Below are 44320 nucleotides of genomic sequence, written 5' to 3' on the forward strand. Positions count from 1 at the left end.
GGTCGAATAGAAGCGCTCTAATCACCCGAATGATTCGCCATATCTGAAATCTGGTCGAATAGCAGCACTCTAATCACCCGAATGATTCGTCATATCCGAAATCTGGTCGAATAGAAGCGCTCTGATCACCTATGCATTAACTATGCAAGTGTTTCACAGTCGGAAGGAACAGAAGGGTTAAATAGATGAGTGATGTAATTACTACTTCTGAAAAATGAACTAAATCAGTACAAATGTGTTTAGCGAAATAGTTGAATAATCATCAAAATGAGTAGTTTTTTACATGAATTTATCAAATTCTATGTAAAATCTGCTCATTTTTTGTTGTGTTCAGTGCTAATCAATAACAAACCTAAATTTTACATAAAAGAGAGAATTCCATAGTATAAAGATAATCTTGTAAAGGAGTGATTGTACTTGGAGTTTAACCAAAAGCCCTTACTGAATTTAACGACATTGGCGATTGTTCCCCAACCGAAAGAAGGGAAGAAGTTTGGATCATTCGTATTGGAAAAAAATCAAGAATACTTCACGGATGTTTCACCAAAACAATTTGTCGACCGCGGTTGCTTATTCTACGGCTCTAGCTTGAGAGGAAGACTTGAAGGCACCCGAGCAATTTTTGGTGTCAATCGCAAAGCCCCGATTGTGATTGATCCGATGCTCGGTATGTTTTTCTTACCGACTACTTCTCCTAGCTCCTCTGAATGCACTTGGATTTCCCACCAACATATTGAACGCCTCGAAAAAGTCGATTCCAAACGAACAATCATCCACTTTCAAGGAGGCAAGCAACTGACGGTTAATGTCTCTTATCGCTCATTGACCAACCAAGTATTGCGTACGGCACAATATAGGCACTTGTTGATGGAGCGAATTACGAAACCTCAGGAGAGCGATTAAGGTAGGCTTGACGCATCAACTCATACAAGATTTGTTCAACCTTCTTCCGAACCGCTGGATTGAAATAACGCCTTTCCTCTTCATACCCTCTTGCCATAAATAAGTATGTGGAAAACGAATCATCCTTCTGTAAGAAAACGACCTCAACATTCATATCCCTCATTTTTTTCCGTAACTCACGGCGTTCAATCCGTGCGCGATGTTCCATTTTCCGCAGGAGCTCTAAATAGGGCTCCTTGATCTTAAACGGTCCGGATTCGACGAATTGAATGTCTTTCTCGACGACAATAATCGCCATAGACAAAAATAAATATCTGGATGCAGTTTTATGCTCTTCTTCATTTAAATATCTCATGATGATCCCTCCATCCTTGACTATCGAACGTTTGTTCCATTATACTATGAGGTATCGAACAATTCAATGACGAATACGAAATGGTTATTAAAAATAGTAGGCAAAAGACGGCTTTTTCTATACAATGAAAGTAGACAGAAAAGATTGGAGAAAGTCGTATGTCGCTTGAGTATTCAACGTTAGACGAATTATCATCATTAATTTCTGATACCGTGGTTGGCCATATGATTATACGTATTCTCGAACTTTACGGAAGCTTCGGCCCCGTTCCGGGAATCGTTCTGCCGTTCATCGAAGCTTTTTTGCCATTACTGCCAATTATTGTATTTATATTAGCGAATAGCATCGTGTATGGGTTGTTTTTTGGATTTATATTTTCGTGGATCGGTGCAGTTCTTGGAGCGACTTTATTATTTATTTTTCTACGGAAGATGGAACAATTTGAATGGATTCAGAAAATCAAAGAACAAAAACAGGTTCGGAAAATTATAGCGTTCTTTGACCGACGTGGATTTGGACCGCTGTTTTTATTGCTCTGTTTTCCATTTTCTCCATCTGCTTTAATTAATGTTGTCGCTGCATTTTCAAGAATTTCTATTCAGCAGTTTATCTTATCGCTTATACTGGGGAAGGCTGTTATGATTTTTTCTGTATCCTATGTGGGAAGCAGCATAACATCTTTCGCCACGAATCCGACAAAAGCCATTGTCATTGGTGTTTGTATTGTCTTCGTTTGGGCGATCGGTAAATTCATCGAAGCTCGGATGAACTCGAATGCGAATCAATTTGATTCTGAAAACAAGGATAACGAATAAATGAAAGACTGGTAAACGGACAACCTTCCGTTTTCAGTCTTTTTTCTAAAAGGGGGAAAATCGTTGGCACTTCAATGGATTACTGGAAGATCAGGTGCAAATGTCACTGAATACATATTGGATGAGTTGGAAGAGAAATTGTTGATGGACCCGACAGGAGATCCGATTTACTATATCGTTCCTGACCAAATGGCTTTTCAAGTCGAATATGAATTGATTCGAAATCGCCGCATTAAAGGTTCAACCCGGGCACAAGTGTTGAGCTTTTCTAGGTTAGCTTGGTATGTATTCCAACAAGTGGGCGGTGGAACGAAACCGTTTATCACCAGCACTGGAACACAAATGATGCTTCGTAAAATTGTCGAAGAATATAAGGAAAGCTTTGATAGTTTCCAAAAAGCAATGGAAAAGCAAGGCTTTATTGACCGGCTGGAAAAGATGATTACAGAAATGAAGCGGTATCGAATCAATCCAGAAATCTTGCAAAATATTGTAATGGAACTCGAACATAAAGACCGCTTGTCCGCAAATGAGTTAGCTCTTCATGCTAAATTGAAAGATTTGCAACTGATTTACGCTCAAATGCAAGAGCGAATGAGCGATTTATATATCGATGCGGAAGATCAACTGGAACTGTTCGTTGAAAAAATCGAAGAAACGAAATTTTTTCAGAATGCCAGTTTTTATATTGATGGCTTTTATCGATTTACACCACAGGAGCTTTTTGTCCTGGAAGCGATAATGCGACAGGCGAAAGAATTGAAAGTAGCTATGACGCTTGATGGTATCGAAGGGTCTACAGATGAATTAGATCTATTCCATCAACCGCGTACGACTTTCGAACAACTAAATCAAATTGCTGAACATGCGCATGTACCTGTGCTTCATTCCGTTCAATTGGATCCGGAAACGCGGCGATTCCGCAATAATAAAGCGATGCAACATTTGGAGAAAAACCTTGAGGCAAATCCAATGCCAGCCTACAACGGCGACACTCCGATTACGTTCATGGAAGCTGTTCATCCTCGGGCAGAAGTAGAACGGGTTGCACAAGAAATCATTCGTTTCGTTCGCGATGAGCAATATCGTTATCGTGATTTTGGCTTATTGATTCGTGATCAAGATACGTATAATGATTTGATTGAAACGATTTTCGAAGACTATGGTATCCCTTTCTTCGTCGATCAAAAGAAATCGATGCTCCATCATCCATTGATCGAGCTTGTTCGAACAGGCATTGAATTGATCGAACGAAACTGGTCATATGATGCGATGTTTCGACTACTGAAAACAGGGTTTATCCCGGCAACCGATAAAGAGGACCCACTGGATGAAAAAGCAATCGATTTCTTGGAAAATTACGTATTGGAATACGGCATCCGGAGAAAAGACCAATGGACGAGTGATTATACGTGGAAGTATGAGCGGTTAAGCGGCATTTCTTTCCGAAAACAGACAACAGAAGAGCAACAAATTCAGAAACAGATTAATCAGTATCGAAAACAAGTGTTGGATGCTCTCGAATCCTTTGATCATGCATATCGACGAGCCAAGACCGTAAAAGAAAAGTGTATCGCGATTTATGAATGGCTGGAGCATATTCAAGTTGGAAAACAGCTGGAGCGCTTGCGTGATTCATATGAAGAAGCGGGTAAGGTTGAAACGGCTCACGAGCAGGAGCAGGCTTGGAACGCCCTGATCGGTTTACTGGATGAGTTCGTCGAGATGCTTGGCGATGATGAACTGTCAGATCAGCTATTCAGACAACTTGTTGAAGCTGGAATTGGAACGTTGGAGTTTTCCCAAGTCCCACCATCGATTGACCACGTCATTGTAGGGGATGTCGAACGGTCGAGAATCCGTAATGTCCGTGTTGGTTTTATTCTCGGTGTCAATGAAGGGCAGTATCCACAAAAGCCAGCATCTGATGGCCTAGTGACGGATGAAGAACGTGAAATGTTAGAAGAAGTCGGTATGACTTTAGCCGACAGAGCGGACCGCGTGCTACTGGACGACCGTTTTTATATGTATCTCGCATTGACATTACCATCTGACCAATTATGGATCAGTTATCCGCTGAGCGATGAAGAAGGAAAAACGAAAACACCTGCCCAATTGATCAAACGGCTAAAAAACATGTTTCCTGAAGCGGAAAGTAAATGGGTGTTGGATGATGAAGACGAGGAAGAACCTTTACGCTTTATTGCGAATCCGACGAAGTCGCGTGCGGTGTTGACGAAAGAGTTATCCAAGTATTTACGTGGCTATCCAATCGCGGATAGTTATTGGGATACCCTTCATTGGTATATGGATCAAAAAGATTCAAAAACACGCATGATTTTAACGAGTCTATTTCATTCAAATTTACCTGTATCCATCGACGAAGATACGACCAAAGAGTTATTTACGGAAACAATCCAATCCAGTGTTTCCCGATTAGAAACCTATTTTCAATGTTCCTATCATTATTTTTCTCAATACACGCTCGGTTTAAAAGAGAGAAAGCAATTTAAATTGGAAGCTCCGGATATTGGGCAGTTATTCCATGAGTCGTTACGATTAATTACGGAATGGGTACAGCGAGATGGAAAAGCGTTATTCGAACTGACCAATGAAGACGTGGAAAATTACGCAAATGAAGCCATCACGTATTTAGCACCGATTTTAAATAATCAAATCTTATTTAGTTCCAATCGTTATCGATACATTTTATATAAATTAAGACATGTTATTTTGCGTGCGACGAATATGCTTGTCTATCAATCGAAACAGTCTGAATTTAAACCGGTCGGCATTGAAATCGGTTTTGGTCGTAATCAGGAGCTACCTCCGCTTGCCCTTGATTTGGCGGGCGGTTATAAATTGGAGCTCAATGGCCGAGTGGACCGAGTCGATCAAACAGAGATTGATAACGACTTGTATCTTCGCATTATTGACTATAAGTCTAGCGAGAAAGATTTAAGTCTTGTAGATGTCTACTACGGTTTGTCCTTGCAGATGCTTACTTATTTGGATGTCGTTTTAACCCATTCAGAAAAATGGCTTGGCAAGAAAGCTGACCCAGCAGGTGTTCTGTACTTCCATGTGCATAACCCAATCATTAATAATCCTCTGTCAGAAGAGCAGCTGGAGAAGGAACTATTGAAGGAATACCGAATGAAAGGGTTGCTGCTTGAAGACAGGCAAATCGCATCTGCCATGGATACATCGATGGAATCAGGGACAAGTCAAATTGCGCCGTTTGGTTTCAAAAAGGATGGAGCGTTCACGAAGTCTTCAAGTATCATGGACAGAGAGTTATTCGGTCGTATGAGTCAATACACTCGGTCCTTGATGAAACAAGCAGGAGATGAAATCGTCCAGGGAGAAGTCAAATTAAATCCATATGAAAGCAATAACCAGGTTGCTTGTACGTTTTGCCCGTTCAACTCTGTGTGTCAATTCGATCCAAAACTTGAAGAGAATGATTTCCGTCGATTGAAACCCGAAAAAGATGAAATCATCTTATCCAAAATGATGCCGAAAGGGGGAGAATGAGCATGAACTGGACAAAAGAACAAGAACAAGCCATCTATGAGGATGGAAAAGACATTTTAGTTGCCGCTGCAGCTGGTTCAGGGAAAACTGCTGTATTGGTCGAACGAATCATCCAAAAAATCACGCGTGAAAATGATCCGTATGAAATCGATGAAATGCTCGTAGCAACGTTTACGAATGCGGCAGCTCAAGAGATGCGAACGCGTGTCGGACAAGCGTTGGAAAAAGCACTTGCTGAATTTCCAGATTCTCAACATTTACGAAAACAATTATCCTTACTACAAAAAGCTCATATCTCCACCTTGCACGCTTTTTGTATGGAAGTCGTTCGTAAATACGGTTTCGAGCTCGAAATTGATCCGGGTTTTCGTATATTAGACGACGTTGAGTCCGATTTATTAAGAAATGATTTATTGCAAGAAACGTTTGAAGAATGGTATGGGAAAGAAGGGGAAGAGCAAGAAGCTTTCTTCCGTTTTGTCGACAGTTTTTCCAATGACCGGAATGACCAAGCTGTCATGGATCTCGTATTAAAAGTCTATGAATTCTCACGCCAGCACCCTGACCCGGATGATTGGCTCGACCGGCTTTCAGGAAGTTATGAAGTACGTGATGACATGTCGATGGATGAGCTAGAGTGGATGCCAATTGTTCGGAAAGACATTGAAGAAAAGGTTGACGCGATGGAATTTGAAGCCCTTCAAGCATTAGAAATGGCTCAATTCCCAGAAGGCCCTGCCCACTATGTCGATACATTGGAAAAAGACCTTCAACAGATTCAGCTCGTGAAAAATTCACTTCAGCAACCATGGGAGCAGCTATACGAAATATTTCATGAGCAAAAAACCTTCAGCCGTTTATCCGGGAAAAAAGCAGAATGTGACGAAGACCTAAAAAAGTCAGTCAAAGACCTGCGCGATAAATTTAAAAAACGGATGGAGAAGCTGGTAGAACGATGGTTTTCTAGACACCCAGATTCTCTGTTGAATGATTTACAAAAAATCAAACCACAAATCGAACAGCTTGTCACCGTCGTGAAAGAATTTCATGAGAAATTTCAACAGGAGAAGAAAGAGCAAGCGGTTGTTGATTTTTCAGACCTTGAGCATTATTGTGTTCAAATTTTATCGGATGGAAAAGATGAAGCGGGAAATTATTTGCCATCCTATATCGCCAATCAGTATCGAAAACAATTTCGAGAAGTGCTTATTGATGAGTACCAAGATACGAACTTAGTTCAAGAGGCAATTTTGCAGCTACTAACTGCAGGAGAGGATGCCGGCCAATTATTCATGGTCGGTGACGTGAAGCAAAGTATTTACCGTTTTCGTCATGCGGAACCGACGTTATTCATGAAAAAGTACAAAGACTTTCAACAAGAAGAATTAGCGGCTATGCGAATTGATTTGGCACGCAACTTCAGAAGCCGAAAAGAAGTATTAGATGGCGCGAACTATATTTTTCGTCAGCTATTGGATGAACGCGTCGGCGAGATGGATTATGAGAAAGAAGCCGAACTGATTTACAGCAACAAAGTCTATGAAAAGCTGACGACGACAAATGTTGATTGTGAATTACACGTCGTCCGAAAAGATGAAGAAGATTCCGTTGAAAACGATGAATGGAAATACCTGAAAGATGCCCAAATTGAGGCACGTACGTATGCCAAAAAAATCAAAGACTGGATTGAAAACAGTCAAATCATCGATAAAGAAACGGAACAACCACGTTCGATTCAATATCGAGATATCGTCGTTTTGATGCGTTCGTTAACGTGGGCGCCAGTCATTGAAGATGAATTGAAACAAATGGGCATTCCTGTTTATGCCGATCTGTCGACAGGCTATTTAGAAGCGATGGAAATCCAAGTGATGATGAACGTCTTGCGAATCATTGATAACCCAATGCAAGACATCCCATTGGCCAGTGTCCTGAAATCCCCAATCGTCGGAATTACAGAGGATGGACTTGCTAAAATTCGCTTAAAAGGAAAAAGAGAATCTTTTTATCAAGCGATGCTGAACTATATTCGATTAGGCGAAGACTCATCTTTAGTTGAGCAACTAAAACAGCTAAAGGAACTGCTTGAAAGTTGGCGAGAAGAAGCCCGTTATGGTTCGTTATCCAAATTGATTTGGAAAATCTACCGGGACACTGCTTATTTTGAATATGTCGGTGGGACGCCAGGCGGTAAGCAACGCCAAGCAAACTTACGTGCCTTATATGACCGGGCACGCTCTTATGAACGCTCGTCTTATCAAGGGTTGTTTCGATTTTTGCGTTTTATCGAACGGATGGAAGAGCGGAACAAAAACCTAGCATCGGCAAGAGCGCTTGGGGAGCAAGAAGACGTTGTTCGCATCATGACGATTCATAGCAGTAAAGGTCTTGAGTTTCCTTATGTCATCTTAGGTGCAGCCGGACGTGAATTTAACCAACAGGATACAAAAGGACGCTATATATTGCATAAAGATTATGGGCTGGCTTCGAAATATATGGATGTCGATCAGCGAATTTTGTATAATACATTTCCGTTTGAAGCCTTAAAAGTCGCAACGGCACGAGAGTCACTTGCTGAGGAAATGAGAGTACTTTATGTCGCACTGACACGGGCAAAAGAAAAGCTCGTCGTGGTTGGTCAAAGTAAAGATTGGCAAAAACAATTGGAAAAATGGAATGAAGTAGCCAACCATTCGGAATGGGTATTACCGCCTCATACACGGACGGACCAAGCGACCTATTTAAATTGGATTGGATCTGCTTTGATTCGTCATCATCAAAATGATGAGTTACGAATTTCTGGCTTAGCCGGTGGAATACCCGAAGAAATTCGCCAAGATGAATCAAAATGGACGATTCATGTAGATCATGCCAGTGAATATCTGGATCCGGAATGGATTACTGCAGAGCGAGACGAGAAACTATACAAAGCGATCCAACAGTGGAGTGCAGACTACTTACCTGAGCGTTCCGAACAATATGAGGAAGTAGATCGTCGCTTACGTTTCAGCTATTCATATCAAACGAGTGCGGACAAACGGGCGAAGCAAACGGTAACGGAGATTAAGCGTTTAAGGCAGCCGGTGGATGAATATGGCGCGACCGACATCGTTAGTCAGCGACCACGTATTTCACTAGACCGTCCGCGTTTCATGCAAGTTGATCAAAAGCCATTGACGAAAGCTGAAGCGGGTAGTGCCATGCACACCGTGATGCAGCATATACCAGTGAATAAGGAATGGAACGCTGAGCAATTAGAAGAATTTATTCAAGAGCTCGTATTCAAAGAAGCGTTAACACCAGATGAAGGAGAGGTCATCAACCGGGAAGCGATTTTGACGTTGATGCATTCCGATGTTGGAGCAATGCTTGCGAATGCTGTTTCGGTCGAGCGGGAAATTCCGTTCACGATGGAAGTTGCAGCAAGTAAGATTTATCCGGATTGGGAAGACCCGACTGATGAATCCGTACTCGTTCAAGGGGTTATTGATTGCTTGGTTGAAACAGACAATGGATATGAATTGATTGATTACAAAACGGATACGATTACCGGAGAAATGACAGATGAGAAGATCAATGACTTGAAACAACGCTACGAAACACAAGTTGAACTTTATAAGCAAGCGATTGAAATGATTTGGAACATCGAACTGAATCATGTGTATTTATACTTTTTCGATCGAAACTTGCTCATTGATACAAACGAGGGATAATGATGTTAACAGACGAGGCTTCTACAGTTACATGTAGAAGTCTCGTTATTTATGTTTGTTTTAAGAAATTCAAAATATATAATAAGAAAACCAACAAATATTTTTGATAAATTCTTTAAGTTTAAAATGTATGCGCATTTATGTTACTAAGGTAATAATGTATAATAAGGGTATAGCATAATGGAGGTGTGTGACATATGTCCATTCCCGAGAAAATTATAAAAGAAATTGATATGTTGAGTGAACAAGAAAGACAAAAGGTACTTGACAAGATTAAGGAGAAATATATGACTCCCGATGTAATTTTGTTGGGGGAAAACTACTCCTGGTGGGATAACGAGGAGGATGACATATACAATGAGCAATAAAATGAGACAGGGTGAGGTTTGGTTGGCAGATGTTCGTTTTAAAGGAACGCATCAAATCAAACAACGCCCTGTTGTTATTGTTGGAAATGAGTTAGCGCTAGATGTAGATGTTATTATAGCACCGGTCACCAGTCAGAAACCAAGAAACCAATTTGACGTTGTTTTGGAGTATTGGAAAGAAGCAGGACTGTTAAAACCATCTGTTGCACGTACTTCTAAAATCACTTCCATACACGGTTCTGAATTAAAACGTCATTTAGGTGATTTACATAACCATGATCTTGAAAGCGTATTAAAAAAGTGCAAAAGATTATTTTAAAAAGCACTTAACAGCTCTGAAAAAGGGCCATTTAATTGAAGAAGGCTAATTGACTAAAGAGTAGTAATGCTTAGTAAGGTAACAGTAATTTTTTGATAAAATTATTATTAATATAAAGCCCCTTAAAGAGGGGGACGATGATTTGAAAACTACTAATTATTCTAAAATAGCTGATAAATACGATAAAAACCATTTTAGAGTTGATGAAATAAAATTTGAGTACGATTTGAAAGAGTATATTGAGAACAACGTGAAGGCAGAATATAACGTATTAGATTTATCTTGTGGAACAGGTCTATATCTTGAAAAACAAATTAATTATTTTGATGGGATTAATATAAATTGGTATGGACTTGACCTGTCAGACCAAATGTTAAAAAAGGCTAATGAAAAAGTAAAAAACATAGAATTTACTAATGCTGATGTAGAGGAAATGCCGTACCATTCAGAAACATTCGATTTCATTTCTAACAACTATGCGTTTCATCATTACAGTGAAAAGAACAAGCGTTGAATGAGATATATCGTGTATTAAAAAAAGGCGGTATTTATAAATTACATAATATAGCGATTCACGATATGCCTAAATGGTGGGTTTATCACTACTTCCCATCAGCTTATTATGAAGATTTAAAAAGATATTGGAATAAAGAGGTTATTTTTAACGAGCTTACAAGCAGGGGCTTAGAAGTAAACTTAAAAATCGAGTATAGGATGGAAAATGTAAAGGTCGTTGACTACTTGCATTACGCTGAAAATAGAGATATTTCCGTATTAACTTTAGTTGACGATAAAGACTATGAAGAAGGGTTAGAAAGAATGAAATATGATGTGAAAACTAATCCAGATAAAACACTTGTTAATGATTTTGCAGAAATGTTTCTCATTTCAAAGAAATTATAGTGAGCTATTAGAATTAACGGGGTTTAGTAGAAATAAATGTTCTTCCGTTAACGGGCGCGATTGCGGAAGAAAAGATTATACAATTCAGTATTGAAGGAGCTTGATTATCCAAGTTCCTTTTTATTATGCTATCCCGAGTGTTAATTGCGATGTCCTAACCAATAACGGTGATTCAAATTTTTTATATTTAATACTCACAAAACGAATCCGTCAGTTTACCAAGGGAGCTTTTTTAATTTTTCTAAAGACATTCCTTAGTTGAACAGAAAAAATATTAAAAATTGATAATAATTTATTGTAATTCAATAAATACAGCGTTAAAATATGGATAACGATAAAGTGAGGTGCTGTTTATGAAACGAGGAACAACATTCTTTTTAAAAACAACGGTTTTTCTTATTGGAATTATGATACTTCTTTTGTCAGCGTTTTTCTTGCCTTGGTTAGCGAGTTATACCGCGTCCATGTATCCAGAATTTGCTTATTTGCAATATCCAGTTTTAATAGGGATGTATGTAACAGCAATCCCATTTTTCTTTGCTCTATATCAAGCTCTAAAACTCTTAAACTATATTGATCATGGTAAAGCTTTCACCGATCAATCTTTAGAGGCATTAAATTCTATAAAATACTGTGCAATTTTAATCAGTGGATTATATGTGATCGGGACTATTTTTCTTATTTCGCAAAGCTCCCTCCACCCAAGTGTAGCAATTATCGGATTTATAATTATATTTACTTCTGTTGTTATTGCGGTTTTTGCAGCGGTTCTTCAAAAGTTATTCAAAAATGCTTTAGTAATAAAATCGGAAAATGATTTGACAGTCTGAGGTGAAGACAGTGGCAATTATAATCAATATTGACGTAATGTTAGCGAAAAGGAAAATGAGTGTAACAGAACTTTCCGAAAGAGTCGGTATCACGATGGCCAATATTTCCATTTTGAAAAATGGAAAAGCGAAAGCTATACGATTATCAACTTTAGATGCAATTTGTGAGGTTTTAGAGTGTCAACCTGGTGATATTCTCGAATATCGAAGTGACGAGGAATCCGAATAAAATGTATGTGCTAAAAAAATGAAAAAAATATAACGACAGGTGATTTTATGGACATTAAAATCTCATTTACTTTAAACACTGAACCAATAGAAACTAAACCACAGTATTCCGCTTACGACAATGGATTTATTGAAGGTGAGTTCAAAATTTCGCTAAATGGAAAAGTGTTTTTCTTCGACCCATTTATCAACCTTGCAGAGCTTGGAATTCAATTAGGAAAGTGGATCCAACAAGTTCAAAAGGGTTACAGGGTAAATATGAATTATGAGACTATTGACCACGATGAAGTAATTCTTAACTTTATCTATGAGGCTAATGACAATTGGCGTATTTTTTCAATCTGGCAAGAGTTTGAGTCTGAAGAATTCATTCCTACTACGAAATTAATGGAAGTTGTTAAAGGTTATTTAACTAGCTTAAACAATGAATTGCATGAAATAGACTATGTTGTAAAACTTGACAAGTACTTAAAATAAAACGAAATTTCATAAAAAATATTTTAACCAACACTAACTATTAAACAGATAAACCAAAAATATTGAAGTTTATTACAGTGACGACCACCGCTATCCATATGGTTAATTCTGCAAAATGAACAAGGATTTCTTTTCGTTTTGATGTATACTTCAATGTGAAAAATGCATAAATCATGAAATCAAGCAACGCCCACACGATAATAAACCATAAGAAAACATGAAATGAAGGGCTCGGACTTGCAGATGTATTGATCAATAGTACAATCCACAGGAATAATCCTATTCCACCCATATACCAATTTATTTTCTTGTGCAATGAGTTAACGTGTCTGTTCGTAAAAATATCTTTTATGTTCATGTGTAAGGATTTTCGAATGATGATTTGTATTAGAGTAATAGCAAGAAAAATAGCTATTAATATTAGAAAAGCTTTAACAAGTTCCATAACGAACCTCCATTCAATCGAAGTATTAAATTGATTACATGCCCAATTAAACCTCGAAACGTTCTTCACCATATTTTATTATAAAGGAAAAAAATGTATTTTCAATATTCACAAATAAGACAAATATTCAAATCTAGTGTTTGTTCCTATACAATAGGATAAGGATTAATAAAGGATGGATGTTATGAACGCGCCTACAAAGAATCGGATTATCGCAGTTGATGCCATCCGAGGTTTTTCTTTATTTGGTATTTTAGTTGTTAATATACTTTCTTTTCATTCGCCTCACTTCATGTATGGGGGAAAGAAATCATTTTATGAAACGATGGCAGCGAATGGAGAAACGGTTGATAGCAATCTTATACTGACAGTGATTGACCTCTTTTTCCAAGCGAGTTTTTATCCGTTATTCTCGCTTTTATTTGGCATTGGTTTATGGATCATGTATGAAAAAAGGGATTCATTGGAAGCGAATCGAATATTATTAAAAAGAATGTTTATTTTAATGGGAATTGGACTTTTGCATGGAATCTTTATTTGGTATGGGGACATTCTGTTTTCGTATAGTATTATTGGTTTGATCGCCATTCGCTTCTTGCAAGTTTCCATTAAAAAGTTATTGATTTGGGCAATAAGTTTATTAGCTGTTCCTACTATATTGTTCACATTGGCGGCCTATTCAGTCAGAGAGCAAATGGTAGTTATTTATGAGCATGAAATCAACAAAGCTACCGAAGCTTACCAAGGTATATATAGTGAAATTTTTCAACAAAATTTATCGGATTGGCTATTGATGGTTGAACCGATTCAACTACTGCTTACGATCATGACTATTTTACCGATGTTTTTATTCGGAATCATAATCGGGCGTCTTCGGTTGTTTGAAGAAGTGAAGAAAAATAAGCAAATAATCCGGCGAATAGTTGGAATTACATTTGTCATTGCGGTCGTTTTTAAAGCTGGACCATACTTGTTTGAAAATAAGGCTTGGTTGAATTTTATACAAGATTCTATTGGAGGAAGTGCTTCAGCGATTTTCTATTTCTTTGCGCTACTCATGCTTCTTACTTCGATGCAGAAGACATCTATTCTTGTGAAGTTATTTTCATCTGTAGGCAGGCTATCGCTATCGAATTATTTACTCCAGAGTGTGATTGGTTTTTGGCTATTCTATGGAGTCGGTATGAACCTGTACGGCACACAGCCATTAAGCAAGTTAATGTTGTTCGTAGTAATCATTTACTTCATTCAATTGGTAGTAAGCTATTTCTATTTAAAAAAATTTCGCATTGGCCCATTTGAATGGCTTTATCGTTCGTTGACATATGGCAGAGTCGTGGCGTTCAAAAAGAAATAGAAGGGAGGCAACGAAGTGAAAAATCAATGGTTAGAAAATGAATCGAAACGTTGGGTAGAAGAAGAAATTATCGATTCACAGCAGCGGAAAGCTATTTTGAGTCTTTATCCAACGAGGAATAATACATCGATCTTTTTTACGTTTGCTTTGATTCTTTTAAGCTTGGCTTTATTGACCTTTTTGGCATCGAATTGGACCGATATTTATCCACTAATTCGAACAGCCATTTTAATAGGTTCTTTGATGCTTTTTTATTTCTTGGGAACCAGATGGCTTGAACAAGGCAAACGGTTAATTGGTGAAGTCAGTTATTTGATTGCTTTATTACTTTTCGGACTGTCAATTTTCCTAATTGGAGACATGTATCATTACCATTTTAATAGTGTGTTTACTTTCCTTGTATGGAGCATCGTAGCTTTATTACTTTATTTAAGTTATTCAAGCCGATGGATTTGGGCAGCAGGCATACTTATCATTGTTGTTGGGCAAATGGTTGATTTATTTGGTCTGCGTGAGTTCAGTTGGTTGTTGTTCGCTGTATTTATCTTAGGGTTTGGAATAATCGTTTATATACGCAAAATACGTTGGATGGCGGTTGTGTTCAGTTTAGCTTACTTCATTCAAATCATTGGCTTGTCTACGGAGAAACTATCCTTTGTTTGGGTGACAGTCTTCTTGATTTTACTCTATTTTATCGGCAAAATGACACAATCAAATGTTGCCGGAAAGGTGTTTGAGACGTTCGCTCCACTTTTCATGTTTTTATTTGCCGTCTTTCATGTTTTGTTTGTGGATATGGAGTTAAATTTCTATCAAGAGATTAATATTGCGTATTTTGTCATTCATATTTTCTTGATGAGTTTGATCGTCTTATATTTATATAGCAGACAAGAATTATTTTCGATCTTGCAGTTGGTTATATTTATTCCAAGCTTCGTTGTACCTGAGATCAGTGACTATCTAGCTTCTGTTGCTCTTTTTATCTTCTCCGTATCTTTATTGATGGAAGGGTTCAACCGGCGGGATCGCCAACAAATGAATATTGGAACAGCGAGCTTTTTAATCAGTACATTTGTCGTTTATACGAAAGTTGCTTGGGGTTATTTAAGTCAGTCCTTATTCTTTTTAATTGCCGGAGTCATTCTTCTCGGGATTGGTTATCTATTGAATCGACAACAAAAAGTATATACAGAAGGAGGAGGGGAGCGCAATGATTCGTAAAAAATTGTTAATGGGTCTTGTTGGCTTCCAAATCCTTTTTTTGTTCGGTATGGTTTTGTCCGGCTATTTGATTGAACGTGTTGGTGAAACGGTCACATTACAAACAAAAGCGATGCCACATGAAGATATTATTTTTAATGATTCCATATATTTGCGTTTTACAGCGGAGGAAATTCGACCAGAAAATTGGTTTATGACGGAAGCACCTGAGCGAAATCAAGTCATTTATGTGCTGTTGACACCAAACGAGCAAGGACTCTATCAAGTAAAAGCGGCAAGTGATAAAAAAATGGATGCAGATGATCAAGAAGTTATTATGAAAACGAGGTATTCGCATAAGAGCCAGGAGATGACTCATGTTGTCCGGTTTGGAATCGATCAATATCAAACGGATACATCTGATTTTCAGGTGAACCGCTCACAACCAAGGTTCAAAGTAGAAATCGCCCTCTCTCCTTGGGGACAAAGTAAAGTAGTGGATATCGAAGTCATCGATTAAAAAAATCAGTTAGGAACATGTTGTTCGCTAACTGATTTTTTTCGTTATAGTACTTCTTTAATTTTATCAATTGCCCAATCCAAATCTTCTTTTTCAATGATTAATGGAGGAGCGAAACGAATGACATTATCATGTGTTTCTTTACAGAGCAATCCTTTTTCTTTCAAAGCTTCGCAGTAAGGTCTTGCAGATTCCGTCAATTCAACTCCGATAAAGAGTCCACGTCCACGAATTTCTTTAATTTTCGGATTGTCGATTTCACGAAGTTTTTCCAGCATATAATTACCGAGCTCTAAGGAACGTTCAGCTAATTTTTCCTCTTCCAATACTTCTAAGGAAGCAATGGATACTGCAGAAGCCAATGGGTTTCCACCGAAAGTCGATCCGTGTGAACCTGGGTTGAAGACACCTAAGATTTCTTTGTTAGCAACAATGCATGAGATTGGGAAGACACCGCCACCGAGCGCTTTTCCTAAGATCAATACATCAGGTTCGACGTTCTCCCAGTCACAAGCGAACATTTTACCACTTCTTGCAAGTCCCGCTTGGATTTCATCTGCCATGTATAAGACATTGTTTTCTTTACAGACGTCATAAGCTTCTTTTAGAAAACCTTCTTCAGGAATATTAATTCCAGCTTCACCTTGAATCGGCTCAAATAAGAACGCAGCTGTATTGTCTGTAATTGCATTTTTCAGCGCATCGACGTCACCATAAGGGATCACTTTAATTCCTGGTAGTAATGGTCCATAACCACGTTGGTATTCTTCTTCAGACGATAAAGAAATGGCTAACATCGTACGTCCGTGGAAGTTTCCTTCACAAACGATGATTTCCGCTTGGTTATCAGCAACGCCTTTTACGTCATAAGCCCAACGTCTTGCTGCTTTGACAGCTGTTTCAACGGCTTCTGCTCCTGTGTTCATCGGTAAAGCCATATCTTTGTTCGTCAATTTACAGATTTTTTCATACCATGGGCCTAATTGATCGTTGTGAAACGCACGGGAAGTGAGTGTAATCCGATCCGCTTGATCTTTCAATGCTTGAATAATCTTTGGGTGTCGATGACCTTGGTTGACAGCTGAGTAAGCACTTAGCATATCCAAGTATCGGTTCCCTTCAGGATCTTCTACCCAAATGCCTTCTCCTTTTGAGAGAACAATTGGTAGAGGGTTATAGTTACGTGCACCATATTGATCGGTTTGTTCAATAATTTGTTCTGTTTTTGTACCCATTAAAATCGCCTCCGTTACCGGTATTCTGTTCCAAATTCCATTATAACGTAGAATGGTTATCTCTGTGAACTATTCCCCTGAAACCCCTCCCACATACCTCTGTAAAGAAAAACTGAAGCCATTGGTATGGTTTTTCCTATGCAACATGGTGGGCAGTTAGCTGTATTATAATCGGTTTAAAATGTTTAAAAGTTGTCAATGAAATGAACACATGGAATAATGAGAGATGGTAGGATAGTTAAGAGAGGAGGACGATAGAAAATGACCCATTTACACATTACTACATGGGCAGTCGGAATTATTTTATTTATTGTTGTACTTTCATTTATGGGTAAAGAAGGTAAAGAGAAAGCCGCAAAGATCACTCATATGGTACTTCGACTATTCTATGTTCTTATTTTGCTAACAGGATTAGATTTATTTTTCCGATTCTATATCGGAGCACCATGGTCAGAGACTACAGAAGCCTTGGTTAAGTCGGCCGGTGGTATTTGGATTATTGCAGCAATGGAAATGATCTTAATCCGCGGCAAAAAAGGAAAGCCAACTTTCGGTGGCTGGCTTCAGTTTGTCATCGCATTGATTTTGACGATTGCTTTAGGATTTGGACGTTTACCGATGGGAATTTTGCCATAACGTGATTGAAAAGCCTCTTCAAATGAGGCTTTTCTCATGATTCCCTATTCAACATCTGTGAATGGAACTTCTACGAAATTTACATAAAAAGTGGTGAGAGAAATGGTTAAACGATTAATTTATGGGGCGCTTTTATTCTTCATTGTATTTGCAGGATTGCAGGTAGCTCCACTATCTGCAGAAGAGGATTCGTCCCATTTTTATTATTATATATTAGTGGATCGCTTTGAAAATGGAACAACTGAAAATGATACGGAACAAATTGACCGGGATTCAACAGCCGGTTTTTATGGTGGGGACTATCAAGGTATTCAAAATAATATTGATCATTTGAAAACGATTGGTGTCACAGAAGTGATTCTTTCACCGATTGTTGATTCAGAAGATTATTTAGGTCAGCATGTCAATTCGTTTGAGAATCTCCAGGAAACGTATGGCAGTGAAGAGGAATTGAAGCAGCTTGTTGATCAGTTACATGAGGCTGGCATCGATGTATTGGTCCAAACTCCGTTGCAACAGGTAAGTTCTTCATCGGAATTATTGGGACGAGACTGGATTCAAGCAGATGGTCAGATTGATTTCACTAATGAGTCTGCGGTAGACTATATTTCTGATCGGTTGAGCGATTGGGTAGAACAATTTCAATTTGATGGATTTTATATTGAAAATGCTGATCAATTGCCTGCAGAATCACTCGAACTGTTGATGAACGAAGTGGATGGTCTTTGGTTAGGCGGTATGTCTGATGAATCTTCTTTGGAAAAGGGCGTAGAACTATTCGATCAGGTCATACGGTTTGGTGACCATGAGGAAACGTTCTCAAGCTTTACTGGTTATGGAGCAGATTTCACATCATTGTTGAACCAACCTTTCTTTCAATCAAATGATGTCGTTCACTACATTGATTTTTTGCATACGGACCGTTTTACGAGAGCATTGGAACCGACGGGGAATCACCCGGTAACTCGGTGGAAATTAGCATTGACCTATTTATTCACTGCACCGAATGATCCGATACTATTCCAAGGTTCAGAAATACCGATGGATGGATCGATTGATGATTTATCCACACATAAAATGATTAATTTCCTTGCCGGAGATGATCAAGTAACACGACATGTAGAAAAATTATCAAGTATGCGAGACAAATACGAATCCTTAAGCTCAGGAGAAATGAAGGTGCTCCATGATGAGAATGGTTTCCTCGCTTTTGAACGCATATTGGATGATGAGAAAACCTATGTCTTGATCAATACGACAGAAACTTCTCAACATATCAATTTAACGGATATTGATTCAGGTAAAGAGTTGCAAGGTTTATTGATTAACGACCTTGTCAGAGAAGGGGAGAACGGAGAATACCGGATTGCAACAGACAGAGAATCCGCAAATATCTTCATTGTTAAAGAAGATAGTGGTATATATTGGCCTATAACAATTGTATTTGTTGGCGTTATGGGAGCCTTTATTATCTTTGCGATCACGATGTACCGTAAACAACGACATAAAAATATATAAGATGACAAAACGGAAATCCGGCTAAGCTTCACTGGATTTCCGTTTTTGTATTATGATTAAAATTAAGTACAAAACTATAACAAAACGTAAACAAATTATGATAAGAGGTGTTCATGATGATGCATGGTTACGATATGGGAGGTTTTTTTGGATGGGGGTTTATTCAATTGATTCTCATCATCCTACTAATTACTTTTCTTTTTTGGGTCTTTAACAGTAGTGAAAACAAAACAAAGCCATCGGAAGATCAATCGATCAAGATACTGAATGAGCGATTAGCTCGCGGTGAAATAACTGAAGAGGAATATGACCGTTTGAAAAGGAAAATAAACAGCTGAGTAGAGTGATTCAGTTGATTTTCAAGGGGGCATTGTTAACTTTCTTCGTGTTGCAATCAAACCTAGGAGTATCACAACCACCGAATATTATGAGAGCCCCTCTATAAGACTTTCCGGAAAAAATTTTCGTTCATTCGAGGGTATAGGGCCCCTCTATAAGACTTTCCGGCAGCTTACTTCATCCGTTCGGTGGTATAGAGCCTCTCTATAAGACTTTCCGACAGCTTACTTCATCCGTTCGGTGGTATAGAGCCTCTCTATAAGACTTTCCGACAGCTTACTTCATCCGTTCAGGGGTATAGAGCCCCTCTATAGGACTTTCCGGCAACTTACTTCATCCGTTCAGGGGTATAGGGCCCCTCTATAGGACTCTCCGACAACTTACTTCGTCCATTCAGGGGTATAAGACCTGGCAATAGGGCACTCGAGGATTTTTTGGACAATCAGTAGACTCAAATTTCGCTCACCACTTATTAAAAGTATTGTTTCACTAAAATATTTTGTTTCAACATACCTATATAGGGTATACTACAAGTGGAATATACTCTAGGGGGGTAAAAAAGTGAGCAATCATCATAACGGTAGCGATCATCAGTCACATAAGAATCACCATCATTCAAGTCACCATGATTCTCATAAAAACGAAGACCATGGATCACACGGAGGTCACGAAGACCATGGATCACACGGAGGCCATGGAGATCATGGCTCACATGGAGGTCACGGGGATCACGGAGGCCACGAAGGCCATGATCATGGGGATATGATTGTCGAATTTCGCAACAAGTTTTTCATTATACTCGTCGTAACGATTCCAATCATGCTTTTATCTCCGATGATTCAAAGTTTCATGGGAGTCGATTGGCGTTTTCCAGGTGACCTTTACATTGTAGCTGTATTATCAACTTTTGTTTATTTCTACGGTGGTTGGCCTTTTCTTAAAGGAGCTGTCGATGAACTAAAAGCAAAAGAACCTGGTATGATGACATTGATCGGGACAGCAATATCGATTGCATTCTTCTACAGTATAGCAGTTGTATTCGGATTTAATGGCGAACAAATTTTTTGGGAATTGGCGACATTGGTTCTCATTATGCTTCTTGGCCATTGGATTGAAATGCGATCAATCAACAATGCATCAAAGGCATTGGAGTCGTTGGCTTCACTCATGCCAAACACGGCCAATCGAATCAAAGAAGATAGCGATGAAATTGAAGAAGTAAAAATTGACGAGATTCAGTCAGGAGACTTATTACTCGTCAAACCGGGTGAGAAGATGCCTCTGGATGGGACGATTGTAAAAGGCACTTCTCAAGTAGATGAGTCAATGCTGACAGGTGAATCGGTCCCTACGGAAAAAACGGTTGATGATGAAGTGATAGGTGGTTCAATTAATAGAGAAGGTTCTCTTACAATAAAAGTAGAAAAATTAATGGACGAATCTTATTTGAACCAGGTCATCGAAATGGTCAAAGAATCGCAAGAAACAAAATCGAAAACACAGGATATCACAAACAGGGCGGCCAAGTGGTTATTCTATATTGCCTTAGCTGCTGGAATCATCACATTCATCATTTGGATCAGCATCGGTGCGGATATTGATACTGCAATTCAGAGAACGGTAACAGTAATGGTCATCACCTGTCCACATGCTTTAGGGTTGGCAGCACCACTCGTTGTTGCAGTCTCTACAGCTTTATCAGCTAAACATGGATTGTTGATCAGAAACAGACCTCAGTTTGAGCAGGCAAGAAATATTGATGCTGTAATCTTTGACAAGACAGGAACGTTAACAGAAGGGAAGTTCGGGGTAACCGATGTTCAGTCCTATAGTGATATGAAGGAAGATGAAATACTGAGTTATGCGGCAACAATCGAAAATGATTCCGAACATCCGATTGCTACAGGCATTATCAATGAAGCGAACGATCGGAAGCTTTCACTTCACGAAATGACCGATTTCAACTCGATTACAGGTGTCGGTATTGAAGGGATGATCGACAACAAAAATGTGAAAGTTGTAAGTCCAGGTCATGTTATGAAACAAGGCTTTAATTTCGATGATCAGAACTTTAACAAATGGTCTGAACAAGGAAAAACAGTTGTATTTCTAATTGTTAATGATGAACTAAAAGGTGCCATCGCACTAGCAGACCAAGTGAAAGAAAGTTCTAAAGAGACTATCAAAGAATTACACAAAAGAAATATTAAAGCGATTATGCTTACAGGAGATCATCAAAAGGTAGCCAATTATGTTGCAAAAGAAATTGGCATCGATGAAGTTTATGCGGAAGTATTACCAGACCAAAAAGCTGAAAAAGTTGAAGAGATCCAGCAACGTGGTTTGGTTGTCGCTATGACTGGGGATGGCATTAACGATGCACCTGCACTGACGAAAGCAGACGTCGGTATAGCAGTAGGTGCAGGTACTGATATTGCGATGGATAGCGCGGATATTGTACTTGTCGACAGTAATCCAAAAGATATATTGGCGATATTCAGTCTTTCTAAACGAACCTTTAATAAATTGGTCCAAAACTTGATATGGGCAACTGGGTATAACATTTTCGCCATTCCTTTGGCAGCAGGTGTTTTAGCTCCTTGGGGAATCATTTTAAGTCCAGCTGTCGGTGCCATTTTGATGAGTTTGAGTACAATCATCGTCGCAATCAACGCACAATTACTGCATCGGTTTGAGATGGAATGATGAAAAAAGTTTGCCATAAAAGCTTACAATAAGGAACCATACAAAAAAACTGAAATTCAATAAGTTTGATCGAATTTCAGTTTTTTTATTTTGAAAATGTAAATTTACTTTTATGAGAATAGTACAGTAATTACTAATTTCGAGTTTCATTCAAGAAAAATAACGCAATCGTTCCTGGACCTGAATGAGCACCGATTACTGCACCGACGTCGGTGATAATGATATCTTTTGGATTCAGTTCTTGACGTAGTAAGTCGGCTAGTTTTTCTGCCGTTTCTAAATCGTCTCCATGTGTAATTGACAATGTTTGATTTTCAAAATCTTGTCCACGTTCTTTTGCTACTTCAACCATACGGCTTAAAACTCGCTTGGAACCGCGAATTTTTTCAAGCGGAACGAGCTTTCCATCTTCTACGTGGAGAAGAGGCTTAATATTGAGTAGTCCACCAACGAAAGCTTGGGTTTTACTGACTCGGCCGCCACGTTGTAAGTATTCCAACTTATCAACCGTAAAGATATGCTCCATATGTTTAATATAAAAGTTGGCTAGGTCGAGTAAGTCTTGAACAGTTGCTCCATCTTTGGCTGCCATGGCAACATGGTAAGCGATCAAGCCGTATCCCATTGAAGCAGCGAGCGTATCAATCAGATAAATCTCATTATCTGGGAATTCTTCGTCAATCTGTTGCTTTGCGATGACTGCACTTTGATATGTACCAGATAATCCAGAGGAGAAGCCGATATAAACGATAGGTATTTTTTTCTCTGTGTATTTTTTGAATACCTCGTAAAATGCTTCAGGTGTAACTTGAGAAGTTTTAGGTGCTGCTCCTTCACGCATGGCGTCATAAATGGTTTTTGGATCGATGGTTACATTATCGATAAACTCTTCACCATTTAAGTGGACAGCCAAAGGTACTACTTCTAAAGCTAATTCTTCGTAATATTTTTTTGGTAAGTCTGCCGCTGAGTCAATGACAACTTGAACGTTCATAGGTTTCCTCCTAGAAATTTCATTCTATTGCTATTATACTTTAGTTTAATGGTCTAATGAAAAAACGTCAATGTCATTATGAAAGGGAGGTCCCGCATGTTTTTCTTTGAAGCAAAGCGATTTATCATCGTTATTCTAGGTGCATTATTAAATGCAATGGCTCTAAATTTCTTCTTAATCCAGGCAAACGTATACGCCAGTGGCTTTACAGGGATTGCCCAATTATCAGCGAGTTTCGCGCAAGATTTTATGGGTGTCAATATTAGTACAGGGGTTTTACTGGCGTTGTTGAATATACCAGTCATTATTTTAGGTTGGTTTAAAGTTGGTAAAGGATTTACCATCTACAGCATTATCTCTGTAGCTTTTACAACAATTTTCTTGGAAACAATTCCATTTGTTAAGTTTTCTGAAGAAATTTTATTAAATGCAGTCTTTGGTGGTTTGTTATCCGGAATCGGTGTTGGAATTAGTCTCAAGTGGGGTGCATCTACAGGTGGGATGGACATCATTGCGATGATTTTATCCCGTATTAAAGATCGTCCAATAGGTATTTATTTTCTAGTTATGAATGCAATGATTATCTTTTTCGCCGGTTGGTTATATGATCCAGAAAAAGCGTTATTTACTTTGGTGACATTGTATGTAACGACTCGTGTAATTGATGCACTTCATACGCGTCATAATAAGTTGACGGCTATGATTGTAAGTACAAAAGGAGATTCATTGACTAAATCGATTCATTCGCGAATGGTTCGAGGAATTACCCGCATTCCAGCAAAAGGCGCTTTCACAGGAGAAGACCGTGAAATGCTGTTTATGGTGATCACACGTTATGAACTGTATGATCTCGAACAGATTGTAAAAGATACAGACCCAAACGCCTTTGTAAATATCGTCCAAACGACAGGAGTGTTCGGCTTTTTCCGGAAGGACGAAGATTAACTGTAACTTTATAATAGCCATCGCCGACTAATCCTATAAATGAATCCAATGAGGTGTCGTTGTGAAAAAAGTTGTTCTTTTATGGATGTTTTCGTTGGTATTGGTTTCATGTGGTGTGTCTGGCGAGAATGGCAATTCAAATGGTAACGATCAAGGAGAGTCTGAAGTGGAATCACTTTCCTTTGAGGTGGAACATACAGCAAAAGACGATGTCGGTGTATTTACAATGAATCTTAGCAATGATTCCGAAAAGCCTGTTCAACTAACCTTCTCTTCTGGACAGCAATATGAGATTGTTGTTAAAGATTCCGATGGTGATAAGGTATATATGTTTTCAGAAGACAGAATGTTTACCGAAGCGATCATTGAAGAAGAGATTGCTGCTGGTGATGTATTATCCTTTGAACAAGAATGGGACTATACGTCTGGTGGGAAACGCGTTGATTCAAATGAATATGAAGCGACAGTATCCCTTACAGCACAAACAGTGAATGGGGAGAAGGTTGTACCGGATGCTTTTGTGCAAAAGCTCTCTGTCACCATACCTGAGTCACCTGAAGAGAATGCACCAGAAAAGGAAGAAGATGAATCAAAGGATAATCAAGAGAAGGATGCATCTGAATCAGCAGAACAGAATCGAACTGAACATGAAAATATTCGAAACATCGTCGTTCAAGGTGAACAAGGAGAATATACAATAACAGGAGAAACGAACCTTAATTCGGATATCGCTTATTCCGTTGAGGATGGGCACTATATATTGGTAGAAAAGAAAAACGTCGAGCTTCATGGTAGTGAAAAATGGAAGTCATTTGAGATTGCAACAGAAATCGAGAAAGAAAATCTACCAAATGCAGGCGTGCTGACGCTTGTCTTTTCATGGGAGCAGGCAGGGGAGAAGCAGTATCATTCGATTTTATTAGAAAACTTCAATAACTAACGAAAAAGCTGGCAACGGATGCACCCGTTGCCAGCTCACTTATGTTACGAATATTAGATTTAGTATTTAAATTAAGCCTAAGTTTGGTTGATTAGTACATATACAGATCAACGAAAACGACTTAATAACCATAATTTTCAATAACGCGTTCTACTTCCTTTACGAGTTCATCCCACTCAGCATCAATGCGTTTGTTGATCGTAATGAAATTCTGATAACCAAACACATTATCAACACCAGATAGATGCATCAAATCATTCATGATATCATATTCACTCGTCTCACCCGGCATTACTGAGATACTATCGTCACCTTCAAAAATCATTTTGTCGACAGTGAACTTCATTGCGTTTGGATTCGGTGTGGATTCAACGATTACAGCCATTTTAACTACCTCCTAATAATCTCTCTATCCATATTAGCACGAATCTGTCTTTGACAAAAGTTTTATATTTATATAGGGACAAGCTCTATTTCAAGGTTGAAACCTTTCTAAAATGCTATAACGACGTAGTAAAGGAGGAAATAAGATGAAGCAGTGGATTATTTCCATTTTAATAGGAAGCTTTTCTGCTATTTTAATGGGTCTCTATTTTTATTTGATCGAACAGTTTACAGGTAAGCAATTATATACTTTATTGATGAATATTGATTTTTTGATCGAGTTAGGTAAGGTGAATATTTGGATTGCAGCGTTTGAGTTCTTTCTCCATACACTCGTCGCGATTATTCTCGTACGTATGTATTTATGGCTAATTGAACTAAAGGAAATCACTTCTAAAAATAAGCGAATGGAGTGGGCGGCAACTCTATCATTTTTTGCCTTTTTGACATACTTTCCATTAACAACTATTGGAAAAACGGATACACCTGCGATAACCGACTTAGCTGCCATTTTTGATTGGTTCCTTGGACATGTCATTTTCTTTTTTGTCCTTTACTATGGTGTAGAAAAACTATTGATGAAAAATGAGAGTTCTATTCAGGGATAGAGCGTCATTTTTGTTCGCTACCCTTGATTAGAACGCTTCTATTCGGGGATAGAGCATCATTTTTGCTCGCTATCCCTGATTAGAACGCTTCTAATCGGGGATAGAGCACCGTTTATGCTCGCTACCCTTGATTAGAGCGCTTCTATTTGGGGATAGAGCATCATTTTTTTTGTTCGCTACCCTTGATTAGAACGCTTCTATTCGGGGATAGAGCATCATTTTTGCTCGCTACCCCTGATTAGAACGCTTCTAATCGGGGATAGAGCATCATTTTTGCTCGCTACCCCTGATTAGAACACTTCTATTCAGGGATAGGGCTACTTTTACGATTTACCTAGGATACTTCACAACAAATGTGTAGCGCACAAACTTTATCCCTATTTTGAGCTCTTTAATACATATCCGCTTCGGAATTACTTTAGTTTCCGAGGCGAGGGCGGATCTATCTTTATTCTCTTGTCATTTTTGCCTTTTACATCAAACTATTATTTTTCATATTGAACGTTTTTACACACAAAAAAGCACCGACCGAAGTCAGTGCCTGCTCATTTGTTTAATCTCTTAATCTAAACGCTCAACATGTAAATATTGATCGTATTGTTCTAATAATTTCTTCGTAATCGGTCCTGGCTGTCCATCGTTCACTTTTTCGTTATCGATCTCGACAATTGGAGTCACTTCAGAAGTCGTAGAAGTAAGGAAAACTTCATCGGCTTCTAATACTTCTTTCACCGAATAAACACGTTCGACAAATTCGATTTCCAATTTCTCAGCTAAAAACTGAATGTACTTTCGCGTAATGCCATGTAAAATATAATTGTTTTTTGGATGAGTGATTAATTTGCCGTCTTTGACAATGAAAATATTCGTAGAAGAACCTTCCGTCACGTGGTTTTCATCGCGATATAAGATTGCTTCATATGCTCCAGAGTCTTTCGCTTTTTGCTTCGCTAAAATATTACCCATTAAATTCAAACTTTTGATATCGCAACGGAGCCAACGAATATCTTGATCCAGAATGGCTTTCACGCCATTTTTTTGTTGATCGGTTGGTTTTTTCAATGGTAGCGGATAAGCAAAGATTGTTGCTTCTGCGTCTGCAGGGAACAAATGATTTCGGGGTGCGACGCCTCGACTGATTTGAATATACAGTCCACCGTCATCAACTGAATTTTTCTCAGCCAACTCGATTAATTTTTCTTTGATTCCACGCTTTGCAAGGTCGACATCGATCTGAGCTTCATTCAAGCTGTACTGAAGTCGTTTAAGATGGTCTTCCAGTAAAAAGAACTTCCCATTATAAATTCGTATGACTTCGTAAACTCCATCTCCGAATTGGAAACCTCTGTCTTCCATGTCAATGAGGGCGTCTTTTCGTTCAATAAACGTATCGTTTTTTAAAATAATCATGTTGTCACTCCTTCGTATAGTACCATATTCCATCATACACTATAAGTAAATCAGATGAATAGGAAAATTCTTATCCCATCCGTTATTCATTATTTCACAACTGATCTAATTCAGTCTATAAATGGCTGAAAATTATAAACAAAAAAACACTGATTGAACTCAGTGAAGGGTACAATCAGTGTTTTTGTAAGTTATTAAACGATTCGTTTTCGAATGTAGGAGCTTGTGTAGTCAATAATGGTAACGACAACGATAATCACGAGTAGAATCATCCCCATATCACTCCAGTTACGAGAGGACTGAGCAAAGAAAATCATCGTACCGATACCACCTGCACCGACATAACCTAAAATAGTTGATGCCCGTACGTCTACTTCAAAACGATAAATCGCGTAAGATAGAAATTCAGGTATAATCTGAGGGAAAATACCATGGAACATAATTTGAAGGCCGTTTGAACCATTTGCCTTCATTGCTTCCACAATGTTCATATCGATTGATTCCAATACTTCCGAATAAAGTTTACCTAGCATACCTGTTGAACCAATGGCGATGGCTAGAATACCAGCGAATGGTGTCGGACCAACGACGACAACGAATAATATGGCTAGAATAATTTCAGGGAAAGCACGGACAGCACTTAAAATCCATTTTCCAATTGTGGTTAAAATTTTGCTGTTCGTTATATTATGTGCTGCAAGGAATCCTAAAGGAATCGCAAGAATTGCAGCTGCCAATGAACCGACATACGCAATGAAAATCGTTTCAATCATCATTTCGACTACTTCACCAGCCATATCCCAGTTTGGACTGAAGAGTCGAGGGAGGACACGACTGAAGTTTGCAGAGGCACGTTCGATGACTCTAGCAAAGTCGATATCAATGGAAACGAAAGTCCATATATACATGGCCAATACTGCTAATGCAATGGCGATTCTTTTTATCCGCTTAGAAGTTGGTATCTGTTTTTTTGGTGGTTGTTCTAGTGCCATTATATAACCGCCTCCCTAATTTTACCGCTGATATATTCAATCACGACAACAACGGCAAATATAATTAGGATAATCATCATGACAGCATCATAGTTATAGAAGCTGAATTGTTGCATGAGAAGGTTTCCGATACCTCCAGCACCAACTAAACCAATAACGACCGATGCCCGGATGTTAATCTCAAATACATATAGCGAAAACGAAGTGAATTGTGGCAATACTTGTGGGACAACTGCAAAAGCGATTGCTTGAACAGAACTTGCACCTGAAGCACGCATCGCTTCGAAGGAATCCATATCGATAGACTCTACCGTTTCACTAATTAACTTCGCTAAAATTCCTAAAGAGAAAACAAAAAGTGCGACAATACCACCGAATACGCCAATCCCGAAAAGTCCTACGAAAATAACAGCTAAAACAACATCAGGGATCGTACGCAAAATATTTAAAATAAAGCGAGTAATATTGTATACAAATAAATTGGTTGCCAAATTCCGAGCAGCGAGTAAACTAACTGGAATAACAATGATTGTTGCAAATGTTGATGCAATGATTGCCATGTGAATCGTTTCGATCAATCGGTCCATCGCCAAGTTTATAATTCCAGGGTCTGGTGGAAATAATTTCACGATGATTTGATTCATGTTCGATAGTCCACTGATTAAAGCTTGTAGGTCAACACCGGTCTGAAGTGAGCTAAAGAACAATAACCCGATGATCAAGAAAAAGATTAATGTAATCTTTCCTTTCACACGCCAAGGAGAAAGCATCGGTGCATAACGATCTTCCTGAATGGACGGTTTATTCATTTGCTTCACCATCTTCTTCAACGCTACCTCGTAAATCATCCTCACGAATGGAGCGGCCGTAAATCTCTTCAAATGTTTCTTCACTAACTTCGGATACTGGACCATCGAAGACGACTTCACCAGCTCTCATCCCGATAATTCGGTCAGCATATTCCATGGCCATATCGATGAAGTGAAGGTTAACGATTGTTGTAATGCCGTCTTCTTGATTAATTTTTTTCAAATATTTCATGACTTGGTGAGAAGTTGGTGGATCGAGTGAAGCGACTGGCTCGTCTGCGAGTATGTAATCAGGTTTTTGTGTCAATACACGAGCGATACTTACACGTTGTTGCTGTCCACCACTAAGCTGATCGGCACGGTTATAAAGTTTTTCTTCAATATTGACACGCTTGAGGTTTTGATAAGCAAGCGCTTTATCTTCTTTGCTGAAGAGGTTGAAAATGGATCGCAATGTTCCAGTGTGGCCTAATCGTCCAGCGAGAACATTTTTAAAAACGCTAGATCGTTTTACTAGATTATAGTTTTGGAAAATCATGCCGACTTTTGTCCGAAGACTACGTAACTTACTTCCCTTGTAACCGAGTATGTCTTCGTCATCGATTAATAATTCTCCATCGGTCGGTGTAACCAAACGGTTAATACTCCGAATAAACGTTGACTTACCAGCTCCGGAAAGGCCGACGATAACAACGAATTCTCCGTCATTGATCGTCACATTAACATCCTTTAAACCTTGCGTACCATTAGGATAAACCAAGGATAAATCTTTAAATTGAATCATGTATTTTCACCTCAAGATTTTTATGTATCTTCCCAGAATTCATCTATAAATATAGGGAAAGAGGGAGGATTCATCCTCCCTCTAATAAACTACCATAATTAGTACATTTAATGAATCACTTTTTTAAATTTTTTTAATCGAGAGATACGGAATCACCGAAGCGCTCATAAGTTTCAGCAACGACGTCGTATTCAGAATGTTCAGCTGTATCAATAGCATCCCAAGTGTATACGTCGTTCATGATTCCAATCATTTTCTCATCATCATTGAATGACATGAAAGCGTCTTTGATTTCTTGGACAAGCTCGTCATCTAATTCTGGAATGACAGAGATTGTGTCGTTAGGAATTTCATCTGTATACTCTAAAACTCTTAATTTATCTTTAATGTCTGGGTATTCTTCTTCCAAGTTTTCACGAACATCGTCAAATGTTGTCGCAACATCAGCATCGCCTTCATATACAGCGATTGCAGCTGTATCATGTCCACCTACTTGGACAGTTTCACCAAAGAATTCCGTTGTTAACGCATCTGGAGATTCGATGTCGAATTTCTGCATCAATTGGTTAGCTGGGAATAAGAAACCGGAAGTAGATGTAGCATCTGCATAAGCCCATCTTTTTCCTTCAAGATCTTCTAGTGATTCGATATCTGAATCAGCTTGTACAAGGTATTGTGCTTTGTACGTGGAAGAACCATGGCGAATGGATTTCAAAATAACTTCAATATCATATTCTTGGTTAGCAATTACATAACCGAACGCTGGGATGAATCCAATATGTACTTGTTCAGCACCCATTGCTTCAACCAAGCCGTTATAGTTCGTCATCGTACGAGCTTCAACTTCGATACCAAGGATTTCTCCCAATTCGTCAGCAAGTGGTTCAACAGTTGTTGCAATGGTCTCTGCATCCTGGGATGGAACAAAGCCCATGACGAGTTTATCTGGCTTAGAGCTTCCGCTGTCGCCATCTCCAGAACCTTCATCATCTGAGCCGCATGCGACTAGTAGGCCGGCAAGCAAAATTGCAGCCAACAACATAAGAACTTTTTTCAAAACTAATTTCCCCCTTATTGGTAGTTAATATTGGAACAACTTCATTATAAGTAATCTCTTTGATTAGTACAACATAATTTTTTAGAAAATGCCCAAATTTTACATACTCTTTACAAAAAAGAGCGACACAATAGGGGGAATTGTGTCGCTCAATGCGGCGAGAATTTTTTATAGATGCTTATTTAATTGGTTCTCAAGCTCACGAACTTGTTCTTCTTCATCAGGTGTACTTTGTTCATAAGCAGCCTGGATACTGTGTTGAACGAGTTCGAGCTCTTTTTGACGATCCTCTTGACTAGCATGCGTCTGCTGGTTGGTTAAACTTTGTACGGCTTGACGTGCTTGCTCAATCCATTTGTTAGCCAAATTAAAAACCTCCTCGTGTATGTTGGTCTTTTTCAGACAGTTTTCTGTCTTTGTCTGTAAACGTACGATCGGCCGCCGATGGCTTGGATGAACCTTTTTGTTGTGTTGTCTGAACATCGGTGGTTTGCTTTTTATCTCGGTCCACTCAAAGCCCTCCTCATGAGAAATCGACAAGAAAAAACCTGAACACTTTACGAGTGCTCAGGTATAGATTGTGCAATTATATTTAAAATATAAATAACGAATTAGTTTTTGGAGAATTGCTTTTTGTTTAAACGTAAATAGTCCTCAAGAAAATGACTGATGCCATCTTCTTGATTCGTCAATGTTGTTTCTTTCGCTAACGTTTTCAACTCGTCAATGCCATTACCCATGGCTACACCGACTCCAGCGTACTCAATCATTTCCAGATCATTGTCTTCATCACCGAAAGCAATGATTCGTTTTTGTGGAATGTCGTAATACTTGGAAATCATCTGTAGACCGATTGCTTTATGTAGACCAGAACGAATGACTTCGACAACGTTAAAAGGATCCATCCATTTACGGTGATCGATGAGTGACGCGTGATTTTCATTCAATGCTTCCTGAATTTTTGGCACTGCCTCTTTATCTGGATAAATAAGAATGGACGATGGGTCCGTTTTTAAGTTTTCTTTTAAATCGCCAAATATAGCTGATTCTTCAAGCCCTGCTGTGAAAAAATTCGTCATGAGACTCTCGTCGTTTTTTTCAATATATACTTGGTCAATAATCTCAGCCATGATGTTTTTTGAGCCATAGTGATTCGCAATATCGAAAATATCGTATGCCGTATCTTTAGGCATCGGTGAATGTTTGACACCCCAACTTTTATCTCTTGGGTGATGCACATATGCACCGTTCATATTAACCATAGGTGTCGTTAAGTCCATTTGGGCGTAATATTGCTTACTGCCACGATGCGGTCTGCCTGTAGCAATGACGACGATGTGTCCCGCTTCTTTTGCAGCTTGGATTGTTTTTAAATTCTTTTCAGAAATTGTTTTTTGATCGGTGAGTAATGTGCCGTCCAGATCAAGTGCAATAATATGTTTTTCCATCGTTTTTCACCTCAGCTGAATTAATCGTTAACGCGCTCTAATTCATACAGTATACCATATTAAGTATCGGAAAGCATTCCGGCATTGCGTGTATTGGTTGAATGTCAGTTTATTCTTAGATACTATTGTAGAAAAACATTTAGCGAAAGGGTGAGCGAGATTGATTACCATCACTCACAAAAACATTGAACAGATCCCAAGCCTTCTTGTATCAAATGATGAGACACAACAAAAACCTGTCGTCGTCTATTTTCATGGATTTACGAGCTCAAAGGAGCAGAACCTTGCACAAGCCTATTATTTAGCCGAAAAAGGATTTCTCGTCATATTGCCAGACAGCTTCCATCATGGGGAAAGAGCAAAAGAAACTGATTTCATGAAAGTCCAACAGGATTTTTGGAAAATAGTATCGTTGAACGTTTCTGAGCTACATACGATTTATACGTGGGTTCAGCAACAAGGATTAATGAATGAAGATCAGTTCGGACTTGCCGGGACGAGCATGGGCGGTATCTCTACAGCAGCAGCGCTGACTCAGTATGACTGGATTACATACGCTGGCATTATGATGGGTTCAGCCAAAGCGCAAGAGATGGCCAATTATTTAATCAAAGGTATTGCTTCACAAGGCATAGAGCTTCCTTTTTCACAAGAAGAGATTGAGGAGCAAATTGCTTCCTTACAAGGAATTGACCTTTCAAAGCAGTTAGATCGGTTGAACGGGCGCCCACTGTTCGTGTGGCACGGAGAAGAAGACCAAGTCGTACCTTTCAGTCATTCAACATCTTTCGTCGAACAATTACTGGAACAGCAACCTGATTATCCAGTACAGTACGTGACGGAGAGAGGAAGAGATCATAAGGTTAGCCGCGAAGCAATGATTCATTTAAGCAATTGGTTTGCGGAGCAAGCGAAATAGTTTTATTTCTTTAAATAAATATAAAATCTGTTTATAATAGAAGTAAGGAAATAAGAGGAGGTTGTAACATGGATGAAGCCTTAAAAGATAATCTATGGGGTGCACTTGAAACCGTGATCGACCCAGAGTTAGGCATTGATATTGTGAATTTAGGTTTAGTTTATGATATTGATTTAGATGATGAAGGCACTGCAATCGTTACAATGACATTGACCGCAATGGGCTGTCCACTTGCTGGACACATCGAGCAAGATGTCAAGCGCGCGATGTCAGACATGCCTGAAGTAAAAGATACAGAAGTAAATATTGTGTGGAATCCACCATGGACAAAAGATAATATGTCCCGATATGCAAAAATTGCACTTGGAATTCCTGATTGATCAATAGCCCCTTTTCAAAATTCGTCATTTTGAGAGGGGCTTTGTTTTTTGTGGCTCTAAAATATTGGATGGTAAATACCTTCGATGATGGCGGTTGGTGTCAGATGATCCGCTTAATCGCGGTGCTTCAGGGTAAATTTGAAGATCTTCAGGGTTAATCTGCGAGGCTTCAGGGTAAATTTGCGAGGCTTCATTGTTAATTTGCGAGGCTTCAGGGTTAATCTGCGAGGATTCAGTGTTAATTTGTGAACCTTCAGTGTTAATTTGCAAATCTTCAGGGTTAATTCTCAAACCTTCAGTGTTAATTCGCGATTCTTCAATGTATATTCGCAAACTTCAGTATACGCCCATCGTCATGATCATTCGTTTCTTGTACTTCTCTTACATAAAAACCGGCACCAACCATGTTCGTATCTCAACCTCTAACATTTGATTTAAAACCGGTATGTTAAACGCGCGATTCACTTTAAACACACTTTCAATGATCACCGAAATTTTGAAAGGATATAAAAAAATATCGAGAAGAACACGAGGCTCTTCCCGACATGTTGCACATCATTATAAAAGGAAAAAGACTAAAACACCAACGATTAAACAGTAATACGCAAAGTATTTCAGGTTTCCGGATTTCATGACATTGATGAAGAATAACAAAGCAAAGTAAGAAGACACAATGGCTGCCAACAAAGCGATGATATAGAGTATAAACTGGCTGGAGATTTCTGGATTGCCGACCAAATCATCCACTGCAAAGATTGTCGTTCCAACACTAACCGGAATATACATTAAAAATGAAAATCTTAGTGCACTATCTCGCTTTAAGCCAACAAGCATTGCAGCAACAACTGTCGCACCAGAGCGACTGATGCCAGGAGTCAGCGCCAATGACTGTGCCAATCCGATAATAATTGCGTCTTTAAGGGTTATTTCTGTGTCATCTTTGTAGCCTTTCAGATTACGGATAACCCACAGAGCAATACCTGTAAATATAAGCATTAAACCTACATATTTCACTTCTGCAAATGAATCTCCAAAAAGGTCCTCAAAGAATACACCTAATAAACCTGCTGGAATCGTAGCAATGACCAACAATAGTAAATACGTAAAATCACTTTTGTATTCTTCATTCTTTTTAAACACATAGTCAGAAGCATGGTTGACGAGTGAAAAGATGTCTTTTCTATATACAACCAAGACTGCCAGTAATGAACCGAAGTTGATAAATGCCTCGAAAGTAAGGCCTCCAGGTAAATCAAGGTCCATGAATGCTTGGACAATTTTTAAGTGGCCACTCGATGATATTGGAATCGGTTCAGTAAATCCTTGAAACAATCCTAAAAATAAAAACTGTAATAATTCCCACAACTCTGTCATGATGAAACCTCCTCTTGCAGGCACATATCCCCTTCTTGTTGAATATAGTAACGTTGAAAGGAGTGGTTTATGTGTCGCAACAACAATCAAGTCCAATGTATGCACTGTGCCGTAAGCATATGAAACAGTACGTACTTATCGAAACGGTGCATGGCGAAAAGATAGATGGTGTGATCATGGATTTGGACGATGACCACGTGTATTTAATTATACCTAACGTGAATACTTTTGAAACGAGACAATGGGGGTACTATGGTCCCGGATATGGATACCCACCGTATGGACATCGCCCTGGTGGATTAAGACGGCTCATTTTGCCTCTTACTGCGATCGCTGCCTTAAGTTTATTACCTTGGTAGCAATAAAGAAAACTCGTCGTCTGACGAGTCTTGAACAAAATCTCACTTGCTCATAAGTTATTTTTGCTAAAAAAAAGGTTGACTCAATGACTGCTTGCTTCGCCAGAGTCAACCTTTTCACCATTAATTGGTAGCATCGTCATTACTTAATATGCCGTCTCCGACAATGACTGCTGTTAGTGTAAATACAGCTGTCATTACAAATGTACCTGTAAGGTCGAATGAAGCGCCACTCATACTTCCAAGTACATATACAATCATCGCGCTAAGTAGGAAACTCCAAACAATTGTCCCAATATATTTCATTGATCTTCACCTCTATTGTTCAAACATAAAACTTGTTTCCATGATTTAGTGTATCAAATGATTCGGTAAAAATAAATAAATTTCTTCGGAAGTTCATGAATCGTTCAAGTCTTATTTAGATAAGGAGTGAAATTTGATGGAGGTTATTGTTTATCCTATAGAACAGTGGTTTTGTTATTATGTGATTGATGAGTTATTAAAAGAAGGTTATGAAGTGTATGCTTACCGTGAAATAGAGGCGAAAGATGCTTCAGAACAGATCAATAACCAAATTGAACAATTACAGTTATCCTTTGGCCGGAACGCAGGCTTTCATTTAGAAGAAGGGGAAGTGAAAACGACGTCCCCATCAAGTTATGGTATTTTTATTGAAAAAATGCCGGAATCTGATTTAACGCAAGGTATTTTACTTTCAAATCGGGTAGATCAAGTAGCTGGCGACCAGGTAACAATTATTTCAATAGAAGAAGTTCAAATTAGCGATGATGAGTGTTTTCTACCGATGGATCAAACAATACTCAGACCAGAAGATCCTAAAAAAGAACGGGATCCGAACGAGGGAGAGGGCAAAAAGAAAAACACGGAAACAAAAATGAACATCCCAGCCAGAAAATTGGCTCGATGGATGATTATGCATGGGATGAATGACTTAATGCCTCAAAAAGCTTACTTACATGGAAAAGATCAACTGAAATCAATCTATTTTCTATCATAGCCCAACATCAAATTGTTTGAGGAACCATGTACAATGTAGAAAAAGACCTAGATATTCGTACCTGACTGTTGCGAATTTCCCGAAAACATAGCACAATGAAAGAAAATAGTAACCGGAGTGCCTATAACGTGAGAGAGAAAATCTTATTATTATTGATTGGTGTACTAACCAGTTTATTGGGTGGTTGTAATTTATTAACCGAAGATGGGGAATTAGAAAATGTTGGCTTGATTCTTGAAGGAACCATCCATGATGAAACGTGGGGGCATAGTGCCTATTCAGGTCTTTTAGAGATCAAGGATACATTCAATGTGAGCGTGATGTTTGAAGAAAATGTAACGGAAGCGAGACAGCTTGAAAAGATTGTCAGTGATTTCGACCGGCAAGGAGTTAACTTGATTTTTGGACAGGGTGAAGGTCTTGGACAATATTTTGATCAAATAAAAGAATACTACCCTCATATTCAGTTTGTGTATTTCGACGGTACGGCTTACGACAGTAATATCACTGCAGTCCAATTCGATCACTATGATTCGTATTACTATGCTGGGATGCTTGCAGCTGAAATGACAAGAAAAAATCAAATTGGCATCTTATCACCATATGCTGAAACAACAACACTAGAAGGTTTCTTTGAGGGTGCCCGCACTGTGAATCCTCAGGTCCGTATCCATTATAAAACCATAGGGAGCGGGTACGACCAACAACAAGCCATGAAGCACTATCAAGAAATGGTGCAGAAGGGAATTGACGTTGTTTTTCCAGCTGGTGAGGGATTTAATACGCCTATTATTCATCAGGCGAAAAAAGATGGAATCTCAGCGATTGGATACATTAATGATCAATATGAATTAGCGAAAAATAATGTACTTACAAGTACTGTCATTGAAATGGAAGAGATTTATCGGGAGATTGCTCAACTGCTAGATGACAGGAATTTAACTTCAGGAATCATTCGACTCGGTTTTGAAAATCAATATGTCCACTTAGGGACTTATGGTGACCATGTCCCCCCATCTGTGCGCAATTGGTTGGATCAAAAAATGGAAGCATATTCGAAAACGAATGAAAAATAAATTTTTAACATGAAAATATGGAGTATGATGCTCATTGATATTGATTTTCTTTAATTAAGCCTTTTCGAGGGCTTTTTTTTCTGTTAAAATTAATACCAGGTCATAGAATAAGATAGTAAGAGGAATATAAAGTGAGGAGCTGACTCCAATATGAACGCAGGTATTTTAGGAACGGGACATTTTGTTCCCGAGCGAATTTTAACGAATAAAGATTTAGAAAAAATGGTTGATACTTCAGATGAGTGGATTCGTACACGTACAGGCATCGAGGAGCGGAGAATTGCACCTGATGAGATCAATACATCAGATATGGCTTATGAAGCGGCCAAGAATGCAATGGAAGAAGCGAAAGTTAACGCAGATGAAATTGACTTAATTTTAGTGGCGACGGTTACTGGCGACATGGGATTTCCTTCTGTTGCAACGCAAATCCAAGAACGACTCGGTGCTTTTAAATCAGCAGCTATGGACCTGAGTGCAGCTTGTGCCGGCTTTATGTATGGCATGGTGACAGCAAAGCAGTTCATTGAGTCTGAAACATATAAAAATATTTTGATTGTTGGTGTTGAAAAGCTATCGAAAATTACGAACTGGGAAGACCGGAACACGTGTGTCCTGTTTGGTGATGGTGCAGGCGCTGTTGTCATGGGTCCGGTTTCTGATAATCGAGGTGTTTTATCTTTTGAATTAGGAGCCGATGGGCGAGGAATTCCACATTTATATCAAACAGAAGAAGACCTCCTTTATATGAATGGACGTGAAGTGTTTAAGTTTGCTGTGCGCCAAATGGGAGAATCAGCTTTGAATGTTGTTGAAAAAATTGGACTAACTAAAAATGATGTAGATTATTTGATTCCTCACCAAGCAAATATCCGAATCATGGAAGCGGCAAGAGAAAAGTTAGAAATTCCAAAAGAAAAAATGTCTAAAAAGATTCATAAGTACGGAAACACATCTGCAGCATCCATTCCGATCGCTTTGTCTGAAGATGTAAAATCAGGTACGATTAAAGATGGAAACTTAGTCGTATTAGTCGGTTTCGGCGGCGGTTTGACATGGGGTGCAGTCGCGTTTAGATGGGGAAAATAGAATGTTATAGAGTTTTACACAATTCATTTTTATGAAAGAGAAGGGAGTATTATAGCATGACGAAAAATCGCGTGGTAGTTACGGGGTTAGGTGTCGTTTCACCTGTCGGAAATGATGTATCGACGATGTGGGACCATTTGATTTCCGGCCATGTTGGAATCGGTGAATTAACTCGAGTAAATGCCGATGATTTTCCAACAAAAATAGCAGCAGAGGTAAAAGATTTCGATCCGAAGAAATATATGGAGAAAAAAGACGCACGCAAAATGGACTTATTCACCCAGTTCGCTGTCGCTGCGGCAAAAATGGCATTAGATGATGCTGAACTTACGATTGATGACTCCAATGCAGAGCGGACAGGTGTCTGGATCGGCTCTGGCATTGGTGGAATGTCGACATATGAATCACAATATGAAAAATTTCTTGAAAAAGGACATCGTCGGGTGAGTCCATTCTTTATTCCGATGATGATTCCTGATATGGCTGCCGGCCAAGTTTCGATCCAGTTTGGTGCAAAAGGGATTAACTCTTGTACAGTGACTGCATGTGCATCTGGAACGAATTCCATTGGTGATGCATTTAAAGTGATTCAACGTGGTGATGCTGATGCCATGATTACAGGGGGAACCGAAGCCCCAATGACAAATATGTCCTTCGCTGGATTTACGCAAGCAGGTGCTTTATCGAAAAGTGAAGATCCAAAGACAGCCAGCCGCCCATTTGATAAAAATCGAGATGGTTTTGTTATGGGTGAAGGTGCTGGTATATTAATCCTCGAATCTTTAGAGCACGCTCAAGAGCGTGGAGCGAAAATATATGCTGAGATCTGTGGTTATGGATCTACAGGCGATGCTTACCATGTGACCGCCCCAGCACCAGAAGGAGAAGGGGCTGCCCGTGCCATGCAACAAGCAGTGGATGATGCAGATGTCGCAGTCGATTCGGTTGATTACATTAACGCACACGGAACAAGTACAGAATATAATGATCAATATGAAACGAACGCGGTGAAAACTGTTTTCGGTGAGCACGCCTATCAATTAGCCATGAGTTCAACAAAATCAATGACGGGACATTTACTCGGCGCAGCAGGTGGCTTAGAGGCTATTGTATCGGTCTTATCAATCAAACATAATATCATGCCGCCAACAGTGAATTATGAAACGCCTGATGAGAAATGTGATTTGGATTATGTTCCAAATGAAGCGAGAGAAAAAGAAGTGAATGTTGCCATGTCCAATTCATTAGGATTTGGCGGGCATAATGCATCATTAGTATTTAAAAAATATAATTAAAGTCAACATCTAATCAATGAGGACTCTCGATAAATTTCGAGAGTCTTTTTGTTTTGCTTTGTTAGGTGAATGGGGTCATATTTTTTGAATTCAGGCGCATATATTACAGTTTCAGGCTCAAATATCACGAATATGGGCAGATATTTTCATCTGCTGGGCGCATATAGTTATTTCAAGGGTACATAACTTGAAACTTTGGGTGCATATAGTAAGGCTTCGTTTACACTTCATTCAGATCTGCAATGGAATCGGCTGAATGTTGAACATGAAATAGCATCCTTTTTAGTTATTTCTCGCATCTTCAATTATGTAGATTCAGCATGTACAAAAAACAAATGCATATAATGAAGAAAGGGACAAGCGTGGAGGTATTCCGATGTGGCAATTAATCGTATTCATGATTGGTTTTGGTTTTACTTGCGTTGGTGGCGTGTCGATTATCGGTTATTTAAATTTTCTCCCTGTCGGTATGAATCTGACTGATTTTTTTCTATTTATTTATAAACGACCGGAAAGCTATTTACTACCGCTTGGACTTTTGATGCTCATATTTTCCATGTATAAAAATCCATTTCAGTCATAAATTTAGAATAAAAATAGTTCACTTGGTCATAATGAGCGTAGGAAGAAGATCTTTAAAAAGTGAGGGGTTTATATGTTATACGTTCATGATATTTGGGTGAATTGGTTTGAAGGTGAAGAAAATGGATACAATGTTTGCCATTTTCACGAGTGGAGAAAAAGTGATTCCATTGAACTTCTTGATCAGATTCCTGTCATCTATGTCGAGGCAGATCTATTCGATTACATAGAGAATGACTTACAAGATATACCTCGTGATTTATTAGATCTCGTCTTTGAGCGAGCTTATTTAAAAAAACAACACCAACGTATACCTCTCGATCATGCCTTTATTATGACTGAAGGTGTTCATACGATGGTGATCGATACGCTGGGATATGAAATTCCAATTCGAAAAAGCCGAATGATTCCCCGTCAGGAACGACTTGTTCTGGAGCTCATCAAAAGCAGAAAGCCCCAGGAGTTTTCCTTTAATGCCAAAAGCCAAGATAAACAGTATCATATCCTTTCTTTGCAACCACAATACATGCTAGGTTTGACAAGGAAAGAAAGGCAATTGAAACATTTACTTATGTTGATGCTCGATCAGCTGAATCAAAGTAAACGAATCGATGAGCTGCGTTATTGGCTCACTGAATGGACACCAGAACAATATGAGTCGATCCAAGAAATGGGTTTTGAGCAAGGTTTTCATTATTTAGTCGGTGAGATCAAGCAGGGTTGGAGTGAAAAACACGATGAAATTTGTGAAAAGATGGCAAAAGGTCAACCCTTCTTTGAGAAACTATGGGAGATGGAACAAAAGAAACAAAACACAATCAAAAGCATCTAATCCCGTAAAATAGGTCAAAATACCTCGGAATATATCACTATCATTACATTCGACAAAATTCGGTAATATTTTGTCGAATTCCTGTTATGTTTGTCATATACACTTAATTCCTGCGTAACCACAAGGTGGGTCCTCCTGTGATAACATTGGTTTTGTCAAAATGATTAGAGGGAGGACACATCTTTTATGAGAAAAACATTTCTTTCGCTAGCTGGCGGACTAATCATCTCTGGAGCAATTTTCAGTAGTTCAGTTTCAGCAGAGGAAACTTACCAGGTGAAACAGGGTGATTATCTGAACCAAATAGCAGATAAATTTGATACAACTGTTTCCGACATTATGGAGATAAACAATTTAGAGGATACATTGATTATTACGGGTGAAACATTAAAAGTTGATGCCACACGTACAATCGAGGTTGTTAAAGGGGAAACACTATCTCAAATTGCAAAAGATTTCGATGTAGAGGTTGAGGATATTAAAGAATGGAACGATCTTGATTCTGATTTAATTCTGATCGGTCAAGAACTAGAATTCGACATTCCACTAGAAAAGTTCAATGAAAAAGTAGAAGCTAGAGAAGGTGGACAAGCAGTTCAGTCAAGTAACAATGAATCTGCAGCTACACAATCTAGTAATCAACAAAACGCTCAATCTAGCAACAAACAGGAACAAAAAACCGAGAAAAAACAAAAACAATCAACAGAACAAACAACAGAGAAACAATCAACAGAAAAACAAGATAAAGTAAAAGCAACGAATACAGCAAGTCAATCGACTTCATCAAATCAATCATCGAATCAAAGCCAGCAATCTAGTCAGAAAGAGGGTAGAACCCTTACTGTAGAAGCAACTGCTTATACGGCTGATTGTGCTGGGTGTTCAGGAGTAACCGCAACAGGTATTGACTTGAACAACAGTCCAAACAAGAAAGTAATTGCTGTTGATCCAAATGTCATTCCACTAGGAAGCCGCGTTTATGTTGAAGGCTATGGTGAAGCTATCGCTGGTGACACGGGCGGTGCCATCAACGGTAATATCATCGACCTTCACGTGCCAACAAAAGCAGAAGCTTACCAGTGGGGTAGAAGAACAGTAGAAGTTACTATTCTTGACTAATTGTACTTTTCATATTCCCGGTTTGGGAACGTAAAAAACAACCGTGATAAAATTTCACGGTTGTTTTTTATTTACTATTAGAGAAAAAAATTATCTTTTAAGATGGACGCGGCCAATTCCCATCGCTTTTTTAGCTTTCTTAACGGTTTTATTGGCAACTTTTTCTGCTTTTTCCGCCCCACGGTCTAAAATCTCATCCAATTCTTCTGATTCGTACAATTCGTGATATCTTTCTTGAATTGGTCTTAGGGCGTTTACAACAGTTTCAGCTAGATCTGTCTTGAATTCCCCATACCCTTTTCCTTGGTAAGTAGTAACCAGTTCGTTTACGGATTGATCTGAAAAAGCGGCATAGATATCGAGTAAGTTTGAAATTCCTGGTTTATTATCTTTATCGTATTCGACGATCCCTTCTGAATCTGTAACAGCACTTTTGATCTTTTTCTCGACTCGTTTTAAATCATCCAACATATAAATAGAAGCTTTTTGGTTTTCATCTGACTTGCTCATTTTTTTGGTTGGATCTTGTAAAGACATAATACGTGCCCCGACTTCTTGAACGCGGATGTCTGGAATCGTAAAAATGTCATTATAGCGTTTATTGAATCGTTCAGCCAAGTTCCTCGTTAACTCTAAATGCTGTTTCTGGTCATCACCAACAGGTACAATGTCGGTATTATAAAGCAAGATATCCGCCGCCATTAGTGGTGGATAAGTCAACAAACCAGCTGGAACTGATTCTTTTCCGCTTGCCTTGTCTTTAAACTGGGTCATACGTTCCAATTCACCAATCGAAGCAATGGTTTGAAGCATCCAGGAAAGCTCCACATGTGCGCTCACTTCCGATTGGATAAATAAGGTGGATTGATCAGGATCAATTCCACTAGCAAGATAGAGTGCAGCCAATGAACGAGTTTGTTCACGTAACTTCAAACGGTCTTGAGGTACCGTAATCGCATGATAGTCGACAATACAGAAGTAGCTGTCAAAGTCGTATTGAAGCTCGGGAAATTGCTTCATCGCACCGATATAGTTACCAATTGTTAATTGACCGGATGGTTGGATTCCTGAAAACAATGTTTGTTGCATGGATATCATCCTTTCAAATTTTCTATGTAGGAATTTTTCATTTCTCATGATGGTTAACGAATCGCCGCTAATGTTATAGGTAAATCATGTGGTTTACTCGTTGATTTTATCATATATTAAAAATTATTTCCTCAACTATTGGGGGCAGTTAAAACGCTTAAGAGTGGATTGGCGGGACATGCGGCTTTGAAAATAAGGGAGGGATAAACGTATCTACCTAAATCCAGTTCCGGATGATCATCAGAGGTCAAACGCAATTTTTGAGGAGAAGACCACCGTTTTTCGTCGCTATACTTAAATAGAACATTTCTAATCGGGGGTAGCGAATTAATTTGCGGCTCTACCATGGAATAGAGCGCTTCTAATCGAGGGTAGCACATTAATTTCCTTCGCTACCATGGAATAGAACG

At 38.8% G+C, this 44320-nt stretch carries 47 protein-coding genes; 31 read left to right on the forward strand and 16 right to left on the reverse strand.

Annotation, left to right across the window (positions count from 1 at the left end):
- Positions 1-417 precede the first annotated feature (417 nt).
- Positions 418-903, forward strand: a complete 486-nt coding sequence (locus KQ486_RS12165; RefSeq protein WP_186278676.1) for a competence protein ComK — start codon at positions 418-420, stop codon at positions 901-903.
- On the opposite strand, the gene KQ486_RS12170 is transcribed toward KQ486_RS12165, so the two are convergent.
- A complete protein-coding gene (locus KQ486_RS12170) occupies positions 878-1258 on the reverse strand; it encodes a YhjD family protein (RefSeq protein WP_144163714.1) in 381 nt (126 codons plus the stop codon). The two genes, KQ486_RS12165 and KQ486_RS12170, sit on opposite strands and share 26 nt — an antisense overlap.
- Before the next feature lie 158 nt (positions 1259-1416).
- Between KQ486_RS12170 and KQ486_RS12175 the strand changes: the two genes are divergently transcribed.
- From KQ486_RS12175 to KQ486_RS12215, 10 genes are all read left to right on the forward strand, one after another.
- Positions 1417-2073, forward strand: a complete 657-nt coding sequence (locus KQ486_RS12175) for a TVP38/TMEM64 family protein (RefSeq protein WP_216687770.1) — start codon at positions 1417-1419, stop codon at positions 2071-2073.
- Between the two features lie 63 nt (positions 2074-2136).
- Positions 2137-5610 carry a helicase-exonuclease AddAB subunit AddB gene (addB, locus tag KQ486_RS12180; protein ID WP_144163712.1) on the forward strand — a complete coding sequence of 1158 codons (3474 nt, stop codon included), beginning with the start codon at positions 2137-2139 and terminating at the stop codon, positions 5608-5610.
- A 2-nt stretch (positions 5611-5612) separates the two neighbouring features.
- Positions 5613-9323, forward strand: coding sequence for a helicase-exonuclease AddAB subunit AddA (addA, locus tag KQ486_RS12185; protein ID WP_216687771.1), 3711 nt, complete (start codon positions 5613-5615; stop codon positions 9321-9323).
- Between the two features lie 197 nt (positions 9324-9520).
- The gene (locus tag KQ486_RS12190; RefSeq protein WP_186278675.1) at positions 9521-9691 is read left to right on the forward strand and encodes a hypothetical protein; all 171 of its coding nucleotides are present in this window, start codon (positions 9521-9523) and stop codon (positions 9689-9691) included.
- Complete coding sequence (locus tag KQ486_RS12195; protein ID WP_144163710.1) at positions 9681-10010, forward strand: type II toxin-antitoxin system PemK/MazF family toxin; 330 nt, start codon at positions 9681-9683, stop codon at positions 10008-10010. The genes KQ486_RS12190 and KQ486_RS12195 overlap by 11 nt, the downstream gene beginning before the upstream one ends.
- A gap of 142 nt (positions 10011-10152) precedes the next feature.
- A complete protein-coding gene (locus KQ486_RS14430; protein ID WP_246569315.1) occupies positions 10153-10524 on the forward strand; it encodes a class I SAM-dependent methyltransferase in 372 nt (123 codons plus the stop codon).
- Complete coding sequence (locus tag KQ486_RS14435; RefSeq protein WP_246569316.1) at positions 10521-10913, forward strand: hypothetical protein; 393 nt, start codon at positions 10521-10523, stop codon at positions 10911-10913. Before KQ486_RS14430 ends, KQ486_RS14435 begins: the two co-directional genes overlap by 4 nt.
- 353 nt (positions 10914-11266) lie before the next feature.
- The gene (locus tag KQ486_RS12205) at positions 11267-11743 is read left to right on the forward strand and encodes a DUF2975 domain-containing protein (protein WP_216687772.1); all 477 of its coding nucleotides are present in this window, start codon (positions 11267-11269) and stop codon (positions 11741-11743) included.
- Positions 11744-11753: 10 nt separating this feature from the next.
- Entirely contained in the window at positions 11754-11972 is a 219-nt protein-coding gene (locus KQ486_RS12210) for a helix-turn-helix domain-containing protein (RefSeq protein WP_144163709.1), read from the forward strand.
- Positions 11973-12019: 47 nt separating this feature from the next.
- The gene (locus tag KQ486_RS12215) at positions 12020-12448 is read left to right on the forward strand and encodes a DUF7878 domain-containing protein (protein ID WP_144163708.1); all 429 of its coding nucleotides are present in this window, start codon (positions 12020-12022) and stop codon (positions 12446-12448) included.
- Positions 12449-12488: 40 nt separating this feature from the next.
- Here KQ486_RS12215 and KQ486_RS12220 read toward each other — a convergent pair whose 3' ends face one another.
- Positions 12489-12893: a DUF4181 domain-containing protein gene (locus KQ486_RS12220; protein WP_216687773.1), complete on the reverse strand. Its 405-nt coding sequence runs from the start codon at positions 12891-12893 to the stop codon at positions 12489-12491.
- Positions 12894-13077: 184 nt separating this feature from the next.
- Here KQ486_RS12220 and KQ486_RS12225 point away from each other — a divergent pair, with 184 nt between their 5' ends.
- Genes KQ486_RS12225 through KQ486_RS12235 form a run of 3 tightly spaced genes read left to right on the forward strand, consistent with a single transcriptional unit; the run spans position 13078 to position 15970 of the window.
- The gene (locus KQ486_RS12225) at positions 13078-14250 is read left to right on the forward strand and encodes a DUF418 domain-containing protein (protein WP_216687774.1); all 1173 of its coding nucleotides are present in this window, start codon (positions 13078-13080) and stop codon (positions 14248-14250) included.
- 15 nt (positions 14251-14265) lie between these two features.
- Positions 14266-15471 (forward strand): DUF2157 domain-containing protein, encoded by a 1206-nt coding sequence (locus KQ486_RS12230; protein ID WP_216687775.1) that lies wholly within the window; start codon positions 14266-14268, stop codon positions 15469-15471.
- Positions 15461-15970 (forward strand): GDYXXLXY domain-containing protein, encoded by a 510-nt coding sequence (locus tag KQ486_RS12235; RefSeq protein WP_144163704.1) that lies wholly within the window; start codon positions 15461-15463, stop codon positions 15968-15970. Before KQ486_RS12230 ends, KQ486_RS12235 begins: the two co-directional genes overlap by 11 nt.
- 44 nt (positions 15971-16014) lie before the next feature.
- Here the strand turns inward: KQ486_RS12235 and KQ486_RS12240 are convergent, their stop codons facing one another.
- The gene (locus KQ486_RS12240; RefSeq protein ID WP_216687776.1) at positions 16015-17205 is read right to left on the reverse strand and encodes an ornithine--oxo-acid transaminase; all 1191 of its coding nucleotides are present in this window, start codon (positions 17203-17205) and stop codon (positions 16015-16017) included.
- 261 nt (positions 17206-17466) lie between these two features.
- Between KQ486_RS12240 and KQ486_RS12245 the strand changes: the two genes are divergently transcribed.
- From KQ486_RS12245 to KQ486_RS12260, 4 genes are all read left to right on the forward strand, one after another.
- Positions 17467-17841, forward strand: coding sequence for a YisL family protein (locus KQ486_RS12245; RefSeq protein WP_216687777.1), 375 nt, complete (start codon positions 17467-17469; stop codon positions 17839-17841).
- A gap of 102 nt (positions 17842-17943) precedes the next feature.
- A complete protein-coding gene (locus KQ486_RS12250; RefSeq protein WP_216687778.1) occupies positions 17944-19359 on the forward strand; it encodes an alpha-amylase family glycosyl hydrolase in 1416 nt (471 codons plus the stop codon).
- Positions 19360-19475: 116 nt separating this feature from the next.
- Complete coding sequence (locus tag KQ486_RS12255; RefSeq protein WP_216687779.1) at positions 19476-19697, forward strand: SHOCT domain-containing protein; 222 nt, start codon at positions 19476-19478, stop codon at positions 19695-19697.
- Between the two features lie 562 nt (positions 19698-20259).
- Entirely contained in the window at positions 20260-22404 is a 2145-nt protein-coding gene (locus KQ486_RS12260) for a copper-translocating P-type ATPase (protein WP_216687780.1), read from the forward strand.
- Positions 22405-22537: 133 nt separating this feature from the next.
- On the opposite strand, the gene KQ486_RS12265 is transcribed toward KQ486_RS12260, so the two are convergent.
- A complete protein-coding gene (locus KQ486_RS12265) occupies positions 22538-23398 on the reverse strand; it encodes a DegV family protein (RefSeq protein WP_144163699.1) in 861 nt (286 codons plus the stop codon).
- A gap of 96 nt (positions 23399-23494) precedes the next feature.
- Between KQ486_RS12265 and KQ486_RS12270 the strand changes: the two genes are divergently transcribed.
- Positions 23495-24343: a YitT family protein gene (locus KQ486_RS12270; RefSeq protein WP_144163698.1), complete on the forward strand. Its 849-nt coding sequence runs from the start codon at positions 23495-23497 to the stop codon at positions 24341-24343.
- 61 nt (positions 24344-24404) lie between these two features.
- Entirely contained in the window at positions 24405-25283 is an 879-nt protein-coding gene (locus KQ486_RS12275; protein WP_216687781.1) for a BsuPI-related putative proteinase inhibitor, read from the forward strand.
- A gap of 121 nt (positions 25284-25404) precedes the next feature.
- Here KQ486_RS12275 and KQ486_RS12280 read toward each other — a convergent pair whose 3' ends face one another.
- A complete protein-coding gene (locus KQ486_RS12280; RefSeq protein ID WP_144163696.1) occupies positions 25405-25668 on the reverse strand; it encodes a NifU N-terminal domain-containing protein in 264 nt (87 codons plus the stop codon).
- A 145-nt stretch (positions 25669-25813) separates the two neighbouring features.
- Between KQ486_RS12280 and KQ486_RS12285 the strand changes: the two genes are divergently transcribed.
- Positions 25814-26275 carry a hypothetical protein gene (locus tag KQ486_RS12285; protein WP_216687782.1) on the forward strand — a complete coding sequence of 154 codons (462 nt, stop codon included), beginning with the start codon at positions 25814-25816 and terminating at the stop codon, positions 26273-26275.
- A gap of 561 nt (positions 26276-26836) precedes the next feature.
- Here KQ486_RS12285 and dat read toward each other — a convergent pair.
- The 8 genes from dat to KQ486_RS12325 form a co-directional block, all read right to left on the reverse strand.
- Entirely contained in the window at positions 26837-27685 is an 849-nt protein-coding gene (gene dat, locus KQ486_RS12290; RefSeq protein ID WP_216687783.1) for a D-amino-acid transaminase, read from the reverse strand.
- Positions 27686-27879: 194 nt separating this feature from the next.
- Positions 27880-28677 (reverse strand): phosphonate ABC transporter, permease protein PhnE, encoded by a 798-nt coding sequence (phnE, locus tag KQ486_RS12295; RefSeq protein WP_144163641.1) that lies wholly within the window; start codon positions 28675-28677, stop codon positions 27880-27882.
- Positions 28677-29486 (reverse strand): phosphonate ABC transporter, permease protein PhnE, encoded by an 810-nt coding sequence (phnE, locus tag KQ486_RS12300; RefSeq protein WP_246569317.1) that lies wholly within the window; start codon positions 29484-29486, stop codon positions 28677-28679. Before phnE (KQ486_RS12300) ends, phnE (KQ486_RS12295) begins: the two co-directional genes overlap by 1 nt.
- On the reverse strand, positions 29479-30270 hold the full coding sequence (gene phnC / locus KQ486_RS12305) for a phosphonate ABC transporter ATP-binding protein (RefSeq protein WP_144163640.1): 792 nt from the start codon (positions 30268-30270) through the stop codon (positions 29479-29481). Before phnC ends, phnE (KQ486_RS12300) begins: the two co-directional genes overlap by 8 nt.
- A 133-nt stretch (positions 30271-30403) precedes the next feature.
- On the reverse strand, positions 30404-31327 hold the full coding sequence (locus tag KQ486_RS12310; RefSeq protein ID WP_246569318.1) for a phosphate/phosphite/phosphonate ABC transporter substrate-binding protein: 924 nt from the start codon (positions 31325-31327) through the stop codon (positions 30404-30406).
- Positions 31328-31495: 168 nt separating this feature from the next.
- Entirely contained in the window at positions 31496-31693 is a 198-nt protein-coding gene (locus tag KQ486_RS12315) for a DUF3813 family protein (protein WP_216687784.1), read from the reverse strand.
- A 1-nt stretch (position 31694) separates the two neighbouring features.
- A complete protein-coding gene (locus KQ486_RS12320; protein WP_216687785.1) occupies positions 31695-31838 on the reverse strand; it encodes a hypothetical protein in 144 nt (47 codons plus the stop codon).
- A gap of 100 nt (positions 31839-31938) precedes the next feature.
- Positions 31939-32775 carry a Cof-type HAD-IIB family hydrolase gene (locus tag KQ486_RS12325; RefSeq protein ID WP_216687786.1) on the reverse strand — a complete coding sequence of 279 codons (837 nt, stop codon included), beginning with the start codon at positions 32773-32775 and terminating at the stop codon, positions 31939-31941.
- A gap of 160 nt (positions 32776-32935) precedes the next feature.
- On the opposite strand from KQ486_RS12325, the gene KQ486_RS12330 reads away from it, so the two are divergent.
- Both KQ486_RS12330 and KQ486_RS12335 read left to right on the forward strand, forming a co-directional pair.
- Positions 32936-33694 carry a prolyl oligopeptidase family serine peptidase gene (locus KQ486_RS12330; protein ID WP_216687787.1) on the forward strand — a complete coding sequence of 253 codons (759 nt, stop codon included), beginning with the start codon at positions 32936-32938 and terminating at the stop codon, positions 33692-33694.
- A 68-nt stretch (positions 33695-33762) separates the two neighbouring features.
- Positions 33763-34074: a metal-sulfur cluster assembly factor gene (locus tag KQ486_RS12335; RefSeq protein WP_144088606.1), complete on the forward strand. Its 312-nt coding sequence runs from the start codon at positions 33763-33765 to the stop codon at positions 34072-34074.
- A 558-nt stretch (positions 34075-34632) separates the two neighbouring features.
- Here KQ486_RS12335 and KQ486_RS12340 read toward each other — a convergent pair.
- Positions 34633-35448, reverse strand: coding sequence for an undecaprenyl-diphosphate phosphatase (locus tag KQ486_RS12340; protein WP_144163635.1), 816 nt, complete (start codon positions 35446-35448; stop codon positions 34633-34635).
- Positions 35449-35519: 71 nt separating this feature from the next.
- Here KQ486_RS12340 and KQ486_RS12345 point away from each other — a divergent pair, with 71 nt between their 5' ends.
- Positions 35520-35807 carry a hypothetical protein gene (locus KQ486_RS12345; RefSeq protein ID WP_255439931.1) on the forward strand — a complete coding sequence of 96 codons (288 nt, stop codon included), beginning with the start codon at positions 35520-35522 and terminating at the stop codon, positions 35805-35807.
- Between the two features lie 123 nt (positions 35808-35930).
- Here KQ486_RS12345 and KQ486_RS12350 read toward each other — a convergent pair whose 3' ends face one another.
- The gene (locus KQ486_RS12350; protein ID WP_144163634.1) at positions 35931-36113 is read right to left on the reverse strand and encodes a YjzD family protein; all 183 of its coding nucleotides are present in this window, start codon (positions 36111-36113) and stop codon (positions 35931-35933) included.
- 136 nt (positions 36114-36249) lie between these two features.
- On the opposite strand from KQ486_RS12350, the gene KQ486_RS12355 reads away from it, so the two are divergent.
- The 7 genes from KQ486_RS12355 to KQ486_RS12385 all read left to right on the forward strand — a co-directional run bounded on the left by KQ486_RS12355 (position 36250) and on the right by KQ486_RS12385 (position 42821).
- Positions 36250-36828 carry a hypothetical protein gene (locus KQ486_RS12355; protein ID WP_144163633.1) on the forward strand — a complete coding sequence of 193 codons (579 nt, stop codon included), beginning with the start codon at positions 36250-36252 and terminating at the stop codon, positions 36826-36828.
- 128 nt (positions 36829-36956) lie between these two features.
- Positions 36957-37904 carry a BMP family ABC transporter substrate-binding protein gene (locus tag KQ486_RS12360; RefSeq protein WP_216687788.1) on the forward strand — a complete coding sequence of 316 codons (948 nt, stop codon included), beginning with the start codon at positions 36957-36959 and terminating at the stop codon, positions 37902-37904.
- A 150-nt stretch (positions 37905-38054) separates the two neighbouring features.
- The gene (locus KQ486_RS12365; RefSeq protein ID WP_216687789.1) at positions 38055-38993 is read left to right on the forward strand and encodes a beta-ketoacyl-ACP synthase III; all 939 of its coding nucleotides are present in this window, start codon (positions 38055-38057) and stop codon (positions 38991-38993) included.
- Positions 38994-39049: 56 nt separating this feature from the next.
- Entirely contained in the window at positions 39050-40288 is a 1239-nt protein-coding gene (gene fabF / locus KQ486_RS12370) for a beta-ketoacyl-ACP synthase II (protein WP_144163630.1), read from the forward strand.
- Between the two features lie 376 nt (positions 40289-40664).
- Positions 40665-40871, forward strand: a complete 207-nt coding sequence (locus KQ486_RS12375) for a YuzI family membrane protein (RefSeq protein WP_216687790.1) — start codon at positions 40665-40667, stop codon at positions 40869-40871.
- Between the two features lie 72 nt (positions 40872-40943).
- The gene (locus KQ486_RS12380; RefSeq protein ID WP_144163628.1) at positions 40944-41702 is read left to right on the forward strand and encodes a DUF3603 family protein; all 759 of its coding nucleotides are present in this window, start codon (positions 40944-40946) and stop codon (positions 41700-41702) included.
- Between the two features lie 186 nt (positions 41703-41888).
- Positions 41889-42821 carry a LysM peptidoglycan-binding and 3D domain-containing protein gene (locus KQ486_RS12385; RefSeq protein WP_144163627.1) on the forward strand — a complete coding sequence of 311 codons (933 nt, stop codon included), beginning with the start codon at positions 41889-41891 and terminating at the stop codon, positions 42819-42821.
- Positions 42822-42911: 90 nt separating this feature from the next.
- On the opposite strand, the gene trpS is transcribed toward KQ486_RS12385, so the two are convergent.
- On the reverse strand, positions 42912-43910 hold the full coding sequence (gene trpS / locus KQ486_RS12390; protein WP_216687791.1) for a tryptophan--tRNA ligase: 999 nt from the start codon (positions 43908-43910) through the stop codon (positions 42912-42914).
- Between the last annotated feature and the right edge of the window lie 410 nt (positions 43911-44320).

This window comes from Allobacillus halotolerans (assembly GCF_018967645.1).
Taxonomy (GTDB): domain Bacteria; phylum Bacillota; class Bacilli; order Bacillales; family Alkalibacillaceae; genus Allobacillus; species Allobacillus halotolerans.

Excerpts from the sequence above, each read along its gene's own strand:
- KQ486_RS12175 (WP_216687770.1), top strand. The coding sequence starts at position 1,417 with ATGTCGCTTGAGTATTCAACGTTAGACGAATTATCATCATTAATTTCT.
- dat (WP_216687783.1), bottom strand. The coding sequence starts at position 27,685 with ATGATTATTTTAAAAAACGATACGTTTATTGAACGAAAAGACGCCCTC.
- KQ486_RS12255 (WP_216687779.1), top strand. The coding sequence starts at position 19,476 with ATGATGCATGGTTACGATATGGGAGGTTTTTTTGGATGGGGGTTTATT.
- KQ486_RS12285 (WP_216687782.1), top strand. The coding sequence starts at position 25,814 with ATGAAGCAGTGGATTATTTCCATTTTAATAGGAAGCTTTTCTGCTATT.
- KQ486_RS12195 (WP_144163710.1), top strand. The coding sequence starts at position 9,681 with ATGAGCAATAAAATGAGACAGGGTGAGGTTTGGTTGGCAGATGTTCGT.
- trpS (WP_216687791.1), bottom strand. The coding sequence starts at position 43,910 with ATGCAACAAACATTGTTTTCAGGAATCCAACCATCCGGTCAATTAACA.
- KQ486_RS12355 (WP_144163633.1), top strand. The coding sequence starts at position 36,250 with ATGGAGGTTATTGTTTATCCTATAGAACAGTGGTTTTGTTATTATGTG.
- KQ486_RS12280 (WP_144163696.1), bottom strand. The coding sequence starts at position 25,668 with ATGGCTGTAATCGTTGAATCCACACCGAATCCAAACGCAATGAAGTTC.
- KQ486_RS12325 (WP_216687786.1), bottom strand. The coding sequence starts at position 32,775 with ATGGAAAAACATATTATTGCACTTGATCTGGACGGCACATTACTCACC.
- KQ486_RS12270 (WP_144163698.1), top strand. The coding sequence starts at position 23,495 with ATGTTTTTCTTTGAAGCAAAGCGATTTATCATCGTTATTCTAGGTGCA.
- KQ486_RS12225 (WP_216687774.1), top strand. The coding sequence starts at position 13,078 with ATGAACGCGCCTACAAAGAATCGGATTATCGCAGTTGATGCCATCCGA.
- KQ486_RS12215 (WP_144163708.1), top strand. The coding sequence starts at position 12,020 with ATGGACATTAAAATCTCATTTACTTTAAACACTGAACCAATAGAAACT.
- KQ486_RS12170 (WP_144163714.1), bottom strand. The coding sequence starts at position 1,258 with ATGAGATATTTAAATGAAGAAGAGCATAAAACTGCATCCAGATATTTA.
- phnE (WP_246569317.1), bottom strand. The coding sequence starts at position 29,486 with ATGAATAAACCGTCCATTCAGGAAGATCGTTATGCACCGATGCTTTCT.
- KQ486_RS12380 (WP_144163628.1), top strand. The coding sequence starts at position 40,944 with ATGTTATACGTTCATGATATTTGGGTGAATTGGTTTGAAGGTGAAGAA.
- KQ486_RS12205 (WP_216687772.1), top strand. The coding sequence starts at position 11,267 with ATGAAACGAGGAACAACATTCTTTTTAAAAACAACGGTTTTTCTTATT.
- phnC (WP_144163640.1), bottom strand. The coding sequence starts at position 30,270 with ATGATTCAATTTAAAGATTTATCCTTGGTTTATCCTAATGGTACGCAA.
- KQ486_RS12350 (WP_144163634.1), bottom strand. The coding sequence starts at position 36,113 with ATGAAATATATTGGGACAATTGTTTGGAGTTTCCTACTTAGCGCGATG.
- KQ486_RS12385 (WP_144163627.1), top strand. The coding sequence starts at position 41,889 with ATGAGAAAAACATTTCTTTCGCTAGCTGGCGGACTAATCATCTCTGGA.
- fabF (WP_144163630.1), top strand. The coding sequence starts at position 39,050 with ATGACGAAAAATCGCGTGGTAGTTACGGGGTTAGGTGTCGTTTCACCT.
- addA (WP_216687771.1), top strand. The coding sequence starts at position 5,613 with ATGAACTGGACAAAAGAACAAGAACAAGCCATCTATGAGGATGGAAAA.
- KQ486_RS12365 (WP_216687789.1), top strand. The coding sequence starts at position 38,055 with ATGAACGCAGGTATTTTAGGAACGGGACATTTTGTTCCCGAGCGAATT.
- KQ486_RS12250 (WP_216687778.1), top strand. The coding sequence starts at position 17,944 with ATGGTTAAACGATTAATTTATGGGGCGCTTTTATTCTTCATTGTATTT.
- KQ486_RS12235 (WP_144163704.1), top strand. The coding sequence starts at position 15,461 with ATGATTCGTAAAAAATTGTTAATGGGTCTTGTTGGCTTCCAAATCCTT.
- KQ486_RS12220 (WP_216687773.1), bottom strand. The coding sequence starts at position 12,893 with ATGGAACTTGTTAAAGCTTTTCTAATATTAATAGCTATTTTTCTTGCT.
- KQ486_RS12245 (WP_216687777.1), top strand. The coding sequence starts at position 17,467 with ATGACCCATTTACACATTACTACATGGGCAGTCGGAATTATTTTATTT.
- KQ486_RS12240 (WP_216687776.1), bottom strand. The coding sequence starts at position 17,205 with ATGGGTACAAAAACAGAACAAATTATTGAACAAACCGATCAATATGGT.
- KQ486_RS12190 (WP_186278675.1), top strand. The coding sequence starts at position 9,521 with ATGTCCATTCCCGAGAAAATTATAAAAGAAATTGATATGTTGAGTGAA.
- KQ486_RS12375 (WP_216687790.1), top strand. The coding sequence starts at position 40,665 with ATGTGGCAATTAATCGTATTCATGATTGGTTTTGGTTTTACTTGCGTT.
- KQ486_RS12340 (WP_144163635.1), bottom strand. The coding sequence starts at position 35,448 with ATGACAGAGTTGTGGGAATTATTACAGTTTTTATTTTTAGGATTGTTT.
- KQ486_RS12265 (WP_144163699.1), bottom strand. The coding sequence starts at position 23,398 with ATGAACGTTCAAGTTGTCATTGACTCAGCGGCAGACTTACCAAAAAAA.
- phnE (WP_144163641.1), bottom strand. The coding sequence starts at position 28,677 with ATGGCACTAGAACAACCACCAAAAAAACAGATACCAACTTCTAAGCGG.
- KQ486_RS12335 (WP_144088606.1), top strand. The coding sequence starts at position 33,763 with ATGGATGAAGCCTTAAAAGATAATCTATGGGGTGCACTTGAAACCGTG.